Origin of the sequence: Delftia sp. WSY_16 (genome assembly GCF_043104415.1) — a bacterium.
GTDB classification, from domain to species: domain Bacteria; phylum Pseudomonadota; class Gammaproteobacteria; order Burkholderiales; family Burkholderiaceae_C; genus Comamonas; species Comamonas tsuruhatensis.
Genome location: NZ_JBICKS010000019.1, coordinates 568,392 through 624,708 on the forward strand (window position 1 = coordinate 568,392; position 56,317 = coordinate 624,708).

Below are 56,317 nucleotides of genomic sequence, written 5' to 3' on the forward strand. Positions count from 1 at the left end.
CGGGCGGGTTCACCCATTTCATGGAAGGGCTGGCACCGGCAGGCCCGTCCGTGGCCCGGTGCGCGAACTTTCCGCCTGCAGGCCGCGCCGCGCAAAAGGCCTTGAACTGCTCGCGTATGGCCTGGCGCGTGAGGCCGGCATAGTGGTCCATGCAGGCCGCCCATTCCGTGGGCCAGCCCAGCTGCTCCACCAGTTCGCGCGGCAGGGCAAAAGGCAGGTCGAAACCGCCCACCCAGGCCGACTGCGCCGAATCGGCAGGCCGGGCCAGCCAGGCGGCCCATGCGTCCAGCGAGGCGAACTCCAGCAAATCCTGCAGGACCACCGTGTCGCCAGCCAGCAGGCGGCCCAGGGCCATGGTGATGGGCTTGCGCGCCGTAGGTCGGCTGCTGAAATCGCAGCCCAGTACCCGCATTGCCGCCATGGTGCTCAGCCCAGGCCCAGCGCCGTCACACCGACGGCAATGCACACGGCGCCCGCAATGCGTGCCAGGCGATCGCCTTCGCGCAGCATGTGCCCGCCGATCAGCGCCGCGAACAGCATGGAGACTTCGCGCGCAGGCGCCACGTGCGACATGGGCGCATCCTGCATGGCGTAGAGCACCAGCACGTAGGCGATGGGGCTGATCAGCGCCACCAGGGCCGCGAAGCGCCACTGCGCGCGCCACAGATGCCGGGCCGTGGGCAGGTCGCGCAGCACCACGGGCGCCAGCAGGAACACGCGCACGAAGTTGCCCATGTAGTCGATGAGGATGGGCGACATCAGCAGCAGCTTCACGCCATAGCCGTCCACCACGGTGTAGCTGGCGATGAAGGCGCCCGTCAGCAGGCCGTACCACAGGCCCATCCTGAGCCGTTCGCGGGCTTCGGGATCATGGCGCGCGCGCAGCAGGCCGGGGCCTCCCGCGATCAGGAAGACGCCGACCACCACGCCGGCAATGCCCAGCACGCCCAACGAGGAAATCCGCTCACCCAGAAAGAGGATGGCCACCATGGACGACAGCAGCGGCCCCGAGCCGCGCGCCAGCGGATAGACCACGGTGAGATCGGCGCTGCGGTAGCCGCGCAGCAAGGTCACGTAGTAGGCCACGTGCAGCAGGCCGCTGGCCAGCACCACCAGCCATTCGCTGCGCCCCCATGTCGGCACCACATCGCGCCCCACCCACCAGCCCAGCGGCGCCCAGATCACCATCATGATGACCGAGGTGAAGAAGGCAAAGCGCGAATCACCGCCCGCCTTCTTGGCCACGATGTTCCAGCCGGCATGGATGAGGCCGGCAATGATGATCAGGGCAAAGGCTTGCAGCGACATGGGCAGGTCCGGGGAAAGCGGGGCGGGGCGCGGGAAAGAAAAAAGGCCGCGCACTGCGCAGCCTGGGGTGTTGTGTGAGGCGTCCGGGGACGCCACCCCGGGGATTTACTTGCGGCTGGACACCAGCGAGAGGAACTCGCGGCGCAGTTCCGGGTTGGTGAGGAAGGCGCCGCGCATGACGGAGTTCAGCATCTTGCTGTCCATCTCGCGCACACCGCGCCAGGACATGCAAAAGTGCGAAGCCTCCATGACCACGGCCAGGCCGTCGGGGCGGGTCTTGTCGAGGATCAGGTCGGCCAACTGGATGATGGCCTCTTCCTGGATCTGGGGACGGCCCATGATCCAGTCCACCAGCCGCGCGTACTTCGACAGGCCGATGACATTGGTGTTCTTGTTGGGCAGCACGCCGATCCAGATCTTGCCGATCACCGGGCACAGATGGTGGCTGCAGGCGCTGCGCACCGTGATCGGGCCGACGATCATCAGCTCGTTGAGGTGCTCGGCGTTGGGAAATTCGGTGATGGCGGGCTGCGCCACGTAGCGGCCCCGGAACACCTCGTTGACATACATCTTGGCCACGCGGCGCGCCGTGGCGCGCGTGTTGTGGTCGTGCGTGGTGTCGATGACCATGCTGTCGAGCACGCCCTGCATCTTTTCCTGGACTTCGTCGAGCAGCTGCTCGAGTTCACCGGGCTCGATGAATTCGGAGATGTTGTCGTTCGCATGAAAGCGCTTTTGCGCCTGCTTCAGTCGTTCGCGGATCTTGACCGAGACGGGGGTGCCTTCGGCCTGGCTGTCTTGTTTCATGTCGACGAGTTCTCTGAACATGGCTGGCATGGTAACAGCGAAACCCGCAGCATGGCACGCAAGGGATTTTCCACCCAAACGCAGGTTCTGCCCGCCCCGAAAGCTATCAATTCAATAGCAAAAGAGTGGCGTGTGTCAGAGCGGCCAGGGCTAGAGGCGGAATTCCGCAATCAGCGGCAGATGGTCCGACATGCGCCACCAGATGCGCCCCTTGGGCACATGCAGGCCCAGCGGCGTGAGGCCGCGCACATAGACATGGTCCAGCTGGGCCAGCGGCAGGCGCGAGGGATAGGTGGGCACGCTGGGCAATTCGTCGTATTCGTACAGGCCGAAACCGCCGAGCATGCGCTTGATCTGGCCACCCCAGTCGTTGAAGTCGCCAGCCACCACCACGGGCGCGCCGGGCGGCACCTCTCGCTCGATGAAGCGCTTGAGCTGGGAGACCTGGCGCACGCGGCTGCCGGGGATCAGCCCCAGGTGCACCACGATGGTGTGCACGCGCCGGTTCTGCACTTCCACCTCCACATGCAGCAGGCCACGCTGCTCGAAGCGGTGGTCGGAGATGTCCTCGTGCTGGTGACCCACCACGGGCCAGCGGGTCAGCAGCGCGTTGCCGTGCTCGCCGTGGCGGGTGTAGGCGTTGGTGCGGTAGACGGCCTCATAGCCCAGGGGAGCCAGATACTCCGCCTGCGAGACCTGGGGCCAACGCTCGAAGTACGCGGCCTCCTTATGGTTCATCTTGCGCACTTCCTGCAGGCAGACGATGTCGGCATCGAGCTGCTCCACGGCGTGGCCCAGGTTGTGGATTTCAAGGCGGCGCGCGGGCCCCATGCCCTGCACGCCCTTGTGGATGTTGTAGGTCGCGACGCGCAGTATCGACGGGCCGGGGTCCACCTGATGGGAATTCGCGTTTTCAGTCATGGCGGTTCGGGAACGCAGGTGAGGGGTTCAGTCCGGCTTCGTTGGGGAAAAACGTGGAAGCAGCAAGATGGCCTCCGCATTGGACGGTGAATAGCAGCGCTGGGCAGCCTCACGCCAATGATGCCAAGCAGATGCGGTATGTTCCCTCGGATTCAAGAACACAGGGGTGTAGGACGGAATCCGCAGCCCGAAAACCCTCTCGCGGTTGTGCCATACACCGGGCGCATAGCGGTGCTGCCAGGCAGGGTAGATGGTGTAGATGTTCTCCAGCGCCCAGTCCTGCAGCAGGCAGCCGGGCGCCTCGGCATCGATGCCGGTTTCTTCCCGCACCTCGCGCACCGCGGTCTCGCGCCAGGACTCGCCCTCATGGTCCTTGCTGCCCGTCACCGACTGCCAGAACTCCCCGCCCTCAGGCGCCGGTGCCGTGCGACGCATCAGCAGCACCTGCCCGTCATCACGGTGGATGACGACCAGCACCGACTCGGGGATCTTGTGGCCGGCCATGGCTGGCCTCAGCTCCTGCCCTGCCCGGCCTTGGTGGCCACCGGCGGTGGCAGCTCCTTGGCCTGCAGCGCGCGCACCTGGAAGACCAGCTGGTTGTGCGCATCCAGAAAGGCAGCGGCGATGACCTTGCCCTCGTTGGTATTGCTCCAGCCCGCGCCCGCAGCGCCCAGGCGGCCCAGCACCATGCCGCCCACGCCCAGATCGGTGGTGCGGGCTGCACCCGTGGCAGCGGCCACCTGCTCGGTGGTTTCGTTGTCCGACAGCAGCAGCGCGGTCTGCGCCTCCTTGAACTTGACCTGCTCGACCAGGCCGGCCAGCCCTGCAATGTCTCGCAGCACCGGGATCATGGCGACCACGCCGGCCAGCCCGCGGCCCGCGTCCTGCTCGCTGAAGGTCAGGCTGGGCGTCAGCGTGTACTGGGCCTCGTAGCCCCGGCCCTTGCGCACCGTGGAGTTCTCGCGCAGCACGCCGGAATTCTTCAGGTCCTGCTCCTGCACCGTGCCGCGCAGGCCCGCTCCCCGGTCCACCACGCGAAAGCACCCGCTTTGCTGGGCCAGCAGCTTGACCAGCGGAACGGGCGAGGCCGGCAGCTGATAGCCCGAGCTCATGACGTAGCCGTTGGGATTCTCGGCCAGGGCCAGCGTGGCCACGGGCGCATCGCAGCGCACGAGTTCGCGCGACCCGTTGTTCGCCCCCAGCGGCCCGGCAGAGCCCGTGATCTCCGAACCGCCCTGCCCCAGCTCGGTCTTCTTCTCGCCGCAACCGGACAGACCCAGCCCTGCCGACACCGCCAGCGCCACCGATGCAATGCCTTGAAAACGCATGAAAGCTCTCCGCAAAAAGAAAAACGGCAGAAGCTGTGCCAGCTTCTGCCGTCCGTATCAAGCCGCCAGGCCCGGTCCTCAGCCCTGGGTGGCCGCCAGCGGGTTGCGCAGGCGGATGTGCAGCTCGCGCAGCTGCTTTTCGTCCACGGGCGAAGGTGCCTGCGTCAGCAGGTCCTGGGCGCGCTGGGTCTTGGGGAAGGCGATCACGTCACGGATGGAGTCGGCGCCCGTCATCAGCGTGATCAGGCGGTCCAGGCCGAAGGCCAGGCCGCCGTGCGGGGGGGCGCCGTACTGCAGCGCGTCCAGCAGGTAGCCGAACTTGGCGCGTGCGTCTTCGGGCGAGATCTTGAGCGCGTCAAACACCTTGCTCTGCACGTCGGCGCGGTGGATACGCACCGAGCCGCCGCCCAGCTCCCAGCCGTTCAGGACCATGTCGTAGGCCTTGGCCAGGCAGTTGCCCGGATCGGTGACCATGAGTTCCTCGTGGCCATCCTTGGGCGAGGTGAACGGGTGGTGCACGGCCGCCCAGCGGTCGTTTTCCTCGTCGTGCTCGAACATGGGGAAGTCCACCACCCACAGCGGCGCCCAGCGGTCCTCGAACAGGCCGTTGGCCTTGCCGAAGTCGCTGTGGCCCACCTTCAGGCGCAGCGCGCCGATGGAGTCGTTGACGATCTTTTCCTTGTCGGCGCCGAAGAAGATGAGGTCGCCGTCCTGTGCACCCGTGCGCTTGAGGATTTCGGCAAGGGCTGCGTCATGCAGGTTCTTGACGATGGGCGACTGCAGGCCATCGCGGCCCTTGGCCACTTCGTTGACCTTGATCCAGGCCAGGCCCTTGGCGCCGTAGATCTTGACGAATTCGGTGTACTGGTCGATCTCGCCGCGCGAGATCTGCGAGCCACCCGGCACGCGCAGTGCCACCACGCGGCCGCCCTTGGTCGTGGCGGGCGTGGAGAACACCTTGAAGTCCACGTCCTTCATGACCTCGGTCAGTTCGGTGAACTCGAGCTTGACGCGCAGGTCGGGCTTGTCCGAGCCGAAGCGGAAGGCCGCTTCCTGGTACGTCATCATCGGGAACTCGCCCAGATCCACGTTCAGCTGGGTCTTGAAGACCTCGGTGATCATGCGCTGGAAGATGGCGCGGATTTCCTCTTCGCCCAGGAACGAGGTCTCGCAGTCGATCTGCGTGAACTCGGGCTGGCGGTCGGCGCGCAGGTCTTCGTCGCGGAAGCACTTGGTGATCTGGTAGTAGCGGTCGTAGCCGGCCACCATCAGCATCTGCTTGTACAGCTGGGGCGACTGCGGAAGGGCGAAGAACTCGCCGTCGTGCACGCGGCTGGGCACCAGGTAGTCGCGCGCGCCTTCGGGCGTGCTCTTGCCCAGCATGGGCGTTTCGATATCGATGAAGCCTTCCTTGTCCAGGAAGTTGCGCACCTGGATGGCCGTGCGGTAGCGCAGCATCATGTTGCGCTGCATGTAGGGGCGGCGCAGGTCCAGCACGCGGTTGGTCAGGCGCACGGTCTCGGACAGGTTCTCGTCGTCCAGCTGGAACGGCGGGGTGACCGAGGCGTTGAGCACGTTCAGCTCATGGCACAGCACTTCGATCTGGCCGCTCTTGAGCTTGTCGTTGGTCGTGCCTTCGGGACGTGCGCGCACCAGGCCCTTGACCTGCACGCAGAACTCGTTGCGCAGGCCTTCGGCGGTCTTGAACATCTCGGCACGATCAGGATCGCAGACCACCTGCACATAGCCTTCGCGGTCGCGCAGGTCGATGAAGATCACACCGCCATGGTCGCGGCGACGGTTCACCCAGCCGCACAGGGTAACGGTTTCGCCCATCAGGGCTTCGGTCACGAGACCGCAGTAGTGGGAGCGCATGGCCATGATGAAAAGCTTCCTGCGCCCGGCAAGGGCGCGACAGTTTGTTATTTGGGTTCCGCGGGCACTGCGAGATCCGGTGGAGTCACCACGCCCATGGAAACAATGTACTTGAGCGCGGCATCCACGCTCATTTCCAGTTCGATGCAATCGCTCTTGCGAACGATGACGAAATAGCCGCCCGTCGGGTTGGGCGTGGTCGGCACGAAGACGCTCAGGTATTCGTCGCGCAGGTAGGCGGCAACCTCCCCGCTGGGCGAGCCAGTGACGAAAGCCACGGTCCAGACGCCTTCACGAGGCCACTGCACCAGCACGGCGGTGCGAAACGCATTGCCGCTGTCCGAGAACACGGTATCGGACACCTGCTTGACGCTGGAATAGATGGAGCGCACCACAGGAATGCGGCTGACCACCGCATCGCCCCAGGACACGAGCTTGCGGCCGATGAAGTTGCTGGCCGCCGCACCGACCACGAGCAGGATCAGCAGCGTCAGCACGACACCGAAGCCGGGGATATGGAAGCCCAGCAACCGATCCGGATGCCAGGCCTCGGGCAGGATGGCCAGCGTCTGGTCGAGCGTGCCGATGATCCAGTTGAGCACGCCCAGCGTGATCACCAGCGGAACGATCACCAGCAGGCCGGCGAACAGCCATTTGCGCAGAGCGGACATGAAATGCAAGCCTTGATCAATGGGCCGTTGCGGGCGCGGAGGCAGATGCAGGGGCCGCAGCGGGCGCGGACGCAGTTGCCGCTGGTGCGGCAGAAGTATCCGAGGCAGGAGCATCGGCTGCGGGAGCCGGTGCGGCGGCGCTCTTGCCACCGCTGTTCTTGAAGTCGGTCGCATACCAGCCCGAGCCCTTGAGCTGGAAGCCGGCAGCTGTCAGCTGCTTGGAGAAGGTCTCGGCCCCGCAGGCCGGACAGGTCGTCAGCGGGGCATCCGAGATTTTCCGCAGCACGTCCTTGGCATGACCGCAGGAGCCACACTTGTATGCATAAATAGGCATGGCGCTAATGCTAATACGAGGGAAGATGCAAAACTTTCGATTATAGGCATCCGTCCGATACTGCGGCTGTCTCAAGCCGAATGGCCCAGGCGGGGCAGGCCACAAGGCGCGCGTACAGGGCCGGCAACTGGTGGCCTCCAATGAGAAATGCCAGTCGCGGAGACTGGCATTCCATCAGGCCCGACCGCCCCCGCTGCCGGGGGCTTGCCGCATCCGTGCTCAGCGCCGTACCCGGCCTCGCTGCGTTCCCAGGCCCGCCAGCATGACGGCCAGGCCCATCAGCACCAGGGCAGGCACCCCGGTGGCGGGGACCGGCTCCGGCGCCAACGCGGCAGCAACCACCAACTCCTGGTCACGCGAATTGTTGACCGGCTCCGGGTCCGTGGTTCCACTGACCGCCGTCACGGTGGCTGTGAGGCTGCCCTGCGTGGTGGGCGTGAAGCTCACCGTGCAGGCAATGCTTGCGCCAGAGGCCAGCGGCGTGCCTGTCGGCACCGCAGGCGTGCATGAGGTGCTGGCATCTGCCGGCAGCCCTGCGATGGAACAATTGGCAAAGGCCGCCGCATTGGGGCCGGCATTCGTGCAGACGAAAGAGCCCTTCACGGGAACACCCACGTTGGCGGTGGCCGGCAGCGTGACGCTGGTGGCCTGCATGTCGGCCCGCTCCACGGGGTTGAAGGGGTGGGCCTTGGTGTTGTTGGCCGGCACCGGATCCACCGTGCTACTGCTCGCCGTCACCAAGGCCGCGATGGTGCCCGTTGTGGTGGGCGTGAACTGCACCGTGCAGGCAATGCTGCCGCCCGATGCCAATGGCGAGGCCGTGGGAACGCTGGGTGTGCAGGACGTGGTCGCCCCGGCGGGCAGGCCGGAGATCACGCACGAGGCCGCCGAGGCCTCACTGGGGCCGGCATTGGTGCAGCTGAAGCTGCCGGACACCGGCGCGCCCACCGTCATGGTCGCGGGAAGCGTGATGGCGCTGGCCTGCATGTCGGCCCGCTCCCCGACGCTGTAGGAGCGCGAGGTCGTATTGTTGGCAGGCGTCGGATCCGGCGTGCCGCTGCCGGCGGTGACCAGGGCCGTGAATATTCCGCCCGCTGTGGGTGTGAAGGCCACCGTGCAGTCAATGACGGAGCCCGAAGCCAGCGGCGATCCTGTAGGAACGCTGGGTGTGCAGGACGTGGTCGCCCCGGCGGGCAGGCCGGAGATCACGCACGAGGCCGCCGTGGCCTCACTGGGGCCGGCATTGGTGCAGCTGAAGCTGCCGGACACCGGCGCGCCCACCGTCATGGTCGTGGGAAGCGTGATGGAGGTGGCCTGCATGTCGGCCGTTGGCTCAACCGCCAGCACAACCAGTGTGGCCGGCTGGTTCAGGCCGATCAGGGAGAGGTTGGAAGGACCGTTGGTGAAGCTGCCTGTCGCGGTCGGACGCACGTCGAGGCTCACCTCGCAAAAGGCGGCGCCCTGGGCCAGGTCTCCGTTGGACACGGTCACGGTACTGCCACCTGCTGCTGCCTGCACGTTCGTGCCGGGGCAGGTGGTGCTGGCATTGCCCTCGACAACCAGTCCTGCAGGCAGGTTGTCGGTAAACGACCAGCCTTGCTTGCGCAGCAGATCGGTCGTATTGGTGATGGTCATGGTCAACCGGGAGACCTGCCCGAGTTGGATGCTGGCAGGCGAGAAGGCCTTGTCCAACTGCGGCGTCACGTCGATGATCTGCGCGTTGTCGATCGACGAATCGTTGCCCATGGAGCTGGTCTGTTCATTGCGGAGAACAAACCCGACAGAGTTCCCGCTGAAGAGCAGGGCTCCGGGAGAGGTAACTGTCTGGGCCTTGGCCGTTTGGATGATCCCAATACCGATAGGTATCGTATTGAACGACACACCATCCACGCATGGGTCGACAGCGTTCATGGAGATGGGCAGTTCCGCATTAGCGTCATTGACAAGAGAAAAACGCAGCAACGGAGCGACGAATCCTGACGAGCAGAAGTTCGCCACCACATCGGCACGGGCCGTGAGGAACCTGCTGTCGGAACTTTGCGGAATATTGGCCTTGGTGCGAAAGGCAATTGCGCCAGCAGGATAGGTCCCATTCGCTGTAAGCATCGCCATGACGTGATTTTTGACCGCATCCGCCGCACTCTGGCCCTGATAGCGCCCTGCGACCTCCGCCATCTGCTGCAGGCTGTTCCAATTGCCTTGTGAACCGCAGGCCGCACTCATCGTCGCCGAAGTTGGATCCTGGTTGAAGGACGTGACTATGCCATTGCACTGGTTGGCACTCATCTGGTACAGCGAGTCGGCGGTATACATCTGCCCCGCAGGGGCCGCGCCCTGGTAGGCCAGCAGATCCCGCCCCTCCGTGGCGATGGGGGGTGTCTGCGGGTTTTCGAAATCCTCGCTCCAGACGATGACCGGCGCGACCGGGATCCTCGGTGCAGCCATTGCCACCTGGCCGCACAGGGCTGGCACAAGCAAGGCGCCTCCAAGCCCTCCCCATCGCAATCGGACGCCGGCAGCAGTCCGCAGCCTCAGCCGGCAAGTCTTCGCAATCAGTTCCAGTGTTCTCATGACAGTGCTTCCTCCCAAGCGTTTGATTTCGGAGGTCCGCCGTACTGTCAGGATCTGTGCTTCATACCGCACATGTCAGCATCTTGGGACCTCCATGATCCCAAGCGCCAACTTTATAGAAAATAACTATCGATAATTGTGATCAATTGTTTTCCAGGTCACATTCAGGCATGCGTTTACCTTTCGGGCCTGAACTCAAGAATGTCTGCGCTGCGATTGGCCAGCCACTGGGGTGCCAGTGACCCGGCCAACATCCCCGTCACAGCCGCCAGCAGTCCCGCCAATTGCTGCGGAAATGCCTCGTGCAAAGCCGGCGTGGCCATGAAGACCACCCACACGCCAATGCCCAGTGCCACGGCGCAAATGGCGCCCTGCGTGGTGGCGCGCTTCCAGTACAGCCCGAAGACCAGGGGTACGAAGGCACCGACCAGCGGTACCTGGTAGGCGCTGGAGACCAACTCATAGATGGGCGTTCCTTCCATCTTGATCGAGTAGGCCAGCACGCAGATGCTGAAGACGAGCACGCTGATGCGCATGGCCAGCAGCATTTCCCGGTCGCTGGCCTGGGTGCGGAACTGGCGCCAGATGTTCTCGGTGAAAGTCACGCTGGGTGCCAGCAACGTGGCCGAGGCACAGGACTTGATGGCCGACAGCAGCGCGCCGAAGAACAGCACCTGCATGACGAAGGGCATCTTGTCCATGACCAGGGTGGGCAACACCTTCTGCGGGTCCTGCCCGAGCAGTTCCGCCGCCTCCTGCGGCATGATGATCAGCGCGCTGGTCACCAGGAACATGGGCACGAAGGCAAAGAAGATATAGGCCGTGCCGCCGATGACGGTACCGCGCGTGGCGGCCTTTTCGCTGTTGGCCGACATCACGCGCTGGAACACGTCCTGCTGGGGGATGGAGCCCAGCATCATGGTGATGGCCGCGCCAAAGAAGAAGAGGATGTCATGCCAGCTGGGTTCGGGCCAGAACTGGAACAGGTCGCGGCTCACGGCCAGGTCGATGACCTTGTCGGCACCACCGGCCATGTCGCCCGCAAACCAGGCCAGTACCACGAGTCCGACCACGAGGATGATCATCTGCAGGAAATCGGTCACGGCCACCGACCACATGCCGCCGAACAGCGTGTAGGCCAGGATGGACACCACGCCGATGGCCATGCCCACGGGAATGCTGACCGTGCCGCCCGACAGCAGGTTGAAAACCAGGCCCAGCGCCGTGACCTGGGCCGAGACCCAGCCCAGGTAGCTGAGCATGATGATCAGCGAGCAGACGATCTCGATGGAGCGCCCATAGCGGTGGCGGTAGTAGTCGCTGATGGTCAGCAGCGTCATGCGGTAGAGCTTGCCCGCGAAGAACAGGCCCACCAGGATCAGGCACATGCCCGCGCCGAACGGGTCCTCGACCACGCCGCGCAGGCCGCCCTCGATGAACTTGGCGGGCACGCCCAGCACGATCTCCGAGCCGAACCACGTGGCAAACGTGGTGGTGATGATCATGTACATGGGCAGATGGCGCCCGGCAATTGCAAAGTCGGCCGTGTTCTTGACCCGCCTGGCCGCCCACAGGCCAATGGCTATGGTCACGAACAGGTAGGCGATCACCATTGAGAGCAGCACGCTGGCACTCCTGATTCAAAGTGGGAAAAGTCAGAGGGCTTGAAACCCGTCGGTGTTCTCAGTACCAGCGCAGGCGCACCACCAGTTGCAGCAGGATCAGCGCGATCACAAAGCCTATGCCCGCGCTGACGATGGCCTGAAGCAGGCGGTTGGTGAGCTTTTGCTGCTGCAGCAGTTCCTTGAGCAGTTCGTCGTGCTCGCCGGAGTTGCGCGTGAGCCGGCGATGGATCAGGCGCGGCAGCTCGGGAATGAGCTTGGCGTAGCGCGGCGCCTCGGCCTGCAGCTCGCGCCACAGCCGCTGCGGGCCCATCTGGTCCAGCATCCATTTTTCGAGGAAGGGCTTGGCGGTGCTCCACAGGTCCAGATTGGGGTCCAGCTGGCGGCCCAGGCCTTCGATGTTGAGCAGCGTCTTTTGCAGCAGCACCAGCTGCGGCTGGATCTCGACATGGAAGCGGCGCGACGTCTGGAACAGGCGCATCAGCACCATGCCCAGCGAGATCTCTGCCAACGGACGGTCGAAATACGGCTCGCACACCGCGCGGATGGCGGCTTCCAGCTCGTCCACGCGCGTGCTCGGCGGCACCCAGCCGCTTTCGATGTGCAGCTCGGCAACGCGCTTGTAGTCCCGACGGAAGAACGCCGTGAAGTTCTGCGCCAGGTATTCCTTGTCGTACTCGGTCAGCGTGCCGACGATGCCGAAGTCCAGCGAGATATAGCGCCCGAAGGTCTCGGGCTCCAGGCTGACCATGATGTTGCCCGGGTGCATGTCGGCGTGAAAGAAACCGTCGCGGAACACCTGGGTGAAGAAGATGGTCACGCCGTCGCGTGCGAGCTTGGGGATGTCGACCCCGGCCTCGCGCAGGCGCTCGACCTGGCTGATGGGCACGCCCTTCATGCGCTGCATGACCATCACGTCGTTGCGGCAGAAATCCCAGTACACCTCGGGGATCAGCACCAGGTCCAGGCCTTCCATGTTGCGGCGCAGCTGCGCGGCGTTGGAGGCTTCGCGGATCAGGTCCAGCTCGTCGTGCAGGTAGTTGTCGAATTCGGCCACGACCTGGCGGGGCTTGAGGCGCTTGCCGTCGGCCGACAGGCGCTCGACCCAGCGCGCCATCATGTGCATGAGCGCCAGGTCCTTGTCGATCACGGCCTTCATGCCCGGGCGCAGCACCTTGACGGCCACATCGCGCTGCACGCCGTTGCGGTCGCTGATCACGGCAAAGTGCACCTGCGCGATGGAGGCACTGGCCACCGGCTCGCGCTCGAAGCTCACGAAGATCTGGTCCAGCTTCTTGCGGAAGGCACGCTCTATGGTGTCCACCGCAATCTGCGAATCGAAGGGCGGCACGCGGTCCTGCAACCGGGCCAGCTCCTCGGCCACGTCGGGCGGCATCAGGTCGCTGCGCGTGGACAGCACCTGACCGAACTTCACGAAGATGGGGCCCAGCTCCTCCAGCGCCTCGCGCAGGCGCTGGCCGCGCGGCTTGTCCAGCCGGCGGCCCAGGGTGAGCACCGCGCGTGCGCGGCGCATCCAGGGATGCTCGAAGCTCGACAGCACCAGCTCGTCGAGTCCGTAGCGGAACACCACCCAGAGGATGGTCAGCCCGCGAAGAAACCGGCTCATGGCTTGTCGTTCTCGAAACCGGGCAGGGACACCACGGGGGAACCAACGGGCGCGCTGGCGGGCGCTGCCGAACGTGCGGCTTCAGGGGCGGGGGCATCGGCATCGGGCTTGCCGGCCATGCGGGCGCCCACGAACTGGCGCAGCGCCTGGGCAGCGCTGCGGGCCACCTTGGCCACGGTGTGCGCGGGCGCATCGCCGATGATGCGGGCGAGGTCTTCCTCCACATCCCATTCGACGTGGTCCACCAGCCAGTTGATGTCGGCGGCCAGTTGCACGTCGCCTTCGATGCGGATGGAGGGCTTGTCGCCGCGCAGGGCCACCTGGGCCAGGGCCAGTGCGGAGGTCTCGGTCACTTCGAGCAGCAGATCGGGCTGCGCGTCTTCAGGCGCCGCGTTGAACAGGCCGGCCGGCGTGATCTGCAGGGCCATGGAGTAGCCGCGCCACTGCACGCGCGCCACGCGGCCCTTTTGCCGCACCAGGCGCTCGGTGGCCTCCTTTTCCTGCATCAGCACATGGTTGAGGAACAGCACGATGCGCTGATGCACCTCGCTGACCAGCCATTGCGGCGGTTGCGGGCCGGCCATCACGCGTTCCATGAGGCCGTTCAGGAAAGAAAAAGGGGACTGTGTTGCCATAGTCCCCGATTATTCCCGAAGTGAGAGGAATTACTGCAATGCCTGGACTCCGGCGACCAGCCATCCGCTGCTGCCGCTCTTGGGCTTGGTCATGTTCCAGACTTCGCGGAAGGGTGTGGGACCTGCCGAGGCGTCCTCGCGGATCATGCCCGAGAATTCCACGCTGGCCATGTAGTCATTGCCCAGGTCCTCGATGCCCAGCAGTTGGGCGTCGATCATGACCACGTCGGTCTGGTTGGGCTGGCCGGGACGCTGGGCCTCGCGTTCGCTGAGCTGGCCACGGATCTCGGTCAGCATCTCGTCGGTCATCATGGCGCGCAGCGACGCGATGTCGGAGCGGTCCCAGGCCGATTGCAGCGTGACAAAGTTGCGCTTGGCAGCGGTGAGGAAGCCCTCGGTATCGAAGCCTTCAGGCACACCCCAGTTCTGCGAGCCTGCCAGGGCCGAGCCGATCTGCACGCCGGAGCCCGAGCCTGCAGCCAGGGCGGCCGGCTGATGGTTCTGCTCCCAGGGACGGGCCGATGCGTCGTTGCCGACCTTCTCGGGGTTGTACTGGCGTGCCAGCGGTGCGCTGTCCACGTTGCCACCGATATTGCCGGCACCGGCAGGCGCTGCGTTCTGGAAGGCAAAGGGGCTGGACGATGCCTGCTGCGCGCCAGCCGCTGCACGGCGCGAACGCATGACCATGCCCACCACCACCATGATGACCAGGGCCAGCAGGCCGATCAGCAGGAACTGGCCGAAGGCGGCGCCCAGGCCCAGCGAGCTCGCCAGCCAGGCCAGGCCCAGGCCAGCGGCCAGGCCGCCAAGCATGGCGCCCCAGGGCTTCTTGGCGGGAGCAGCTGCCGGTGCAGTGGCCGGCTTGCCTGCAGCGTTCTGTGTGGCGGCGTTCTGCGGCGGCGTGTTCTGTGTCGGCGCGCGCGCGGCTTCACGCTGCGTCACGTTGCTCGACTGCTTGCCCACCGATCCGCCACCGCCCATGCGCTTGGCGTCGGCCGTGCCGTGGACCACCACCAGCATCGCGACCAAGACCATAGACCATAGCTTTTTCATGTCATCTCCTCGAATAATCGTGTTGCCGTCACCTCACCGAGCACCTCACGCGCTCAGCACTTGATTCCCACATGCAGCGCGGCAATGCCGCCCGTCATGTTGTGATAGTCCACATGGCCGAAGCCGCATTCCTGCATCAGGCGCTTGAGATCTTCCTGGCCGGGGTGCATGCGGATGGACTCGGCCAGATAGCGGTAGCTGGCGTCATCGCCCGCCACGAGCTTGCCCATGGCCGGAAGAATCTTGAAGGAGTACCAGTCGTAGGCTTTCTCCAGGGGCTTGGCCACCTTGGAGAATTCCAGCACCAGCAGCTTGCCGCCGGGGCGCAGGACGCGGTTCATTTCCTTGAGCGCCGCATCCTTGTGCGTCATGTTGCGCAGGCCGAAGGCCACGCTGACCAGATCGAAATGGTTGTCCGGAAACGGCAGGGCCTCGGCATCGCAGACCATGGTGGGCAGGATCACGCCCTTGTTGATCAGCCGGTCCCGGCCCACACGCAGCATGGCTTCGTTGATGTCGGTATGCACCACCTGGCCGGTGGAGCCGACCTTCTTGGCGAAGGCCAGGGCCAGGTCGCCCGTGCCGCCCGCGATGTCCAGCGCCCTGTCGCCTTCCTTGAGGTTGGCCACCATCACCGTATAGGCCTTCCAGGCACGGTGCAGACCACCCGACATCAGGTCGTTCATGACGTCGTAGCGCGAAGCGACCGAGTCGAACACGCCGCGCACGCGGCTGGCCTTCTCGCGCTCGTCCACCGACTGGAATCCGAAATGTGTGGTGCTCATAACAACGATGCTAAGCAAGCAGTAGTAATGCGTACAGCGACAACCCCGTGTGGCCACGGGCTTTGCCGGGCAAGGGTTATCAAGAACAAACAGCCCGAAACGCCTTCAAACAAAGACTTTCAAGCTATTTTTAATATAGCACCACCCCCAATAACCCTGTGCTGTGCAAAGGTCCTGAATGTGGCGCTGCGGGAACGGCGCGGCAGACGCCGCGCCCCGGCCCCTGCGTGCGTACTGCGTCAGTGGCTGCCGCAGCCGTGCCCGCCGCCGCCGGCCTTGCCGGGCATGGGGGTGTCGCGGTCCATGCCGGATTCCTGCAGGCGGTCCAGGTACTGGGTCCAGAACTCGTCCTGGCGGCGGCCCAGTTCGTAGAGGTATTCCCAGGTGTACAGGCCGCTTTCATGCCCGTCGCTGAAGAAGGGCTTGATGGCGTAGTTGCCCACGGGCTCGATGGCCGTGATGGCCACGTCGCGCTTGCCGGTCTGCAGCACTTCCTGGCCCGGGCCATGGCCTTGCACCTCGGCCGAGGGGGAGTACACGCGCAGCAGCTCGAAGGGAATGCGAAAGCTTGCGCCATCGGAATAGGCCACTTCCAGCACGCGCGATGCGCCGTGCACGGTCAGGGCTTCGGGAGTTGGGGTGTCAGGGGTCAGGCCGGCCATGCGGTGCTCCTCATTCAGTGGCGGGGTGCTGCTGCCAGGCATCGAGTGCCTGCGACAGCGCCGTGTCAATGGCTGGCAAGCGCGCTGCCACCTCGGCCTCGCGCTCGCCATTGCGCGGGCGCTGGGCAGCAGCCCAGACCGAGCCCGGGAAATGGCTGTCCCATTCGAAGCGCGCAACCACATGCCAGTGCAGGTGCGGCACCATGTTGCCCAGCGCCGCCAGGTTGATCTTGGCCGGCGCAAGGCGCTCACGCAAGACGCGCTCGACCACGACCACGGCATCCATGCAGTGCTGGCGGTCGGCGGCATCCAGGTCGGAGAACTCGGCCACATGCGCATTCCAGACCACGCGGTAGAAGGCCGGGAAGCCCTCTTCCTGGGCGCGGATCACTCGCAGGCGCCGGCCGCGCCAGACGGGCAGGCCGCCTTCTGTGGCGCACAGGAGGCAGGAAGCGGAAGCAGCCATCAGACCAGAACCCGTTCGATGCCGCCGGCGTTGGCGCGCTGAACATATTCGGCCATCCAGTTCTCGCCCAGGATCTGGCGCGCCATCTCGACCACGATGTAGTCGGCCTCCAGCAGGCCGTTGTTCATGTCGCCGCCGTAGCGCGACAGGCCCTGCAGGCAGCTGGGGCAGCTGGTGAGGATCTTCACGTTGTCCTTCTCGGCCAGGGCGCCGCTGGCGCGCAGCGCGGCCTCGCCCTTCTTGAGTTCCTCTTCCTTGCGGAAGCGGATCTGCGTGGAGATGTCGGGGCGCGTGACGCCCAGCGTGCCCGATTCGCCGCAGCAGCGCTCGCTCTTGACCACGCCGTCGCCGACCAGGGCCTTGACGGTCTTCATGGGGTCCTGCAGCTTCATGGGCGAGTGGCAGGGGTCGTGGTAGAGGTAGCCCTCCTTGCCCTGCAGCGTCACGCCCTTTTCCAGCAGGTACTCGTGGATGTCGATGATGCGGCTGCCCGGGAAAATCTTGCCGAACTCGTAGCCCTGCAATTGGTCGTAGCAGGTGCCGCAGCTGACCACCACGGTCTTGATGTCCAGGTAGTTGAGCGTGGTGGCGACGCGGTGGAAGAGCACGCGGTTGTCCGTGATCATCTTCTCGGCCTTGTCGAACTGGCCGCTGCCGCGCTGGGGATAGCCGCAGCACAGGTAGCCCGGTGGCAGCACGGTCTGCACGCCGGCATGCCAGAGCATGGCCTGCGTGGCCAGGCCCACCTGGCTGAACAGGCGCTCGGAGCCGCAGCCGGGGAAGTAGAACACCGCCTCGGTGTCCGCGTTCGTGGTCTGCGGGCTGCGGATGATGGGCACGTAGTCCTTGTCCTCGATGTCCAGCAGGGCACGCGCCGTCTTGTTGGGCAGGCCGCCCGGCAGCTTCTTGTTGACGAAGTGGATCACCTGCTCCTTGAGCGGCGCGCGCCCCACCGAGGCCGGCGGATGCTGGGTCTGCTTCCTGGCCAGGCTGTGGAGCACGTCGGAGGCCAGGCGCTGGGCCTTGAAGCCCACGCCGACCATGGCCGAACGCATGAACTTGATGGTGTCCGGATTGGTGGCGTTGAGCATGGCCATGGCCAGCTTGTTGCCGGGCCGGAAGCTCTTCTTGTCCATCTTGCGCAGCAGATTGCGCATGTTCATGGTCACGTCGCCGAAGTCGATCTTCACCGGGCAGGGGTTGAAGCACTTGTGGCAAACCGTGCAGTGGTCCGACACGTCCTCGAACTCCTGCCAGTGGCGCAGCGACACGCCGCGGCGCGTCTGCTCCTCGTACAGAAAGGCTTCGACCAGCAGCGAGGTCGCCAGGATCTTGTTGCGCGGGCTGTACAGCAGGTTGGCGCGCGGCACATGGGTGGCGCACACGGGCTTGCACTTGCCGCAGCGCAGGCAGTCCTTGACCGAGTCGGCAATGGCGCCGATGTCGCTTTGCTGCATGATCAGCGACTCGTGCCCCATCAGGCCGAAGCTGGGCGTGTAGGCGTTGGTCAGGTCGGCGAACATCAGCGATTCGCGCGGCGAGCGGCCATCATGGCTCTGGCCCACCACGGCCTGCAGCTTCTCGTTGCGGATCAGCTTGCCCTTGTTGAAGCGGCCTTCGGGGTCCACGCGCTGCTTGTAGGCGGCAAAGGGCGCCAGTTCGTCGTCGCTGAGGAATTCCAGCTTGGTGATGCCGATGCCGTGCTCGCCCGAGATCACGCCGTCCAGATGGCGGGCCAGCACCATGATGCGCGCCACGGCCTCATGGGCGGTCTGCAGCATCTCGTAGTCGTCGCTGTTGACCGGAATGTTGGTGTGCACGTTGCCGTCGCCGGCGTGCATGTGCAGCGCCACCCAGACACGGCCCTTGAGCACGCGCTGGTGAATGGCGTTGACTTCGGCCAGCAGCGGCTGGAAGGCCGCGCCCGCGAAGATCTGGGCCATGGGCGCCTTCAGCTGGGTCTTCCAGCTCGCGCGCAGCGTGTGATCCTGCAGTTGCTGGAAGAGGTTTTCCACGTTGTCCAGCCAGCCCTGCCACAGCGTGCGCACGTCGGCCACCAGGGCCAGGGCCTGCTGCACGCGGTCCTCCAGCAGTTCGGCCGAAGGGATGTCGCCCGCATCGTCCTGCTTGCCCAGGGGCAGGTCGCCGTGCTGGAAGAAGTCCGTCAACGCGTCGCACAGCTTGAGCTTGTTGCGCAGCGACAGCTCGATGTTGATGCGCTCGATGCCGTCCGTGTACTCCCACATGCGGGGCAGCGGGATCACCACGTCTTCGTTGATCTTGAAGGCGTTGGTGTGGCGCGAGATGGCGGCCGTGCGCTTGCGGTCCAGCCAGAATTTCTTGCGCGCCTCGGCGCTGACGGCGGTGAAGCCCTCACCGTTGCGCGAGTTGGCGATGCGCACCACCTCGGCGGCCACGCGGGCCACATCGTCGGCGTTGTCGCCGGCAATGTCGCCCAGCAGCACCATCTTGGGCAGATGGCCGTTGCCCTTCTTGCTCTTGGTGGCGTAGCCCACGGCCTTCAGGTAGCGGTCGTCCAGGTGCTCCAGGCCGGCCAGCAGCACGCCCGAGCGCTTTTGCTCGGCGAACATGAAGTCCTTGATCTCGACGATGCTGGGCACGGCGTCCTTGGCGTTGCCGAAGAACTCCATGCAGACCGTGCGCGTGTGCTCGGGCATGCGGTGCACCACCCAGCGCGCGCTGGTGATCAGGCCGTCGCAGCCTTCCTTCTGGATGCCGGGCAGGCCCGACAGGAACTTGTCGGTCACGTCCTTGCCCAGGCCTTCCTTGCGGAATTTCTGGCCGGGAATGTCCAGCCGCTCGCTGCGGATGGGGGTCTTGCCGTCGGCCTCGAAGTACTGCAGCTCGAAGCTGGCCATCTCGGCGTCATGGATCTTGCCGAGGTTGTGGCCCACGCGCGTGACTTCCAGCCACTGCGCATCGGGCGTGACCATGCGCCAGGACACCAGGTTGTCCAGCGCCGTGCCCCAGAGCACGGCCTTCTTGCCGCCCGCATTCATGGCGACGTTGCCGCCGATGCACGAGGCCTCGGCCGATGTGGGGTCCACGGCGAAGACGAAGCCCGCGCGCTCGGCCGCATCGGCCACGCGCTGCGTGACCACTCCGGCCTCGGTGAAGATGGTGGGCACCTCGTGGTCCACGCCGGGGATGCGGCGCATCTCCACCTCCGTCATGGCCTCGAGCTTTTCGGTGTTGATCACCACGCTGCGCCAGGTCAGCGGGATCGCGCCGCCCGTGTAGCCCGTGCCGCCGCCGCGCGGAATGATGGTCAGGCGCAGCTCGATGCAGGCACGCACCAGGGCGGCCATCTCGGCTTCGGTATCGGGGGTGAGCACGACGAAGGGATACTCGACGCGCCAGTCGGTGGCGTCCGTCACATGGGCCACGCGCGACAGGCCGTCGAACTTGATGTTGTCCTTGGCCGTGTGGCGGCCCAGGCTCTTTTGCACCCGGCGGCGCAGTTGCTCGGCCTCGACGAAGGTGGCGTTGAACTCATGCACGGCGCGGCGCGCCGCATCCACCAGCTGGCCCACCAGCGCATCGCGCACGGGGTCCTGCTGCGGAGCACGGCGCTTGTCGATCTCGCCCAGGCGGTGCTCCAGGGCTTCCACCAGCGCCTTGCGGCGATCGGGGCTGTGCAGCAGGTCGTCCTGCAGGTAGGGATTGCGCTGGACGACCCAGATGTCCCCCAGCACCTCGTAGAGCATGCGGGCGGAGCGGCCCGTGCGCCGCTCCTGGCGCAGCTGGTTGAGCACATCCCACATGGAAGTACCCAGCAGGCGGATCACGATCTCGCGATCGGAAAACGAGGTGTAGTTGTAGGGAATCTCTCGCAGACGTGCAGGTTCGGCTGCCTGTGCCTGCAGGGCCGCCAACGCAATCGGTACATTCATGGGGGTAGACCGTGTCTGGCGCTCTAGGGGCGCCGCTAAGCCAAGTGGGAGCGCAATTTTAAGCGAGCCCCTCGAAGGCCCGCTTCCTACGGGGCTCTGGGCGGCTCGCCGTCTTGCCGTGAGACGCCAGCCCTCGCCAACACCACGGGGCAAACACGCCCCGGCGAACCGGCCTTATACAGAAAGAGCACAAACGAGCCAATACGAACAACCCGTGCTTTTGAAACGAAATGGTATTGACCTAAAATAGCGCCGCTTCGCGTGTCATTTTTTGTCACACGACTGACATACGGGACCAGCGGCTCACCGGGTTTGGCCTGTAGTGCGGTAAGAAGCATCCGAAAACAATGACACAGACATGTCATGCCCCTGCCTTACCGTGGCAGCGGTCTGAAACCGTCACCGAACTAGAGGAGTCCTCATGCAACTGAAGCAACTGGCCATGGCGGCCGCGATCGCGGCCACCACCATCTCGGCACAAGCCCAAACCGAAATCCAGTGGTGGCACTCGATGAGCGCGGCCCTGGGCGACTGGGTGAACGACCTGGCCAAGGAGTACAACGCCAGCCAGACCCAGTACAAGATCGTGCCGACCTACAAGGGCCAGTATGACGAGTCCATGACAGCTGCCATCGCCGCGTTCCGCGCCGGCAATGCACCTGACATCCTGCAGGTCTTCGAAGTGGGCACGGCCACCATGATGGCCTCCAAGGGTGCCGTGGTTCCGGTCACCAAGGTCATGAACGACGGCGGCTTCAAGTTCGACCAGGGCGAGTACATCTCCGCCGTGGCCGGCTACTACACCGCCCCCAACGGCCAGATGATGAGCTACCCGCTCAACAGCTCGACCACCATCTTCTACTACAACAAGGACGCCTTCAAGAAGGCGGGCCTGGACGAGAACAAGCCGCCCAAGACCTGGCCCGAAGTGTTCGCCGCCGCTGAAAAGCTCAAGGCCTCGGGTCACCGCTGCGCACTGACCACGAGCTGGATGAGCTGGACCCAGCTGGAGAGCTTCTCGCTGTGGCACAACACCCTGTACGCGACCAAGAACAACGGCTTTGACGGCACCGATGCCAAGCTGGTGTTCAACTCGCCGCTGCACGTCAAGCACTTCGAGAACCTGGCCAAGGCCGCCAAGGACGGCAGCTTCGTCTACAAGGGCCGCGGCAACGTGCCCGACGCCGCCTTCGCTTCCGGCGAGTGCGCGATGATCACGGGCTCCTCCGGCCTGTACGCCCGCGTGGTCAAGGAAGGCAAGTTCGCCTTCGGCCAGTCGCAGCTGCCCTACTACGCCGATGTGAAGGGCGCCCCCCAGAACACGGCCATCGGCGGTGCTTCCCTGTGGGTGATGGCTGGCAAGAGCGCCGAACGCTACAAGGGCGTGGCTGACTTCTTCAACTTCCTGAACAACACCAAGATCCAGGCCGCCAGCCACCAGCGCACCGGCTACCTGCCCGTGACCACCGCTGCGTACAAGCTGACCGAGGCTTCGGGCTTCTACGAAAAGCATCCCGGCACCGACACCGCCGTGACGCAGATGATCCGCAAGACCACCGACAAGTCGCGCGGCATCCGCCTGGGCAACTTCGTTCAGATCCGCACCATCATCGATGAGGAAACCGAACAGATCTGGACCGGCAAGAAGACTCCCCAGCAGGCACTGGACACCGCTGTCACCCGTGGCAACGAGCAACTGGGCCGCTTCGCCCGGGCCAACAAGTAATCCTCCCATGTGATCTGCGGCGTGGCCGCTGCGCAGGCAGCCCGCACCGTGCATCACAGGCCCGCAACCGGCGGCCCCACGGCCATCCGGTTTGCGGGCTGTTTTGTTCTACCGAGTTCCGTCATGGAAAAACGCGTTCTTTTTCGATCCGCCTGGCTGCCGTGGCTGCTGATAGCACCACAGATGGTCATCGTGCTGGTCTTCTTTTTCTGGCCCGCAGGCCAGGCCATCGTGCAGTCTTTCCAGGCGCAGGATACGTTTGGCTTTTCCACCGAATGGGTGGGCTTCGCCAACTTCCAGCATCTGCTGGATGACCCTGCCTACCTGGCCTCGTTCAAGACCACGGCCATCTTTTCCCTGCTGGTGGCGGTGTTCGGCATCGCGCTGTCGCTGATGCTGGCCATTTTTGCGGACCGCGTGATCAAGGGTGCGCTCGCCTACAAGACCGCCTTGCTGCTGCCCTATGCGGTGGCGCCCGCCGTGGCAGGCGTGCTGTGGGTGTTCATGTTCTCGCCGTCCATCGGCGTCGTGGCCTATGCGCTGCGCATGATCGGCTATGACTGGAACCACCTGCTGAACTCCGGCAACGCCATGACGCTCATCGTCATCGCCGCGATCTGGAAGCAGATCTCCTACAACTTCCTGTTCTTCCTTGCGGGCCTGCAGTCCATCCCCAAGTCGCTGATCGAGGCCGCCGCCATCGACGGCGCGGGCCCCATGCGCCGCTTCTGGGACATCCAGTTCCCGCTGCTGTCGCCCACCACGTTCTTCCTGCTGGTGATGAACGTGGTCTATGCCTTCTTCGACACCTTCGGCATCGTGGACGCCACGACCCAGGGCGGTCCGGGCCAGGACACCTCCATCCTGGTCTACAAGGTCTATCACGATGGCTTCAAGGCCATGGACATGAGCGGCTCGGCTGCCCAATCCGTCGTGCTGATGGTGATCGTGGTTGCACTCACCGTGATCCAGTTCCGCTATGTTGAGAAGAAAGTGCAGTACTGATCATGGTTGAACGCAGTCCTCTTCTGACCTTTTTCTCGCACCTGATCATGGTGCTGGGCGTGTTGATCGTCGGCTTTCCGCTGTACCTGGCCTTCGTGGCCTCCACGCACACGCCGCAGGACATCATCCAGGTGCCCATGCCCCTGGTGCCCGGCAGCAACTTCTGGGAAACCTACAAGGCCGCGCTGTTCGGCGGCTCGGGCCCTGGCTCCAGCGCGCCCGTGGCACGCATGATGTGGATCAGCTTCGTCTCGGCCATGGTGATTACCGTGGGCAAGATCGCGATCTCGCTGCTGTCGGCCTTCGCACTGGTGTACTTCCGCTTCCCGTTCAAGAAGATCTGCTTCTGGCTGATCTTCGTGACCCTGATGCTGCCCGTGGAAGTGCGCATCGGTCCCACCTACGAAGTCGTCTCCACGCTGGGCATGCTCAACAGCTACGCCGGCCTGACGATTCCGCTGATCGCCTCGGCCACGGCCACCTTCCTGTTCCGCCAGTTCTTCCTGACGGTGCCGGACGAGCTGGTGGAGGCCGCCCGCATCGATGGCGCCGGCCCCATGCGCTTCTTCAAGGATGTGCTGGTGCCGCTGTCCAAGACCTCGATCGCGGCGCTGTTCGTGATCCAGTTCATCTACGGCTGGAACCAGTACCTGTGGCCGCTGCTCGTGACCACCTCGGAAGACATGTACCCCGTGGTCATCGGCATCAAGCGCATGGTGGCCAGCGGCGATACCGGCAACGACTGGAACGTGGTGATGGCGACGGCCCTGCTGGCCATGCTGCCGCCCGCTGCCGTGGTGATCCTGATGCAGCGCTGGTTCGTCAAGGGCCTGGTGGACACCGAAAAGTAAGCCGTCCACCGCCCCCACCCACCGTATAGAACCCCGCAGAGCAAGCGCCAGCGCCCTTCGCTCTGCGACTCAACCAGAATCTTCGTATGGCATCCATTTCCTTTCGCAACCTGATCAAGCGCTACGGCCACGGCCCGTCGGCCAACCAGGTACTGCACGGCGTCAACGCCGAAATCCAGGACGGCGAGTTCGTCGTCATCGTCGGCCCTTCGGGCTGCGGCAAGTCCACCCTGCTGCGCATGGTGGCGGGCCTGGAAGAGATCTCCGACGGCCAACTGCTGATCGGCGACAAGGTCGTCAACGACGTGGAACCGGCCAAGCGCGACATCGCCATGGTGTTCCAGAACTATGCGCTGTACCCGCATATGTCGAACTACGAGAACATGGCCTACGGCCTGAAGATCGCCAAGGTGCCGCCCGAGGAGATCAAGCGCCGCGTGGACAAGGCCGCCAAGATCCTGGAGCTGTCGCACCTGCTGGACCGCAAGCCGCGCCAGCTGTCGGGTGGCCAGCGCCAGCGCGTGGCCATGGGCCGTGCCATCGTGCGCCAGCCCAAGGTCTTCCTGTTCGACGAGCCGCTGTCCAACCTGGACGCCAAGCTGCGCGGCCAGACCCGCATCGAGATCCAGAAGCTGCACGCCGAGCTGGGCATCACCAGCCTGTTCGTGACCCACGACCAGGTCGAGGCCATGACCCTGGCCCAGCGCATGATCGTCATGAACGGCGGCGTGATGGAGCAGTTCGGCACGCCCGAAGAGGTCTACCATACGCCTGCCTCCACCTTCGTGGCCAGCTTCATCGGCTCGCCCCCGATGAACCTGCTCAAGAACGCGCCCGGCGGCACGGCCGGCCGCATCCTGGGCATCCGCCCCGAGCACCTGGTCGTCGTCAACGAAGGCGGCTGGGAAATCAAGGTGGACACCGTGGAAATGCTGGGCGCCGAGCGCCTGGTCTATGGTTCGCTCAATGGCGAGACGATGACGGTACGCATCGACGAAGGCGCGCCCTTCCCCAAGTCCGGCGAGACCATGCGCGTGCGTCCTTCCGAAGAGCGTCGCCTGCACTGGTTCGACGCAGAAAGCGGCAAGCGGATCTGATCCCCTGAAGGCCGGCTCTCCGACCTTTTCCAAGAGAGCCCCAGAGGCTCTCTTTTTCCATCCAAGCTCCCTTCTTTTGACGGACTCGCCATGACCGAGAACCTGAAATCCTGGCCCTACCCCCTGTGGGTGGCCCACCGTGGCGCCGGCAAGCTGGCGCCCGAAAACACCATGGCCGCCTTCCGCCTGGGCGCCGCGCACGGCTATCGCATGTTCGAGTGCGATGCCAAGCTGTCTGCCGACGGCGTGCTGTTCCTGATGCACGACGCCACGCTGGAGCGCACCACCAACGGCCACGGCACGGGTGGCGACCTGTCCATGGGCGAGATCGCCCAGCTCGACGCCGGCAGCTGGCACTCGCGCGCATATGCGGGCGAGGCCCTGCCCACGCTGGAAGCCCTGGCGCGCTGGTGCCTGGCCAACCACTTTTTCCTGAATGTGGAGATCAAGCCGACGCCGGGCCAGGAAGAGGCCACGGGCCGCGCCACGGGCGAGCTGATGAACCGCATCTGGCCCCAGGACCGGGTCCCGCCGCTGTTCACCTCGTTCAAGATCGATGCCCTCAAGGGCGCACGCGACACGGCGCCCCACATTCCGCGCGGCCTGCTGGTGGACAGGCTGGCAGACGCCACGGGCGACGCCGACCTGCGCACCGCGCTGGAATTGGGCTGCGCAGCCATGGTGCTCAACCACGCGCTGTGGGATGCAGCCCTGGTCGCCAAGGTGCATGGCGCGGGCCTGCGCTGCAGCAGCTACACGGTCAACGACGAATGGGCCGCACAGCGCCTGATCGACCTGGGCACGGACGGCGTCATCACCGACCGTGTCGATATGTTCAGTCCCGCATCGCGCTGAGACGGCTGCCGGCTGGCGGGGCCGGACCTTTGGAAACAACCGCTGCAGCGGCCCGCCGCACAATGTGCGTCCATGACACCGCCCTGCAGCCCTCTTCCGCAGCGCCCCACGTGGGCACAGGCCCTTCGCCCATGCCTGGCCATCTGGCTGATGGCTCTGGCGATGCTGCTCCTGTCTGCACCCGGCCCGGCCCAGGCCCAGGACGGCGCCACAGCCGCGGGCGCGACCGCAGAAGACGGCCGGCCCGCCCTGCCCAGCGTAGACGATCTGCGCAAGCAGCTGGACGCCATTCCCCGCAAGCTGGCCGAGGACGATGACGGCCGCAAGCTGCTGGACGAGGCTGCAGCCATTGGCACGGCAGCCGACCAGGTGGCGGCCCGCCGCACCGAGGAACTGGCCGATATCGATTCGCGCCTGGCCGGCCTGGGACCGGCACCCGAAAAAGGCGCCCCCGCCGATGCGCCCGATGTGGCCGAGCAGCGCGCCAGCCTGGCCAAGCAACGCAGTGCCGTGGATTCCGAACTCAAACTCGCGCGGCTGGTGTCGGTCGATGCCGACCAGCGCGGCAACGAGCTGATACGCCAGCGCCGCGAGCAATTCCAGGCCGCGCTGACGGCCCGCACCGATTCACCGCTGGGCCGCCCCTTCTGGCGCAATCTGAGCACCGCCGCGCCCCTGGACGCGGCGCGCCTGCAGGGGCTGGGGCGCGAGCTGCGCCAATCGGTGAGCTCTACCTTGGCCTCCGATCGCCGGGGTGGCTTTATCGCCAGCCTGGCCGCCGCCTTGCTGATCGCCCTGCTCGGCCCCTGGCTGGCCGAGCGTCTGCTGGTGCGTGCCGCGCCCGCGCGCCTGCCCAGCGGCCGCCTGCGCCGCTCGTTGCGCGCAGCGGCCACCGTGCTGATCAACACGCTGCTGATCGGCCTGGCAGCGCAACTGGCCTGGAGCGTGCTCAAGGCCGGCGATGGCTTCAGCGAATCGCTGGACGCGCTGGCCAAGGCCAGTGTGCAGGTCACGCTGTTCGGCGCCTTCGTGGTGTCGCTGGGCCAGACCCTGCTGTCGCGCAGGCGCAGTTCCTGGCGCCTGCCCGGCGTGTCGGACGAGCTGGCCGAGCGGCTCAGCCCCTATCCCTGGTGGATTGCCGCCGGAGCCGCGCTCAACGGCCTGGTGACCGAAGTCAACGCCATCATCGGCGCCAGCCTGGCCGCCGAGGTCACGGTGCACGCCCTGTCGGCCCTGCTGATTTCGGCCGTGGTCATGCTGGCCCTGCGGCATCTGCGCGCGCCGGCGCCAGTGGCGCAGGAAGACGGTGCCCAGGCAGAGCCCGCACCGCCCCGGCCCTTGTGGGTGGGCCTGCTGGTGGCCTGCGCGGCGGTGGCCAGCATTGCCACCATTGCGCTGGCCGTGACCGGCTATGTGGCGCTGGCCGGCACGCTGGCACGCCAGATGGTGTGGACCGGCGTGGTCTTTGCCACCACCTACCTGCTGTTCCAGCTCGGCGACGATCTGTGCGAGGCCCTTCTGTCGTCCAAGGGCAGCTTCGGCACCCGGCTGAACCAGGGCCTGGGCATCGAGGGGCGGCTGCTGGACCAGGCCTCGGTCCTGGTCTCGGGCCTGCTGCGCGTGGCCCTGCTGTTCTACATGGTGATCGCCCTGCTGGCCCCGCTGGGCACGGGGCCCGACGAGGTGTTCCGCCGTGGCAGCACGGTCAATCACAGCCTCAAGGTGGGCGACTTCACCATGGCGCCCCAGGCCCTGTTCACCGCGTTTGCGGTGATCGTCACCGGCCTGATCGTGATCCGCGTGATCAAGCGCTGGCTGACGGACCGCTACTTTCCCAACACCTCGCTGGAGCCTGGCATGCGCAGCTCCATCACCACGCTGCTGGGCTATGTGGGCGGCATCTTCGTGGTGGCCGTGGCGCTGGCGGGGCTGGGCATCAGCGTGGAGCGCATCGCCTGGGTGGCCAGTGCGCTGTCGGTGGGCATTGGTTTCGGCCTGCAGGCCATCGTGCAGAACTTCATCTCGGGCCTGATCCTGCTGGCCGAGCGGCCCGTCAAGGTGGGCGACTGGGTGGTGCTGGGCGATACCGAGGGCGACGTGCGCCGCGTCAACGTGCGCGCGACCGAGATCCAGCTGGGCGACCGCTCCACCGTCATCGTGCCCAACTCGGAATTCATCACCAAGACCGTGCGCAACATGACGCTGGCCGGCGCGCCCGGGCGGGTGCTGCTGCGCCTTCCCGCACCGCTGGACACCGATGCCGAGCGCATGCGCACCCTGATCCTGGAAGCCTTTCGCGCGCATGAAGGCATCCTGGACACGCCCGAGCCTTTGGTGCAGCTAGAAGGCATTGCCAACGGCACGCTGACCTTTCTGGCCATCGGCTACGTCGGCAATCCGCGCAATGCGGGTGGCGTGCGCAGCGATGTGCTGTTCAGCATCCTGGCCTCGCTCAAGGGTGCAGGCCTGTACCTGTCGCCACCGGCCACCACCTCAGTGGCGGCACCCGTGGTGACAGGTACGCCGGGCACGCCGACCATGCCCGGTGATCCGGCCAGCCCGGGCTAGCCGCGCCTTGCCATTTCCGATCGCACATGCGCCGCGACCACGGCCATCAGCTCACGCAGATGGCCGCGCAGCGGCTCGAATCCCGCATTGGGCTCGCGCGTGTCCTCGTCCATGTAGACCGGGCGGCGGATCTCGATCTGCAGGCTGTGCCGGCCCAGGTGCGGCTGGCCTATGCGCCCGATCAGCTCCACGCCCTTGTAGGGCTCGTTGTAGGCCACGCTATAGCCAAAGCCCGCCAGCGTCTCGCCCACCAGCTGGATGAACTCGGGCGCGCAGGTCGTGCCATCGCGGTCGCCCAGCACGAAGTCGGCCAGCGGCGGCGCGTCGGTACGGCCCAGGCGCTTGTAGACATCGTTGGGCATGGAGTGCAGGTTCAGGTGCCAGACGCCGCCAAAGCGCTGCACGCTGCCATCGATGGCCTGCGCCAGCGCCGCATGGTAGGGGCGCCAGTAGCGCGCGATGCGGTGCTCCACCTCGGCCACCGTGCGCGGACGGTCATACAGCGGCGTTGCCACGCCGTCGCGGCTGATGCGCTGCCAGATCAGGCCCAGGCCCTGGCGCGTCTTGACGCTGGGCGCCAGGGGCACGGGCCACTGGCCGTCGATCTGGGCCGGGTCCAGGTCGGCCTCGCTGCGGTTGGGGTCGATGTAGGTGCGCGGAAAGGTGGCCTCGATCAGCGTCGCGCCATGCGCGGGCCACCGGTCCCAGAGCGCGGCCACATGCGTGTCCTCGCCACGGCGCAGCAGGGACATGGGCACGGCATGGCCGAAATCCTCGGGATAGGAGGTGCCGCTGTGCGGCGAGTCGCAGACGATGGGCAGCGCCTCGCCCATTGCGGGATGCACCACGACCGGGGTGTCCGGCCGGGGGCGCAGGAAATCCGACTGTGCCATGCGGTCCATCAGTCGAGCTTGATGTTGGCGCGCTTGGCCACGGCCGTGTAGCGCTCGATGGCGGCCTTGATCTGCTTGGCGAATTCCTCGGGCGTGTTGCCCATGGATTCGCCCGAGATGGATTTTTGCTTTTCCAGGTAGTCAGGCATGGCCATGGCCTTGTGCGCGGCGGCATTGAGCTTGTCGATGATGGGGCGCGGCGTGCCGGCCGGCGCAACCAGGCCGAACCAGCCGCCATCGCCCATCTGCGCAAAGCCCAGCTCGGTGTACGTGGGCACGTCGGGCAGCACGTCGGCGCGCTTGAAGGCCAGCACGGCCAGCGGGCGCAGCTTGCCGTCCTTGATGTGGGGCAGCGTGGAGGGCAGGTTGTCCGTCATGGCGTTGACCTGGCCGCCCAGCGCATCGGTGATGGCCTGGCCCGCGCCCTTGTAGGGGATGTGCAGCAGGTCGATGCCCGCCAGGTTCATGAAGTTCTCGATATTGGCGTGGCCCAGCGAACCCGTGCCCGGCGAGGCAAAGCTGTACTTGCCCGGGTTGGCCTTGGCCAGGGCGATGAACTCCTTCATGGTCTTGGCGGGCACGCTGGCGTTGACCACGAATACGCTGGGCACCGACATCACATTGGTGATGGGCGCGAAGTCCTTGATCGGGTCATAGGGCAGCTTGCGGAAGATCGCCGGGTTGGAGCCGTGCGTGCTCACCGTGGCCATGCCGATGGTGTAGCCGTCCGGCGCGGCACGCGCGATTTCGGAAGCGCCGATGGAGCCGCCGGCCCCGCCGCGGTTGTCCACCACCACGGACTTGCCGAGGATCACGCTCATCTTCTCGGCCAGCAGGCGCGCCACCATGTCGGTGGAGCCACCGGCTCCGAACGGCACGACCAGGCGGATCGGACGGCTGGGATAGTCGGCCGCCGGGCCCTGGGCCCAGGCGGCGGGAGCCAGAAGAGCGGTGGCGGCGCAGGCGGCCAGGCTGGACAACAGGGTGCGGCGCATTGCCATGGGATGTTTCCTATCTTGGTTGGGGGTGGCGGCAAAGCACGGGCTCTGCGGGACAGGCGCTGATTCTGGACAGCCGCCGCATCCGCGAAAAGAGACAAGACGGCAAGCAACCATGACCAACCGTCATAATTGCGCCCGTCATGCGCATGCACTCCCCCTCGCTTTCCGAGCTGCACGCCTTCGCGGCGGCGGCGCGCCTGGGCAGCTATTCGCTGGCGGCCCGGGAGCTGTATGTCACCCAGGGCGGCATCAGCCGCGCCATCGCCCGGCTGGAAGAGCACTTGGGCTTTGCGCTGTTCGAGCGCCAGGGCCGGCGCAGCGTGCTGACCGAAGCCGGCCGCGAATATCTGCAGGCCGTGGAGCCCGCCGTACACGCCATCGAATCGGCATCCGCGGCCGCACGCAGGCGCCACTTCGGCCCGCAACTGCGCCTGTCGGTGGTGCCCACGCTGTTCAGCCATTGGCTGATTCCGCGCCTGCCGCACTTCAACGCCCTGCATCCGGGCATCGCCCTGTCGTTCGCGCCCTATCGGCGCGACGATCCGCTGTCGGCCGCCGAGATAGACGGCTGGCTGCGCGTGGGCAGCGAGCCCTGGCCCGCCCATGTGGTGGCCGACTATGTGGTGGGCCGCGATCTGGTGCCCATCTGCCATCCGAGAGAACTGCAGGGCCCGCGGCCCATCCGCAGCCCCCGGGACGTGCTAGCACGCCCGCTGCTGTTCCACACCAACTATCCGGGCAACTGGGCCCGCTGGATGTCCCATCTGAACCTGCCCGGACCCTGCCCCGCACCGGCAGCCGATTTCGAGCTGGTGGCCCTGCTGGTACAGGCCGTGGCCGCCGGCATGGGCGTGGCCCTGGTGCAGCGCTGCCTGGTCGAGGAAGACCTGGCCGCCGGCCGCGTGGCCCTTGCCTTGCCTGCGCCCGTCCACATCGAACGCGGCTACTTTCTGTGCCGTCCCGCCACGCGGGCACCTTCCGAAGCCTTTGCGCAGTTCCGCGAATGGCTGCTGGAGCAGGCCGCGCCGGGCGCCGTGCCTCCAGCCGCAGTCTCAGTCCCTTGATCGCCAGGAGAAACGCCCTCTTCCGTTGATCTGCATCAATCTTTGCTGTCAGCCATCAGCGCCAGCCGCGTGAAAACACCCACTGGCAAAGCGCCATCACCACGACCAGCGCAGCATAGGTGGCCATCTTTGCATCGCGCCCGAACCACCACAGCCCCGCCAGCAGCACCAGTGCACCAACAATGAAATTGATAGCAACCTGTGACCACCAGGCCATGGATTGCTGCGATTTCCCATAGATCAAAAGCGCGCACAACATCAGGGCCGGCGACAGGAAAAGTGCAGGCGCCAGGAAGTTCAGCCAATGATTCGTACTCGCAATCCATCCCATCTGCGGGCTCCGATTCCAGGGTGTTGTGATCAGGGATGCCTGAAACTGCGCGAAATTTTATAATCCCGGGTTATGGCAGTCTGGGCACTCGGCATCAACCACCACACGGCTCCGCTCGATATGCGGGGACGTTTCGCGTTCGCGCTCGACCAGATCGTGCCCACGCTGCAGGGCCTGCGCGAATCGCTGACCGGCCCCGGCCGCCAGCACAGCGCCGTCGAGACCGCCATTCTCTCCACCTGCAACCGTACCGAGATCTACTGCGCGGCCGAAATGCCGGCCATGGACCACACGCTGCACTGGCTGGCCAACAGCGGCGGCATCTCGTCCGAACTGCTGCGCTCGCACTCCTATCTGCTGGAAGACGGCCATGTGGCGCGCCATGCCTTCCGCGTGGCCAGCGGGCTCGATTCCATGGTGCTGGGCGAGGCCCAGATCCTGGGCCAGATGAAGAATGCCGTGCGCGCCGCAGAGAACGCAGGCGCCCTGGGCAGCACGCTGAACCAGCTGTTCCAGCGCAGCTTCGCGGTGGCCAAGGAAGTGCGCAGCTCCACCGAAATCGGTGCCCACAGCATCAGCATGGCCGCTGCCGCCGTGCGGCTGGCCGGCCAGCTGTTCGAAGACCTCTCCCAGATCCGCGTGCTGTTCGTGGGCGCGGGCGAGATGATCGAGCTGGTCTCCACCCATTTCGCGGCCCGCCACCCCAAGCAGATCATGATCGCCAACCGCACGCTGGAGCGCGGCGAGAAGCTGGCCGCCCAGTTTGGCGCCGGCACCATGCGGCTGGCCGACTTGCCCGAGCATCTGCATGAATACGATGCCGTGATCAGTTGCACGGCCTCCAGCCTGCCCATCATCGGCCTGGGCGCCGTGGAAAGCGCGCTCAAGAAGCGCAAGCACCGCCCCATGTTCATGGTCGATCTGGCCGTGCCGCGCGATATCGAATCCGAGGTCAAGGACCTGCGCGACGTCTACCTCTACACCGTGGACGATCTGGCCACCGTGGTGCGCACGGGCCAGGCCCAGCGCCAGGCAGCGGTCGAGCAGGCAGAAGTCATCATCGACCACGGCGTGCAAAGCTTCATGCACTGGCTGGACCAGCGCCGCCCGCAGGCCGGTGTGGTGCCGCTGATCCGCCAGCTCAACACCCAGACCGATGAATGGCGTGCGCTGGAGATTGCACGGGCCAAGAAGCTGCTGGCCAAGGGCGAGGACATAGACACCGTGCTGGAGGCCCTGTCGCGCGGCCTCACGCAGAAAATGCTGCACGGCACCCTGGCCGAGCTGCACAAGGGTGACGCCGACCAGCGCACCCAGACCATGGACACGGTCTCGCGCCTGTTCCTGCGCTCCGCGCCAGGCGGTCCGCGCGGCACGACTCCCGACAAGGCGCTCTAGCGGCGCTCGCCTCCCTTCAGAGAGCCGCGCGCCCGCGGGTCTCTGGCGCCTCGGCCCACTTCCGGCCACCTCGTTCCCCCGCCGCAGCGCTGCCCCGCGCAGCCCTTCGCACCATCGCCTCACACCATGCAAGACTTTCTGCGCCAACAACTGGAGCGCTACGCCCAGCGCCTTGAAGAACTCGACTTCCTGCTCTCGCGCGAAGACATCATGGGCGACATGAAGCAGTACCGCGCCATCTCGCGCGAGCATGCCGATGTGACGGCCATTGCCGGCCGCTATGCACGCTACCGCCAGCGCGAGGCCGATCTGGCCTCTGCCAGGGACATGCTGGACGATCCCGACATGGAGGAAATGGCGCGCGAGGAAATCTCCGGCGCAGAGATCGAGCTGGTGCAGCTGGAAGATGAACTGCAGCGCCTGCTCCTGCCCAAGGACCCCGACGACGCGCGCAACGCCTACCTGGAAATCCGCGCGGGCACGGGTGGCGATGAATCTGCCCTGTTCGCAGGCGACCTGGCCCGCATGTACACGCGCCACTGCGACGCCGTGGGCTGGAAGGTCGAGATCATGAGCGCCAACGAAAGCGAGCTGGGCGGCTACAAGGAAGTGGTGCTGCGCGTGGAAGGCACCGACGTCTATGGCCGCCTGCGCTTCGAATCCGGCGGCCACCGCGTGCAGCGCGTGCCTGCCACCGAGACCCAGGGCCGCATCCACACCAGTGCCTGCACCGTGGCCGTCATGCCCGAGCCCGACGAAACCCAGGCCATCACGCTCAACCCGGCCGACCTGCGCATCGACACCTTCCGTGCCAGCGGCGCCGGAGGCCAGCACATCAACAAGACCGACTCGGCCGTGCGCGTGGTCCACCTGCCCACGGGCATCGTCGCCGAGTGCCAGGACGGCCGCAGCCAGCACAGCAACAAGGCCAAGGCCCTGCAGGTGCTGCAGGCGCGCCTGCAGGAAAAAGAGCGCAGCGAGCGCGAGGCCAAGGAGGCCGCGCTGCGCAAGGGCCTGATCGGCAGCGGCGACCGCAGCGACCGCATCCGCACCTACAACTTCCCCCAGGGCCGGCTCACCGACCACCGCATCAACCTCACCATCTACAAGCTGCTGGCCGTGATGGAAGGCGACCTGGGCGACGTGCTCGACGCGCTGCAGGCCGCACGCGAGGCCGAACTGCTGGCCGAGCTGCAGGTCAACAGCTGAGGCGCGGGCCATGGCCAACCTACCCACCATCAAAGAGGCTCTGCAGCACTCCCAGGCCCAGGGGCTTGCGCGCATCGACGCGCAAATGCTGCTGCTGCATGTGCTCGGACGCCAGGCCGGCGGCCGCGCCTGGCTGCTCACCCACGACGGGGACGCGCTGACCGCGCCCCAGGCCGGCGTCTATGCCGCGCTGTGCACACGCCGACTGAGCGGGGAGCCCGTCGCCTACCTGGTGGGCCACAAGGAGTTCTACGGGCTGGATCTGGCCGTGGACGCACGCGTGCTCGACCCTCGCCCCGATACCGAAACCCTGGTGGACTGGGCGCTGGAGCTGATACCCGCCCAGGCCCCGAGCGGCCCCGCATGCCGTGTGGCGGATCTGGGCACCGGCAGCGGAGCGATTGCCCTGGCCCTGCAGAGCCAGCGTCCCGGCGCCACCGTGTGGGCCGTGGATGCCAGTGCCGACGCGCTGGCCGTGGCCAGCGCCAATGCCACGCGCCTGCAGCTGGGCGTGCGGTTTGCGCATGGCAGCTGGCTGGAGCCGCTGGCAGGCCAGGCGCCGTTCAACCTCATCGTCAGCAATCCGCCCTATATCCGCGACGACGATCCGCACTTGCTGGCGTTGGAGCATGAGCCGCTGTCGGCTCTGGCCAGCGGCGCCGATGGCCTGTCCGACATCCGCGCCATCGTCGCGCAGGCGCCTGCGCTGCTGGCCAGCGGCGGCTGGATGCTGCTCGAGCATGGCTGGGACCAGGCCGATGCCGTGGCCACCCTGCTGCGCAGCGCCGGCTTTGAGAGCGTGCAACACCGCCACGACCTGGGCGGCATCGCCCGCTGCACGGGCGGGCAATGGACAGCGCAAGCCTGAGCTCGGGTCCGGGCGCAGCATTCCCGCATGCTTTCAAAGTCCGCGCCGAGAGTGAAATAATCCCATCCATGCCGCCGCGCCTGCGGCGCCCACCACGACCCCGGAGCACCACACAGATGAGCGACACCCAGCAACGCATCGACCAACTGGTCAAAAGCAACAACATCCTGCTGTTCATGAAGGGCAGCGCCAGCTTTCCCATGTGCGGTTTCTCGGGCCGCGCCATCCAGATTCTCAAGGCCTGCGGCGTGGAGACCAAGGACATCTCCACCGTCAACGTGCTCGAGGACCAGGAAATCCGCCAGGGCATCAAGGACTACAGCAACTGGCCCACGATCCCCCAGCTCTACGTGCAGGGCGAGTTCATCGGCGGCTCGGACATCATGATGGAGATGTACGAATCCGGCGAGTTGCAGCAGCTGCTGGCACCCAAGGCCTGAGTTCGCAGGCTTGCGACTCGCGCGCAGCAACCCGCCTGCGCCCGCTGCTGCGCAGAATCAAGCCACCTTCGGGTGGCTTTTTTTCGCCCGTGCCGGACTGCCAGCGCACTGCCCGGGCATGCCACAAGGCCAGGGGCATGTGATGTGTGGTCGAATGGACACATCTTTCACATCCGGAAAACCGCGCCTGCGCCCGCTTCTCCGCCTTGCCTATGAGTCTGTCCCAAAGTCTGCTGTTGATCGTCGCACTGATACTGACCAGTGCCTTCTTCTCCGTGGCCGAGATCTCGCTGGCCGCCTCGCGGCGCCTGCGGCTTCGGCAGATGGCGGAGGACGGGGAGCCACGCGCCGAACAGGTCATGAAGATGCAGGCCCAGCCGGGCGAGTACTTCACGGTCACGCAGATTGGGCTGAATGCCGTCGCCATCCTGGGCGGCGTGGTGGGCGAAGGGGCATTGACGCCCTATCTGGCCGAATTGCTCATGCTCTGGCTGCCCGAGAGCCGGGCACAGACCGTGGGCTTTCTGCTCTCGTTCGCCACCGTCACCTCGCTGTTCATCCTCTTTGCCGACCTGCTGCCCAAGCGCCTGAGCATGGCCGAGCCCGAAGCCCTGGCCATCCGCGTGCTGCGCCCCATGCTCTGGTGCATGGCCGTGCTCAAGCCCCTGGTCTGGTGCTTCAACCACCTGGCGGACGCCGTTGCCAAGCTCTTAGGCCTGCCCACGGTGCGCGACGACCGCATCACGCACGAAGACATCCTGGCCATGACCGAAGCTGGCGCGCGCGCCGGCGTGCTGGCCGCGAAGGAGCAGCAGGTGATCGCCAACCTGTTCGAGCTGGACTCGCGCACCATCGGCTCGGCCATGACGCAGCGCGACCGCATCGCCTACTTCCACCGTGACGACCCCGACGAACTGATCCGGGTCCGCATTGCCGAAGAACCTTTTTCCACCTACCCCGTCTGCGATGGCGACATCGACCACATCGTCGGCTATGTCGATGCCAAGGACCTTTTCCAGCGCGCGCTGAACAACCAGCCCCTGTCGCTCATGGACGACTCCCTGGTCCACAAGGTGCTGGTCGTGCCGGACCGCCTGACGCTGGCCGAGGTGCTGGAGCAGTTTCGCCAGGTGCATGAGGACTTTGCCGTCATCGTCAACGAATACAGCCTGGTGGTCGGCGTGGTCACGCTCAATGACGTGATGAGCACGGTGATGGGCGGCCTGGTCAGCCCGGGCGACGAGGAGCAGATCCTGCGCCGCGACGAGAACTCTTGGCTGATCGACGGCGTCACGCCGGTCGAGGATGTGATGCAGGCCCTGGAACTCGACGAGCTGCCCCACGCCGAGGACTACGAGACCCTGGGCGGCTTCCTCATGGTGATGCTGCGCCGCATTCCCAGGCGCACCGACACCGTGCAATGGGACGGCTACCGTTTCGAGGTCATGGACGTGGACAGCTACCGCATCGACCAGGTGCTGGTCACGCGCATGTCCGCCAGCAGCCCGGCCGCGCCGCCCAACGCCGGCGACACGGCAGCGGCCGTGGCCAAGGTATCCAGCATGTCGTCGGAGACGTCGTCCTGACGGGCAACGCAGAACAGCAGCCGCGCAGCCGCTCGGCGGCGCTTCGCGGCCCTCAAGCCGAGCGCGAGGGCTCTATCTCCCAGCGCCGCTGCGCAGCGAACACCGCATTCGGGTACTGGGGCTGTCCCCGGCTGCCGTTGTAGCGGCCCAGCGCCATGTAGGCATCGCCTTTTTCGCGGTCCAGATAGTGGCGCAGGATCACGCAGCCAAAGCGCAGATTGGTCTGCATGTGAAACAGCTTGCCGATGTCTCCATCGCCGATCAGCCGCATCCAGAACGGCATGATCTGCATGTAGCCGCGTGCACCCACGCTGGAGATGGCGAACTTGCGGAACGCGCTCTCCACCTGCACCAGCCCCATCACCAGAGAGACTTCCAGGCCGGCACGCTTGGACTCGTACCAGACGGTTTGCAGGAACTCCAGCCTCGTCGCCAGCTCCGGCTTGCGCGAACGCAGGCGCTCGCTGCTGGCCGTGAGCCAGCGAAGGTAGTCCAGCCGGGCCTCGGTGGAGGCAAAGCGCAGCTCGGGCGGCGCCGATCCAGTGACGGCGGAACTCAGCGCAGTGCGCACCGAATCGGCCAGCGGCTCCTCCAGCTGGCCACCGGCCCAGGCGGGCGCGGCCAGCCCGCCGAGCAGCGGTGCCGAGCCCAGCGAAGCCGCCAGGCGCAGGCAATCGCGTCGCGTCACCACGGGCGCCTGGCTCACAGGCCCAGCCTTTGCTTGAGATGGCCCAGCACATCGGCGGCGGCCAGCTTGGTCGCTTCCGTGTCGCGGCGATGCTGGTACTCGAGCTGTCCTTCCTTGAGGCCCCGGTCGGACAGCACCACGCGGTGCGGCACGCCAATCAGCTCCCAGTCGGCAAACATGGCGCCCGGACGTTCGCCACGATCGTCCAGGATCACGTCCACACCCAGTGCCAGCAGCTCGGCATGCAGCTTCTCGGCAGCTTCCTTCACGGGTTCGCTGCGGTCCATGCCGATGGGACAGACCACCACGGTGAAGGGCGCAATCGCGTCGGGCCAGATGATGCCGCGCTCGTCATGGTTCTGCTCGATGGCTGCAGCGGGCAGGCGCGTCACGCCAATGCCGTAGCAGCCCATTTCAAACAGCGAGGGCTTGCCGTTCTCGGCCAGGAAGGTGGCGTTCATGGCCTGGGAGTACTTGGTACCCAGATAGAACACATGGCCCACTTCGATGCCACGCTCGATGGCCAGCTCGCCCGCACCATCGGGCGACTTGTCGCCAGCCACCACGTTGCGCAGGTCGGCCACCACATCAGGCTCGGGCAGGTCGCGGCCGAAGTTCACGCCGGTGATGTGGAAGTCGGCCTCGTTCGCGCCGCAAACCCAGTCGGCCATCACGGCCACCTCGCGGTCCACGACCAGCTTCACGGGCTTCTTCAGGCCGATGGGCCCCAGATAGCCGGGCTGGCAGCCGAAGTGCTCCTCGATCTCGGCCACAGTGGCAAAGCGGAAGCCCACGTCCAGGCCCGGCACCTTGGCCACCTTGATCTCGTTCATTTCATGATCACCGCGCAGCAGCAGCAGCCAGATCTGGCTGCCTGCGACCTCGCCCTTGTCGTCGAGCTTGTCGGTGGCCAGCACCAGGGACTTCACCGTCTGCGACAGCGGCAGGCCCAGCTGGGCTGCGACAGATTCGCAGGTGCTGTTGCCGGGCGTCGCCACCTTGGTCATCGCCTGGGCCGCAGCGGGACGGGGGCCCGCAGGCGCCAGGGCCTCGGCCTTTTCGATATTGGCGGCATAGTCGCTGCTTGGGCAGTAGACGATGGCGTCCTCGCCCGTGGAAGCGATGACCTGGAATTCCTCGCTCAGATCGCCGCCGATGGCACCGCTGTCTGCACGCACGGCACGGTACTGCAGGCCGAAGCGGTCGAAGATGCGCTTGTAGGCCGCGCGCATGGTCTGGTAGCTGACCTGGGCCGCATCACGGTCCTTGTCGAAGGAATAGGCGTCCTTCATGATGAACTCGCGGCCACGCATCAGGCCAAAGCGCGGGCGGCGCTCGTCGCGGAACTTGGTCTGGATCTGGTAGAAATTCTTGGGCAGCTGCTTGTAGCTCTTGAGCTCCTGGCGCGCAATGTCCGTCACCACCTCTTCGCTGGTGGGCTGGATCACGAAGTCGCGGCCATGGCGGTCCTTGATGCGCAGCAGCTCGGGGCCCATCTTCTCGAAGCGGCCGGTCTCCTCCCACATCTCTGCAGGCTGGACCACGGGCATGGTCACCTCCACGGCACCGGCACGGTTCATTTCCTCGCGCACGATGGCCTCGACCTTGCGGATCACGCGCAGCCCCATGGGCATGTAGTTGTAGATGCCTGCACCCAGCTTCTTGATCAGGCCGGCCCGCGTCATGAGCTTGTGGCTGACCACTTCGGCGTCGGCCGGAGCTTCCTTGAGGGTGGAGATGAAAAATTGGGAGGCTTTCATGGATCAGGGGCTTCGCGGGAATCGGGGCAGCGTGCTTGCCGCTGGCAAGGCACCGTGCATAATGGACACAATTCAGAAAATTGGGGTTCGATTATGCTTGACCGGGACGGATTTCGCCCGAACGTCGGCATCATCCTGCTCAACCAAAAGAACCAGGTGTTCTGGGGCAAACGCATCCGCACCCACAGCTGGCAGTTTCCACAGGGCGGCATTGACCGGGGGGAGACACCCGAACAGGCCATGTTCCGGGAACTGCATGAGGAAGTGGGGTTGATGCCCAACCACGTTCGCGTGGTCGCCCGCACCCGGGACTGGTTGCGCTACGAGGTGCCAGACCGGTACATCCGCCGCGATGCGCGCGGACACTACAAAGGCCAGAAGCAGATCTGGTATTTGCTGCAGCTCATGGGTCACGACTGGGATTTGAACCTGCGTGCCACCGACCACCCCGAATTCGACGCCTGGCGCTGGAATGACTACTGGGTGCCATTGGACGTGGTGGTGGAGTTCAAGCGCGGCGTCTATGAGATGGCCCTGACCGAGCTGGCCCGGTTCCTGCCCCGCGGCGAACAGCAACGCAACCGTTATCTGCGCAGCGGCATGCGCCCCAGGGAAGCCCATGAACAGGGTCCTGAGACATACACTGCGCCGGGTTTGCATCCAGCACGCTCAGGCAGCTTTCGCGTCAATCCCGGCATGGAGTTGCCGCCTGGCGCCTGTTTCGATCCTGATCCACAGTCGGGGCAGCAAGCCCTGCAACCCGATCCAGGCAAGGCCTGAAACCGGGCCAGAGCCATACGCAAAAGCGCACCCGAGGGTGCGCTTTTTCTTGGCCTTGAGGGTCTGGCGCCTCAGTGCCCCGCAATCACCATATTGTCGCGGTGCACCATCTCCGGGCCTGCGGAATAGCCCAGCAGGCGCTCGATCTCCACCGAGCTTTTGCGACACAGCAGCCGCGCCTCGGCACTTGCATAGTTGGCCAGCCCACGCGCCACCTCGATACCCAGGGCATCGCGCACCGCGATCACATCGCCACGGGCGAACTCGCCATCCACATTCACCATGCCGATGGGCAGCAGGCTCTTGCCTTCGTCGCGCAGCTTGGCCACGGCGCCGGCATCCACGGACACGGAGCCGCGCAGTTGCAGATGGTCTGCAATCCACTGCTTGCGCGCCTGGTTCTTGTGCGTCTGCGCCAGGAGCAGCGTGCCGATGGACTCGCCTGCCGCCAGACGCACCAGCACGTCCTGCTCACGCCCCCAGGCGATGACGGTTGAAGCACCCGAGCCCGCCGCGCGCTTGGCCGCGAGGATCTTGGTGATCATCCCGCCCTTGCCAATGGACGAGCCCGCGCCTCCGGCCATCTCCTCCAGCGCCGGGTCGCCGGCATTGGCCACATCGATGAAACGCGCATCGGGATTGCTGCGCGGGTCGGCGCTGTAAAGGCCTCGCTGATCGGTCAGGATGACCAGGGCATCGGCCTCGATCAGATTGGCAACCAAAGCGCCCAAGGTATCGTTGTCACCGAACTTGATCTCGTCGTTGACCACGGTGTCGTTCTCGTTGATCACCGGCACGATGCCCAGCTCCAGCAGCGTCAGCAAAGTGTTGCGCGCGTTGAGATAGCGCTCGCGGTCCGCGAGGTCGGCATGCGTGAGCAGCACCTGCGCACTGCCCATGCCCTGTTCGCGCAACTTGGACTCGTACATCTGTATCAGGCCCATCTGCCCCACGGCCGCAGCGGCCTGCAGTTCATGAATCTCCTTGGGCCGTGCAATCCAGCCCAGACGCTTCATGCCTTCGGCCACCGCGCCGCTGGAGACCATGATTACCTCGCGCCGCCGGCCTCCATGGCTTTCATCCCCGCGCACCAGGGCCGCCAGCTGGCGGCTCCATTCCTGGATCGCGGCCTCATCAAGACCGCGACCTTCATTGGTCACCAGGCTGGAGCCGACCTTGACCACGATGCGATGGGCATCACGCAACAAGTTGGAAGACATGGATGGATAGTGATTCTTGCAGCGCAGGTCGAGGCAGACCCCGCCGCTGTTGTGATCAAGGCAATGGGTGGGACAGGCCGCTCTTACTCGGAATCGCGGGGAGCAAAACGCGGGTCGGTGAGATCCACGCCATCACCCTCGACTTCGACGAAGCGTGGGTCGATTTCCTTGGGACCGGCCTCGATCTGCTGCTGTTCATGCACATGCTTGTAGATGGTGCGGATCAGCACTTCGCAGCCTTCGCGCGTCAGGGCGGAAATCTCGAACACCGGACCCTTCCACTTGAAGCGCTTGACGAAGTCCTTGACGCGTGCGGCGCGCTCCTCAGCCGGCACCATGTCCAGCTTGTTGAGCACCAGCCAGCGCGGCTTGTTGTACAGCTCGGCATCGTACTTCTGCAACTCGCCCACGATGGCCTTGGCCTGGGCCACAGGATCCACGCTGTCATCGAACGGCGCCAGGTCCACCACATGCAGCAGCAATCGGGTGCGCTGCAGGTGACGCAGGAACTGGTGGCCCAGGCCGGCACCTTCCGACGCGCCTTCGATCAGCCCGGGGATATCGGCCACCACAAAGCTTTGCTCGGCGGCAACACGAACCACGCCCAGATTGGGATGCAGCGTGGTGAACGGATAGTCGGCAATCTTGGGACGCGCATTGGAGACTGCGGCGATGAAGGTGGATTTGCCCGCATTGGGCATGCCCAGCAGACCCACGTCGGCCAGAACCTTGAGCTCCAGCTTGAGGTTCTTGCGCTCACCGGGCCAGCCAGGCGTCTTTTGCCGTGGCGCGCGGTTGATGGCGCTCTTGAAGCGCAGGTTGCCGTAGCCGCCATCCCCACCCTTGGCAATGGTCACCACCTCGCCGGGCGTCAACAGTTCGTAGAGCACCTCCCCGGTTTCGGCATCGCTGATGATGGTGCCAACCGGCATGCGCAGCGTGATGTCGTTGCCTGCGGCACCGAACATGTCCGAGCCCTTGCCGTGCTCGCCGCGCGTGGCATCGTGGCGACGCGAGAAGCGGTAGTCCACCAGGGTGTTGAGATTGACGTCGGCCACCGCGTAGACATGGCCTCCACGGCCGCCATCTCCTCCATCGGGACCACCGAATTCCTTGTATTTTTCGTGCCGGAATGACACGCAGCCATTGCCGCCATCACCGGCAGCAATGTCGATATAAGCTTCGTCGACGAACTTCATGAGGCATCCAGTTTACAAAAAGCAGTGTGCACCAGACAGCCCCAGGCCACACCTCAGAGACGGAAAAGGGGACGAGCGCACGATGCACCGCCCTCCTGAAACGACAAAGCCCCGACAGGTCGGGGCTTCGAGCGTCGAAGTGACAGAGCTTAGGCAGCCGTCACGTTGACCGTGTGCTTGGACAGTGCACCCTTGACAGCAAACGACACGTGGCCGTCCACCAGAGCGTACAGGGTGTGGTCCTTGCCCACGCCGACGTTGTCGCCGGGGTGGAACTTGGTGCCACGTTGGCGCACGATGATCGAGCCGGCGGTGATCAACTCACCACCAAAAGCCTTCACGCCGAGCATTTTGGGCTTGGAATCGCGCCCGTTTCGCGTAGAGCCGCCGCCTTTTTTCTGTGCCATGACTCAGCTCCTGGATTAAGCAGCGATCGCCACGATCTGCAGCTCGGTGAACTGCTGGCGATGGCCTTGGCGCTTCTGATAATGCTTACGACGGCGCATCTTGAAGATGTGCACTTTGTCGTGCTTGCCGTGAGCAACCACGGTTGCCTTGACAGACGCACCGGACACCAGAGGTGTGCCGACCTTGATTTCAGCGCCGTTGCCGACTGCCAGAACCTGATCGATCACAACTTCTTGGCCTACGTCCGCAGCAATCTGTTCTACCTTGATCTTTTCGCCAGCTGCAACGCGATACTGCTTGCCGCCGGTTTTTATGACTGCGTACATTTAAACCTCTTGAATTTGAGAGTTCCGCGAACGAATTTCCACGGAAGCCGGAGATTCTAGCACGCACTCACATTCCTTGCATGAAGCGCTCCCCTCCTTCGCCCAAACAACCGCCAGAGCGGGCCGCAGGCAGGGTCGCTCTTCCTATAATTGATGATCCACTTGGCGCCCGCAGTACCTTGACCACAGCTCTCTCCACCCCCAATCCGCTTGCCCTGATCACTGACGACATGCGCGAGGTGGATCATGTGATTGCCCAGCGCCTGACGACCTCCGTCCCGCTGATTGCCCAGATCTCCCAGTACATCATCGCTGCAGGCGGCAAGCGCCTGCGGCCCGCCCTGCTGCTCATGGTCTGCAATGCATTGGGATACGAAGGAAAGGACAGGCATGTCCTGGCTGCCGTGGTCGAACTGATTCATACAGCCACCCTGCTGCACGACGACGTCGTGGATGAATCCACGCTGCGTCGCGGCCGCCCGACGGCCAACGAGACCTTCGGCAATCCGGCCAGCGTGCTGGTCGGCGACTTCCTGCACTCGCGCTCCTTCCAGATGATGGTGGAAGTCGGCAGCATGCGTGTGCTCAAGATCCTCTCGGACGCCACCAACGTGATCGCCGAGGGCGAGGTCCAGCAACTCATCAACACGCATGATGCCTCGCTGGACGAAGCCGGCTACCTGCACGTCATCCGCTCCAAGACCGCCCAGCTCTTCGAGGCCAGCGCCCAGTTGGGCGCCGTGCTGGCCGACGCGCCCCGCGAAATCGAGCAGGCCTGCGCCAGCTATGGCCAGGCGCTGGGCACGGCCTTCCAGATCATTGACGACGTACTCGACTACGCAGGCGATGCCCAGGAAATGGGCAAGAACCTGGGCGATGACCTGCGCGAAGGCAAATGCACCCTCCCCCTGATTGCCGCCATGCAACGCGGCACGCCTGAGCAGGCCGCCATTGTGCGTGCCGCCATCGAACAGGGCTCCACCGAGCAACTGACCGCTGTAGTGGATATCGTGCGCAGCACAGGTGCGCTGGACGTGGCACGCGAGGCCGCACATGCCGAGGCACGCCGCGCCATCGACGCAATAAATGTGCTCCCAAGCAATTTGCATACGGCAAGTTTGCTACAATTGGCGTCTCAGCTTTTGGAGCGACGCACCTGATTCAGGCTGCTCGCTTTTTCTACAAAAGCAACGGGGTGTAGCTTAGCCTGGTAGAGCGCTACGTTCGGGACGTAGAGGCCGGAGGTTCGAATCCTCTCACCCCGACCATCTGGTCATTCCATCTCCATCACACCATTGCGCCAGGTTCAAGACCCAGGCGTGTAACAGTGTGTCTGGCATTCCAAGTGCTCAGTGATGATAGGATAAATGTCCTTTCCTCTCACACGTCTTGCTACATGGCTGTTGCTGACTCCTCGCTCAAGAATGCATCCGCTGTCGCATCGCTTCCCGGCATCGGGCGGGCCCTGATTTCAGCAGGCAAGGTATCGCAACAGGCAGCGGAAGCGGCTGCCGGCAAGGCCGCCACCAATCGCACCTCGTTCATTGCAGAACTGAGCGTCGCCGGCACCCTCTCTGCCCTGGAAGTGGCGGAGACGGTTTCCACCATGTTCAGCGCGCCGCTGCTCGATCTTGATGCGGTCGACGCCATGCGCCTGCCGCAGGATCTGCTGGACGCCAAGATCATCAGCACCTATCGCGTCCTGCCTCTGAGCAAGCGCGGCAACCGCCTCACGGTGGCCACCGCCGACCCGACGCAGCAGGAAGCCGCCGAGCAGATCAAGTTCACCACCCAGTTGGGCGTGGACTGGATCATCGTCGAAGCCGACAAGCTGGAGCGACTGATCGCGCAGCAGAACAAAAGCGCCAGCGAGGCCATGGACAGCTATGGCGGCAGCGGCGACTTCGAGTTCGGCGACCTCAAGCCTGATGAGGTGGCAGAGGAAAAGGACAACTCGGCCGCAGCAGACGTCGAAGATGCGCCCATCGTCAAGTTCCTGCACAAAATGCTGCTCGACGCCTTCAACATGCGCGCGTCGGACTTGCATTTCGAACCCTACGAGCACCAGTACCGGGTGCGCTTTCGCATTGACGGCGAGCTGCGTGAAATTGCATCGCCGCCCATTGCCATCAAGGAGAAGCTGGCCTCGCGCATCAAGGTGATCTCGCGCATGGACATCTCGGAAAAGCGTGTCCCGCAGGACGGGCGCATGAAGCTCAAGGTCGGCCCGGACCGCGTCATCGACTTTCGCGTCAGCACGCTGCCCACGCTTTTCGGCGAGAAGATCGTGATCCGTATCCTGGACCCGAGCTCGGCCAGGATGGGCATCGACGCCCTGGGCTATGAACCCGAGGAGAAGGCACGCCTGCTTGAAGCCATCAGCCGCCCCTACGGAATGATTCTGGTCACAGGCCCCACCGGCTCGGGCAAGACAGTGTCGCTGTACACCTGCCTGAACCTGCTGAACAAGGCCGGCGTGAACATCGCCACGGCGGAAGATCCTTCGGAAATCAACCTGCCCGGCGTCAACCAGGTCAATGTGAACGAAAAGGCCGGCCTCACCTTTGCCACTGCGCTCAAGGCTTTTCTGCGCCAGGATCCCGACATCATCATGGTCGGTGAAATCCGCGATCTGGAAACGGCCGACATCTCGATCAAGGCAGCGCAAACCGGCCACTTGGTGCTGTCCACCCTGCACACCAATGACGCACCGACCACGTTGACGCGCATGCGCAACATGGGCATTGCGCCCTTCAACATCGCATCGAGCGTGATCCTGATCACCGCCCAGCGCCTGGCCAGGCGCCTGTGCCCTCAATGCAAGGAGCCGGCTGACATTCCGCGGGAGGCCCTGATCGATGCAGGCTACGACGATGCGGACATTGACGGCAGCTGGGTCACCTACAGGCCCGTCGGCTGTCCGGCATGCAACAACGGCTACAAGGGCCGCGTAGGCATCTATCAGGTGATGCCTATCAGCGAGGAAATCCAGCGCATCATCCTGCAGGACGGCAGTGCGCTGGAGATCGCCGCACAGGCTAAGCGCGAAGGCGTGCGGTCGCTGCGTGGCTCGGGTTTGCACAAGGCCAGACAGGGACTGACCTCACTCGAAGAAGTGCTGGCAGTCACCAATGAGTAAATAGCGCGGACAGCGCAGACAACAAACGAGGGAGCACGATGGCCACAGCCGCGTCCAAGGGAATCAAGGAATTTGTCTTCGAATGGGAAGGCAAGGATCGCAACGGCAAGATCATCCGAGGCGAGACCCGGGCCGGGGGCATCAACCAGGTCCAGGCCATGCTGCGCCGCCAGGGCGTGCTGCCCAGCAAGATCAAGAAGCGCCGCACACGCGGCGGCAAGAGGATCAAGCCCAAGGACATTGCGCTGTTCACCCGCCAGATGGCAACGATGATGAAGGCGGGCGTCCCGCTGCTTCAGGCCTTCGACATTGTCGGACGGGGCAACACCAACCCCAGCGTGACGCGCCTTCTGGCCGATATTCGCGCCGACGTGGAGACCGGCACCTCGCTGAACGCGGCCTATCGCAAGCACCCCATGTACTTCGATAGCCTCTACTGCAATCTGGTGGAGGCGGGCGAAGCGGCCGGTATCCTGGAAGCCCTGCTGGACCGCCTGGCCACGTACATGGAGAAGACCGAGGCCATCAAGTCCAAGATCAAATCGGCGCTGATGTACCCGATCTCGGTCATCGTCGTGGCCTTCATCGTCGTGACCATCATCATGATTTTCGTGATCCCGGCCTTCAAGGAAGTGTTCAGTTCGTTCGGCGCAGACCTGCCGGCGCCGACGCTTTTGGTAATGGGCATCAGCGATGTCTTTGTCCAATGGTGGTGGTTGATCTTCGGCGTGATTGGCGGCGGTCTCTACTTCTTCATGCAGGCCTGGAAGCGCAACGAGCGCATGCAGCAATTCATGGACCGTACGCTGCTGAAGGTGCCGGTCTTTGGCGTGCTGATCGAGAAATCCTGCGTCGCACGCTGGACGCGCACGCTGTCGACCATGTTTGCCGCGGGCGTCCCATTGGTCGAGGCACTGGATTCTGTCGGCGGCGCATCCGGCAATGCCGTGTATGCCAATGCCACGGAAAAGATCCAGCAGGAAGTCTCCACCGGCACCAGTCTCACCGTGGCCATGACCAATGCCAATGTCTTTCCGTCCATGGTGCTGCAGATGTGCGCCATCGGCGAGGAATCCGGCTCCATCGACCATATGCTGGGCAAGGCGGCCGATTTCTATGAAGAAGAGGTCGATGACATGGTGGCTGGCCTGTCCAGCCTGATGGAGCCCATCATCATTGTTTTCCTGGGCACCCTCATCGGCGGCATCGTGGTTTCGATGTATCTGCCCATCTTCAAGCTGGGCCAGGTGGTCTGATGGTTTTGGAACTCTGGATGCAGGCTGCATTGGGCGGCCTGCTGGGCCTGTTGGTTGGCAGCTTTCTCAACGTGGTGGTGCATAGGCTGCCCCGCATGATGGAACAGCAATGGAATGCGGAATGCGCCCAATGGGCGCAAGAGCAATCTTCATCCTCCGCCACGCCATCGCCCGCCACAGCGCCGCCGCCTGCCGAGGCGCCCCTGAGCCTGAGCCGCCCCCGCTCGCGCTGCCCGCATTGCGGCCATGCCATCCACTGGTACGAGAATATTCCCGTGCTCAGTTATCTGGCGCTGCGAGGCCGGTGCTCCGAATGCAAGGCGTCGATCAGCATCCGCTATCCGCTGGTGGAATTGGCCTGCGCCGCGCTGTTTGCCTACTGTGCGGCGCAATGGGGCATCACGCCCACAGGCGCTGCCTGGTGCCTTTTCAGTGCGGCCTTGCTGAGCCTGGCATTGATCGACTGGGACACCACACTGCTTCCCGACGACATCACCCTGCCCTTGCTGTGGGCCGGACTGCTGTCGTCGGCGCTGCACTGGACCGCAGTGCCTCTGGCCGACGCGGTATGGGGCGCTGCAGCGGGCTATCTCTCGCTGTGGCTGGTTTACTGGGCCTTCAAGCTGGCCACCGGCAAGGAAGGCATGGGCTACGGCGACTTCAAGCTGTTTGCCGCGCTGGGCGCCTGGTTCGGCTGGCAGGCACTCGTGCCCATCATCCTGATCTCGTCGGTGATTGGCGCCATCGTGGGCATCGCGTTGAAGATCAACAGCCGCCTGCGTGAGGGCGGCTATGTTCCCTTCGGCCCCTTTCTGGCGGGCGCCGGCTTTGCAGCCATGGTGTTCGGACCGCAGCAGATGCTGCAATCCCTATTGGCGGCCTTGGGCCTTTGATTCAACACTGCGGCATGGCCCCCAGCATCGCCCCGCCCTTGCTTGCACGCCCGTTTCGGCTGGGCCTGACGGGCGGCATTGGCAGCGGCAAGAGCACCGTCGCAGCGCAACTGGGCTTGCGCGGAGCGGCCGTGATCGATGCCGACCAGATCTCTCGCAGCCTCACCGCCCCCGAAGGTGCTGCTCTGCCCGAGATAGCGCGCGTCTTCGGGCCCGAACTGATTGATGCCAGCGGCGCCCTGGACCGCACGCGCATGCGCGAACTGGTCTTTCAGCAGCCCTCGGCACGACAGCAGCTGGAGGCCATCGTCCATCCCCTCGTGGCGCAGCAGACGGCCCGGCAAGTGGAGCAGGCCACAGTGGCTGGGTGCCGACTCATCGTGCATGACATTCCCTTGCTCGTGGAGTCCGGCCGCTGGCCTGCCATGCTTGATGCGGTGCTGGTCGTTGACTGCCGCACCGAAACGCAGATCGCTCGCGTGATCGCGCGCAACGGATTGCCACGCGAGGCGGTGCAGGCCATCATCTCGGCCCAGGCCACACGTGCGGCACGGCTGGCAGCCGCCGACTGGGTGCTCTACAACGACGAGGCCATGACGATAGAGGCTTTGCGCGCATGCACCGATCGAATCTCTGCATGGTTCGGGCTATGATGCACGCCATGGCTTGGCCTGTGCGTGTAATTCAGCATGTGCACGACGTAGACAGCTGATTCCTGTGCACCCCGAGGAGCCCAGCAAGCGTGATCCTGTACGAATATCCTTTCAATGAGCGCCTGAGGACCTACCTCCGGTTGGAACAGCTATATCGCCGCCTGAGCGAGTTGCTGTCGCGCGCTCATTCCATCGATCACCATTTTGCGCTGGTCACCATCTTCGAGATCATGGACGTGGCGGCACGTACCGACCTGAAGACGGACGTGCTCAAGGACCTTGAGCGCCACAAAAGCCTGCTCGACAGCCTGCGCGGCAATCCCGACATTGCCGAGCACATGCTTGACCAGGTCTCACGCCATGTGGAGCAGTGCTTTGCCCAGCTCAATGCCCAGAACGGCAAGGCCGGCCAGACCCTGACTGAAAACGAGTGGCTGATGGCCGTGCGCAGCCGCATCGGCATCCCCGGCGGCACCTGCGGCTTCGACCTTCCGGCCTATCACGCCTGGCAGTTCCATGATCCCCAGATACGCCTGCGCGATCTGGAGGACTGGGCCAGCACCCTGACCCCGCTGGGTCAGTCGCTGCAATTGCTGCTCAAGCTGCTGCGCGAAACCGGCGTGCCGCAATGGGTGGCTGCCGAAAAAGGCGTGTTCCAGCAGGCCATGCCGCCCGGCCGCAGCTTTCAGCTGCTGCGCCTGCGCATAGACCCGTCGTTGAATCTGGTTCCGGAGATCAGCGGCAACCGCCTGCTGGTTTCGGTGCGCCTGCTCCGCCCCGAGAACGGCGCCAAGCCTCAACCCTGCAGCGAAGATGCCTCGTTCGAGGTCACGCTTTGCAGCTGATGGACAAGACGGCCGACATGCCCTCGAGCGCCCCCGCCCCCCAGCCCGCCAGCCTCTCTTCTGCCGGCCCCACGGTGCGCTGCCCGACCTGTGCAGGCCCCAGCCTGTTCGCACCAGCCAACCGTTTCCGCCCCTTCTGCAGCGAACGCTGCCGCCAGATCGACCTGGGCGCATGGGCCAATGAGGAATTCCGCGTGCCTGCACCGATGCCGCCCGAGGATGCGCCCTTCGGCGATCCTCGCACCGAGCCTTGATCAGGCCCGATCAGGCTTTCGGCTGGCCTGCCTCGTAGAACCCGGCATCGAAAGGCAGCCCGCGTTCCTCGCTCAGCCACTGCAGCACCGGATAGGCACCTGGCAGCACCGGATGCACCTGCAGCGGAAGTTGCTGCCAGGCCATCTGCTGGCCTTCACGCATCTCGAACTCCCCGCTCCAGCGCGTGACCTTGCACCAGTGCAGGCGCACCAGGGCATGCGGATAGTCATGCTCGGTCACCTTCCAGACTTCAGCGGCCGCGATCTCTACGCCCAGTTCCTCTTGCATCTCGCGGCGCAAGGCCTGCTCCACGGTCTCGCCGGCTTCGATCTTGCCGCCCGGAAACTCCCAGTAGCCTGCATACGGCTTGCCCGGCGGACGGCTGGTGATCAGCAACGCGCCATCGGACTCGCGAAGCAGCACGCCGACGGCAACTTCGGTGTGCTTGCGCCGCACTGGTGCCTGCGACTCGGCCGCCTCAGCGCGGGCCTTGGGGGAGATTTCTTTTTCAGTCACTTGATCTTTCGCAAAAAAGTCTGCCCAGCCCAGGGCCAGGCAGCAGGTGCTCAGAGTTCAGCCTCTTCAGCCAACCCCTGGACATCGGCGATGCCGGTCTGGTGCTGACTCGGACGCTCGGCACGGCCCGCATAGTCGCGGGCAAACTGGTGGGCCACGCGACCGCTGCGTGAACCGCGCTCCAGCGCCCAGACCAGAGCCTCCGGGCGTGCCGCCTCGATCGTGGCCTGGTCCAGGCCCAGGGCCTCCAGCCACTGTGCCACCACGCGCAGGTACTCGTCCTGGCTGAACGGGTAGAAGCTCACCCACAGGCCGAAACGCTCGGACAGCGAGATTTTTTCCTCGATCACCTCTCCGGGATGCAGCTCCCCATCCTCGCCGCGCTGGTAGGTCAGATTCTCGGACTGGTACTCCGGCAGCAGATGGCGGCGATTGCTGGTCGCATAGACCAGCACGTTCGGGCTGGCGGCGCTGACCGATCCATCCAGAATGGACTTCATGGCCTTGTAGCCAGGCTCGCCTTCCTCAAAGCTCAGATCGTCGCAATAGATGACGAACTTCTCGGGCCGGCCGGCCACCACATCGACGATGTCGGGCAGGTCGGTCAGATCGGCCTTGTCCACCTCGATCAGGCGCAGGCCCTGCGAAGCAAAAGCATGCAGGCAGGCACGGATCAGCGAGGATTTGCCCGTGCCGCGCGCGCCGGTGAGCAGCACGTTGTTGGCCGTGCGGCCGGTCACGAACTGCTCGGTGTTGCGCGCGATCTTGTCCTTTTGCACATCGATGTTCTGCAGGTCGGACAGTTGCATGGCGCCGACATGGCGCACGGGCTCCAGCAAACCGCAGCCGTTGGCGCGCTTGCGATAGCGCCAGGCGATGGCGGTATTCCAGTCTGCGGGGGATTGCAGCGGCTGGGGCAGGATGGCCTCGATGCGCTGCATCAGCTGCTCGGCGCGCTGCACAAGTTGCAGCAAGGGGGCGGCGACGGCTTCTGTGGGCAATGTCATGGATGTCTCTCGAATACGGATCTCACGGCCACCGACGCTGGATATGCCCGGGAATCGAGATGGATCTCATGCCAACGCCAGAGCTTTTGCGCGCCGGCCGCCATTGAAAGCTGGCAGCAGCCAGGCACAAGGCCTGCGGCTGCCGGCGGCACGGTGGGTGGAGAGTCAGGAGCGGTAGTCGGCGTTGATGCTCACGTAGTCGTGGCTCAGATCGCAGGTCCACACGGTCTGCTCGGCCTGCCCTCGGCCCAGTAGCACGCGCACGATGATCTCCTGCTGCTTCATCACGCGCTGGCCGTCTTCCTCCTGATAGGCAGGGTTGCGGCCGCCATTGACTGCGACATGCACATCGTTCAGGTACAGGTCGATCTTGGTCTGGTCCAGATCGTCGATGCTAGCATAGCCCACCGCCGCAAGGATGCGGCCCAGGTTCGGATCGCTGGCAAAGAACGCCGTCTTGACCAGGGGTGAATGCGCGATGGAATAGGCCACGAGGCGGCACTCGGCCTCGGTCTTGCCACCCTCCACCTTGACGGTGATGAACTTGGTGGCGCCTTCGCCGTCGCGCACGATGGCCTGGGCCAGCAGGCGCGACACATCCAGCAATGCGGCCTTCAGGGTCTGGCCTTCGGCGCTGGTCAGCGAAGTGATCTGCGCATTGCCGGCCTTGTGCGTGGCGACCAGCACGAAGGAGTCGTTGGTCGACGTGTCGCCGTCGATGGTCACGCGGTTGAAAGATCCGTCGGCCAGCTCCTTGACCAGAGGCTGCAGCAGCTCAGGTGCGATGGCGGCGTCGGTGGCCAGAAAGCCCAGCATGGTCGCCATGTTGGGGCGAATCATGCCTGCACCCTTGCTGATGCCGGTAATGCTCACGCGCTTGCCGCCAATGTCCACGGCGCGGCTGAAGGCCTTGGGCAGGGTGTCGGTGGTCATGATGCCTTCGGCGGCCGTGCCCCAGTTGTCGGCCTTGGCTGCTGCGATGGCAGCTGGCAGGCCGGCGGCGATGCGATCCACGGGCAGCTCTTCCATGATCACGCCAGTGGAGAACGGAAGGATCTGCTCGGGCTTGAGCTGCAGCAGCGCAGCCAGATCCGCACAGGTGCGACGTGCGCGCGCCAGTCCGTCAGCGCCGGTGCCGGCATTGGCATTGCCTGTGTTGATGACCATGGCACGGATGGCGCCGGACGTCTGGGCCAGGTGCTCGCGGCTGACCTGCACGGGCGCTGCGCAGAAACGGTTCTGCGTGAACACACCCGCCACCGAAGCGCCCTCGTCGAGCAGGAACACGGACAGGTCCTTGCGGTTGGCCTTGCGCACACCGGCTTCGGTGACGCCGATGCGAACGCCGTTGATCGCCAACAGGTCGGCGTGCACGGGAGCGGAGAGATTCACAGGCATTGAGGGGCTTCCTACAGTGAAAGAAAAACGCGCTCCATTATCGGAACAAACCGGGGCGGCACGTATTTCATCGACCTTAAAAAAGAAAACGGCACGGAGTGCATCCGTGCCGTTTTCCGTGTCTTGCGGCGTCTTACGACGCCGGCCGCATCACGACAGCTTGCCGTGGCACTGCTTGTACTTCTTGCCGCTGCCGCAGGGGCAGGGATCATTGCGGCCCACGCGAGCGCCTTCGGGCAACTCCAGCGGCTCGTCTTCGACGGAGCCACCGATGTCGCCATCCGAGGGAGCGCCATAGGTCATGTGCTCCAGGCTGTGGGCGCTGCGCTGCTCCATGGCCTCGGTGGCCTGCTCCACCTGTTCGCGCGACTGCACCTGCACGGTCATCAGCACGCGCGTGACTTCGGTCTTGACCTGGTCGATGAGCTGGCGGAACAGCTCGAAAGCCTCGCGCTTGTATTCCTGCTTGGGCTGCTTCTGGGCATAGCCACGCAGGTGGATGCCCTGGCGCAGATAGTCCAGCGCGGACAGGTGGTCACGCCAGTTGGTATCAAAGCTTTGCAGCAGCACGGCGCGCTGGAATTGAGTGAAGTTCTCGCGTCCGATCAGCTCAACCTTGGCCTCGAACACTTCACGGGCAGCCTGCAGCACCTTCTCGAGGATCTCCTCGTCGGTGATGGCATGCGCGGACTGCACTTGCGATTGCAGCGGCAGCTGGATGCGCCATTCGCTTTCCAGCGCCTTTTCCAGGCCGGCCAGATCCCATTGCTCTTCCATGGACTCGGCGGGCACGTACTGGCGCACCAGGTCAGACACCACGTCATCGCGCATCACCGTGATCATCTCGTGCAGGTCCGAGGCATCGAGGATCTCGTTGCGCTGCTGGTAGATCACCTTGCGCTGGTCGTTGGACACGTCGTCGTATTCGAGCAGCTGCTTGCGGATGTCGAAGTTGCGGGCCTCGACCTTGCGCTGAGCGCCTTCGATGGAGCGGGTCACGATGCCGGCTTCGATGGCTTCGCCATCGGGCATCTTCAGGCGGTCCATGATGGCGCGCACACGGTCGCCCGCGAAGATGCGCATCAGCGCATCGTCCAGGCTCAGGTAAAAGCGCGAGGAGCCGGGGTCGCCCTGGCGGCCCGAACGGCCACGCAGCTGGTTGTCGATACGGCGAGATTCATGGCGCTCGGTGGCGATGATGCGCAGGCCACCCAGGGCCGAGACCTTGTCGTGCTCGATCTTCCAGTCAGCGCGCATCTGTTCGATGCGCTGCTGGCGTTCGGCTTCGGACAGGGATTCATCGGCCTCGACAGCCGCAACCTGCTTTTCGATGTTGCCGCCCAGCACGATGTCGGTACCACGACCGGCCATGTTGGTGGCGATGGTGATCATGCCGGGACGGCCAGCCTGGGCCACGATGTCGGCCTCGCGCTCGTGCTGCTTGGCGTTGAGCACCTGGTGGGGCAGGTTTTCCTTGTTGAGCAGCTCGTCGATGATTTCCGAGTTCTCGATCGAGGTCGTACCCACCAGCACGGGCTGGCCGCGCTCATGGCATTCGCGGATGTCGCGGATCGCCGCCTCGTACTTCTCGCGCGTGGTTTTGTAGACGCGGTCGAGCTGGTCGTCGCGCTTGCTGGGACGGTTGGGCGGAATCACCACGGTTTCGAGGCCGTAGATTTCCTGGAATTCGTAGGCTTCGGTATCGGCCGTACCCGTCATGCCCGCCAGCTTGCCGTAGAGACGGAAGTAGTTCTGGAAGGTGATCGAGGCCATGGTCTGGTTCTCGGCCTGGATGGTCACACCTTCCTTGGCCTCGACAGCCTGGTGCAGGCCATCGCTCCAGCGCCGGCCCGCCATCAGGCGGCCCGTGAACTCGTCGACGATGACGATCTCGCCGTTCTGCACCACGTAGTGCTGGTCACGGTGGTAGAGATTGTTGGCGCGCAGCGCCGCATACAGATGGTGGACCAGGGTGATGTTGGCCGGGTCGTAGAGCGAGGCGCCCTCGGCAATCATGCCGGCATGGCCCAGCAGGCGCTCGGCGGCTTCGTAGCCCTGGTCGGTCAGGAATACCTGGTGGCTCTTTTCGTCCACCGTGAAGTCGCCGGGCTTGGTCACGCCTTCGCCCGTGCGGGGATCGGCCTCGCCTTCCTGGCGCACCAGGTTGGGCACGATCTTGTTCATGGCCACGTACATGGCCGTGTGGTCCTCTGCCTGACCGCTGATGATCAGCGGCGTGCGGGCCTCATCGATCAGGATGGAGTCCACCTCGTCAACGATGGCGTAGTTGAGCACGCGCTGCACGCGGTCGCCCGACTCGTAGACCATGTTGTCGCGCAGGTAGTCGAAGCCGTATTCGTTGTTTGTGCCGTAGGTGATGTCGCTGTTGTAGGCGGCCTGCTTTTCCTCGCGCGGCATGTTGGGCAGGTTGATGCCCACCGACAGGCCGAGGAAGTTGTACAGCTTGGCCATCCAGGTGGCATCGCGGTTGGCCAGATAGTCG

General features: G+C 65.0%; 51 protein-coding genes and 1 tRNA gene (2 of these 52 only partly in view). 21 read left to right on the top strand and 31 right to left on the bottom strand.

Annotation, left to right across the window (positions count from 1 at the left end; translation table 11 throughout):
* From ACF8O7_RS11990 to ACF8O7_RS12075, 18 genes are all read right to left on the bottom strand, one after another.
* Nucleotides 1–412: the start of a DUF429 domain-containing protein gene (locus tag ACF8O7_RS11990; RefSeq protein ID WP_017406292.1), read on the bottom strand. It extends 443 nt beyond the left edge of the window; only the first 412 of its 855 coding nucleotides appear in the window; its start codon is at nucleotides 410–412; the stop codon falls past the left edge of the window.
* Nucleotides 413–426: 14 nt separating this feature from the next.
* Nucleotides 427–1,308, bottom strand: coding sequence for an EamA family transporter (locus tag ACF8O7_RS11995; protein ID WP_017406293.1), 882 nt, complete (start codon nucleotides 1,306–1,308; stop codon nucleotides 427–429).
* A gap of 105 nt (nucleotides 1,309–1,413) precedes the next feature.
* Entirely contained in the window at nucleotides 1,414–2,136 is a 723-nt protein-coding gene (gene folE, locus ACF8O7_RS12000; protein WP_016445683.1) for a GTP cyclohydrolase I, read from the bottom strand.
* A 129-nt stretch (nucleotides 2,137–2,265) separates the two neighbouring features.
* Nucleotides 2,266–3,036 carry an endonuclease/exonuclease/phosphatase family protein gene (locus tag ACF8O7_RS12005; RefSeq protein ID WP_016445682.1) on the bottom strand — a complete coding sequence of 257 codons (771 nt, stop codon included), beginning with the start codon at nucleotides 3,034–3,036 and terminating at the stop codon, nucleotides 2,266–2,268.
* Between the two features lie 27 nt (nucleotides 3,037–3,063).
* Nucleotides 3,064–3,540 carry a dihydroneopterin triphosphate diphosphatase gene (nudB, locus tag ACF8O7_RS12010; RefSeq protein WP_047468134.1) on the bottom strand — a complete coding sequence of 159 codons (477 nt, stop codon included), beginning with the start codon at nucleotides 3,538–3,540 and terminating at the stop codon, nucleotides 3,064–3,066.
* An 8-nt stretch (nucleotides 3,541–3,548) separates the two neighbouring features.
* Complete coding sequence (locus ACF8O7_RS12015) at nucleotides 3,549–4,364, bottom strand: CsgG/HfaB family protein (protein WP_126310894.1); 816 nt, start codon at nucleotides 4,362–4,364, stop codon at nucleotides 3,549–3,551.
* Nucleotides 4,365–4,442: 78 nt separating this feature from the next.
* The gene (gene aspS, locus ACF8O7_RS12020; RefSeq protein ID WP_016445679.1) at nucleotides 4,443–6,245 is read right to left on the bottom strand and encodes an aspartate--tRNA ligase; all 1,803 of its coding nucleotides are present in this window, start codon (nucleotides 6,243–6,245) and stop codon (nucleotides 4,443–4,445) included.
* Nucleotides 6,246–6,286: 41 nt separating this feature from the next.
* Nucleotides 6,287–6,910, bottom strand: a complete 624-nt coding sequence (locus ACF8O7_RS12025; RefSeq protein ID WP_047326753.1) for a DUF502 domain-containing protein — start codon at nucleotides 6,908–6,910, stop codon at nucleotides 6,287–6,289.
* A gap of 16 nt (nucleotides 6,911–6,926) precedes the next feature.
* Complete coding sequence (locus ACF8O7_RS12030; protein WP_016445677.1) at nucleotides 6,927–7,244, bottom strand: FmdB family zinc ribbon protein; 318 nt, start codon at nucleotides 7,242–7,244, stop codon at nucleotides 6,927–6,929.
* A 219-nt stretch (nucleotides 7,245–7,463) separates the two neighbouring features.
* Nucleotides 7,464–9,815, bottom strand: coding sequence for a hypothetical protein (locus ACF8O7_RS12035; protein ID WP_227472462.1), 2,352 nt, complete (start codon nucleotides 9,813–9,815; stop codon nucleotides 7,464–7,466).
* Between the two features lie 176 nt (nucleotides 9,816–9,991).
* Entirely contained in the window at nucleotides 9,992–11,440 is a 1,449-nt protein-coding gene (locus tag ACF8O7_RS12040; protein WP_016445675.1) for a sodium:solute symporter family protein, read from the bottom strand.
* Between the two features lie 58 nt (nucleotides 11,441–11,498).
* Nucleotides 11,499–13,064: a ubiquinone biosynthesis regulatory protein kinase UbiB gene (gene ubiB / locus ACF8O7_RS12045; protein ID WP_016445674.1), complete on the bottom strand. Its 1,566-nt coding sequence runs from the start codon at nucleotides 13,062–13,064 to the stop codon at nucleotides 11,499–11,501.
* Nucleotides 13,061–13,699 carry an SCP2 domain-containing protein gene (locus ACF8O7_RS12050; RefSeq protein ID WP_126310895.1) on the bottom strand — a complete coding sequence of 213 codons (639 nt, stop codon included), beginning with the start codon at nucleotides 13,697–13,699 and terminating at the stop codon, nucleotides 13,061–13,063. Before ACF8O7_RS12050 ends, ubiB begins: the two co-directional genes overlap by 4 nt.
* A 30-nt stretch (nucleotides 13,700–13,729) precedes the next feature.
* Nucleotides 13,730–14,752 carry a Tim44 domain-containing protein gene (locus ACF8O7_RS12055; RefSeq protein WP_016445672.1) on the bottom strand — a complete coding sequence of 341 codons (1,023 nt, stop codon included), beginning with the start codon at nucleotides 14,750–14,752 and terminating at the stop codon, nucleotides 13,730–13,732.
* A 53-nt stretch (nucleotides 14,753–14,805) separates the two neighbouring features.
* Entirely contained in the window at nucleotides 14,806–15,537 is a 732-nt protein-coding gene (ubiE, locus tag ACF8O7_RS12060) for a bifunctional demethylmenaquinone methyltransferase/2-methoxy-6-polyprenyl-1,4-benzoquinol methylase UbiE (protein WP_016445671.1), read from the bottom strand.
* Between the two features lie 239 nt (nucleotides 15,538–15,776).
* Entirely contained in the window at nucleotides 15,777–16,199 is a 423-nt protein-coding gene (locus tag ACF8O7_RS12065; protein WP_016445670.1) for a gamma-butyrobetaine hydroxylase-like domain-containing protein, read from the bottom strand.
* 10 nt (nucleotides 16,200–16,209) lie between these two features.
* Nucleotides 16,210–16,665 carry an HIT family protein gene (locus ACF8O7_RS12070; protein ID WP_126310896.1) on the bottom strand — a complete coding sequence of 152 codons (456 nt, stop codon included), beginning with the start codon at nucleotides 16,663–16,665 and terminating at the stop codon, nucleotides 16,210–16,212.
* Nucleotides 16,665–20,579 (bottom strand): DUF3683 domain-containing protein, encoded by a 3,915-nt coding sequence (locus tag ACF8O7_RS12075; protein ID WP_026062828.1) that lies wholly within the window; start codon nucleotides 20,577–20,579, stop codon nucleotides 16,665–16,667. The genes ACF8O7_RS12070 and ACF8O7_RS12075 overlap by 1 nt, the downstream gene beginning before the upstream one ends.
* A gap of 421 nt (nucleotides 20,580–21,000) precedes the next feature.
* On the opposite strand from ACF8O7_RS12075, the gene ugpB reads away from it, so the two are divergent.
* The 6 genes from ugpB to ACF8O7_RS12105 all read left to right on the top strand — a co-directional run bounded on the left by ugpB (nucleotide 21,001) and on the right by ACF8O7_RS12105 (nucleotide 28,681).
* Complete coding sequence (gene ugpB, locus ACF8O7_RS12080) at nucleotides 21,001–22,305, top strand: sn-glycerol-3-phosphate ABC transporter substrate-binding protein UgpB (protein ID WP_012207263.1); 1,305 nt, start codon at nucleotides 21,001–21,003, stop codon at nucleotides 22,303–22,305.
* A gap of 123 nt (nucleotides 22,306–22,428) precedes the next feature.
* Nucleotides 22,429–23,310, top strand: coding sequence for a sn-glycerol-3-phosphate ABC transporter permease UgpA (ugpA, locus tag ACF8O7_RS12085; RefSeq protein ID WP_016445667.1), 882 nt, complete (start codon nucleotides 22,429–22,431; stop codon nucleotides 23,308–23,310).
* A gap of 2 nt (nucleotides 23,311–23,312) precedes the next feature.
* Nucleotides 23,313–24,161 carry a sn-glycerol-3-phosphate ABC transporter permease UgpE gene (gene ugpE / locus ACF8O7_RS12090; protein ID WP_016445666.1) on the top strand — a complete coding sequence of 283 codons (849 nt, stop codon included), beginning with the start codon at nucleotides 23,313–23,315 and terminating at the stop codon, nucleotides 24,159–24,161.
* Between the two features lie 86 nt (nucleotides 24,162–24,247).
* Nucleotides 24,248–25,258: a sn-glycerol-3-phosphate ABC transporter ATP-binding protein UgpC gene (gene ugpC, locus ACF8O7_RS12095; RefSeq protein WP_016445665.1), complete on the top strand. Its 1,011-nt coding sequence runs from the start codon at nucleotides 24,248–24,250 to the stop codon at nucleotides 25,256–25,258.
* A gap of 90 nt (nucleotides 25,259–25,348) precedes the next feature.
* On the top strand, nucleotides 25,349–26,113 hold the full coding sequence (gene ugpQ / locus ACF8O7_RS12100; RefSeq protein ID WP_392443411.1) for a glycerophosphodiester phosphodiesterase: 765 nt from the start codon (nucleotides 25,349–25,351) through the stop codon (nucleotides 26,111–26,113).
* Nucleotides 26,114–26,263: 150 nt separating this feature from the next.
* Nucleotides 26,264–28,681, top strand: coding sequence for a DUF3772 domain-containing protein (locus tag ACF8O7_RS12105; RefSeq protein ID WP_392443413.1), 2,418 nt, complete (start codon nucleotides 26,264–26,266; stop codon nucleotides 28,679–28,681).
* Here ACF8O7_RS12105 and ACF8O7_RS12110 read toward each other — a convergent pair.
* Entirely contained in the window at nucleotides 28,678–29,583 is a 906-nt protein-coding gene (locus tag ACF8O7_RS12110) for an N-formylglutamate amidohydrolase (protein ID WP_133072238.1), read from the bottom strand. The two genes, ACF8O7_RS12105 and ACF8O7_RS12110, sit on opposite strands and share 4 nt — an antisense overlap.
* Nucleotides 29,583–30,575: a tripartite tricarboxylate transporter substrate binding protein BugE gene (locus tag ACF8O7_RS12115; protein WP_016445661.1), complete on the bottom strand. Its 993-nt coding sequence runs from the start codon at nucleotides 30,573–30,575 to the stop codon at nucleotides 29,583–29,585. The genes ACF8O7_RS12110 and ACF8O7_RS12115 overlap by 1 nt, the downstream gene beginning before the upstream one ends.
* A 140-nt stretch (nucleotides 30,576–30,715) precedes the next feature.
* Between ACF8O7_RS12115 and ACF8O7_RS12120 the strand changes: the two genes are divergently transcribed.
* Complete coding sequence (locus ACF8O7_RS12120) at nucleotides 30,716–31,639, top strand: LysR substrate-binding domain-containing protein (protein WP_133072239.1); 924 nt, start codon at nucleotides 30,716–30,718, stop codon at nucleotides 31,637–31,639.
* A gap of 55 nt (nucleotides 31,640–31,694) precedes the next feature.
* On the opposite strand, the gene ACF8O7_RS12125 is transcribed toward ACF8O7_RS12120, so the two are convergent.
* Nucleotides 31,695–31,970, bottom strand: coding sequence for a hypothetical protein (locus tag ACF8O7_RS12125; protein WP_016445659.1), 276 nt, complete (start codon nucleotides 31,968–31,970; stop codon nucleotides 31,695–31,697).
* Nucleotides 31,971–32,042: 72 nt separating this feature from the next.
* Between ACF8O7_RS12125 and hemA the strand changes: the two genes are divergently transcribed.
* From hemA to ACF8O7_RS12150, 5 genes are all read left to right on the top strand, one after another.
* Nucleotides 32,043–33,368: a glutamyl-tRNA reductase gene (gene hemA, locus ACF8O7_RS12130; RefSeq protein ID WP_017405531.1), complete on the top strand. Its 1,326-nt coding sequence runs from the start codon at nucleotides 32,043–32,045 to the stop codon at nucleotides 33,366–33,368.
* 126 nt (nucleotides 33,369–33,494) lie between these two features.
* Nucleotides 33,495–34,577: a peptide chain release factor 1 gene (prfA, locus tag ACF8O7_RS12135; protein WP_016445657.1), complete on the top strand. Its 1,083-nt coding sequence runs from the start codon at nucleotides 33,495–33,497 to the stop codon at nucleotides 34,575–34,577.
* A gap of 10 nt (nucleotides 34,578–34,587) precedes the next feature.
* Nucleotides 34,588–35,445 (top strand): peptide chain release factor N(5)-glutamine methyltransferase, encoded by an 858-nt coding sequence (gene prmC, locus ACF8O7_RS12140; RefSeq protein ID WP_154833623.1) that lies wholly within the window; start codon nucleotides 34,588–34,590, stop codon nucleotides 35,443–35,445.
* Between the two features lie 116 nt (nucleotides 35,446–35,561).
* Nucleotides 35,562–35,885 (top strand): Grx4 family monothiol glutaredoxin, encoded by a 324-nt coding sequence (gene grxD / locus ACF8O7_RS12145; RefSeq protein ID WP_012207276.1) that lies wholly within the window; start codon nucleotides 35,562–35,564, stop codon nucleotides 35,883–35,885.
* A gap of 212 nt (nucleotides 35,886–36,097) precedes the next feature.
* Entirely contained in the window at nucleotides 36,098–37,471 is a 1,374-nt protein-coding gene (locus tag ACF8O7_RS12150; protein ID WP_392443415.1) for a hemolysin family protein, read from the top strand.
* Nucleotides 37,472–37,523: 52 nt separating this feature from the next.
* Here the strand turns inward: ACF8O7_RS12150 and ACF8O7_RS12155 are convergent, their stop codons facing one another.
* Both ACF8O7_RS12155 and ACF8O7_RS12160 read right to left on the bottom strand, forming a co-directional pair.
* The gene (locus ACF8O7_RS12155; RefSeq protein ID WP_016445654.1) at nucleotides 37,524–38,177 is read right to left on the bottom strand and encodes a lytic transglycosylase domain-containing protein; all 654 of its coding nucleotides are present in this window, start codon (nucleotides 38,175–38,177) and stop codon (nucleotides 37,524–37,526) included.
* Nucleotides 38,174–39,919, bottom strand: coding sequence for a proline--tRNA ligase (locus ACF8O7_RS12160; protein ID WP_034364041.1), 1,746 nt, complete (start codon nucleotides 39,917–39,919; stop codon nucleotides 38,174–38,176). Before ACF8O7_RS12160 ends, ACF8O7_RS12155 begins: the two co-directional genes overlap by 4 nt.
* A 93-nt stretch (nucleotides 39,920–40,012) precedes the next feature.
* On the opposite strand from ACF8O7_RS12160, the gene ACF8O7_RS12165 reads away from it, so the two are divergent.
* A complete protein-coding gene (locus ACF8O7_RS12165) occupies nucleotides 40,013–40,699 on the top strand; it encodes an RNA pyrophosphohydrolase (RefSeq protein WP_016445652.1) in 687 nt (228 codons plus the stop codon).
* A 71-nt stretch (nucleotides 40,700–40,770) separates the two neighbouring features.
* Here the strand turns inward: ACF8O7_RS12165 and proB are convergent, their stop codons facing one another.
* From proB to rplU, 4 genes are all read right to left on the bottom strand, one after another.
* Nucleotides 40,771–41,919 (bottom strand): glutamate 5-kinase, encoded by a 1,149-nt coding sequence (gene proB, locus ACF8O7_RS12170; protein ID WP_016445651.1) that lies wholly within the window; start codon nucleotides 41,917–41,919, stop codon nucleotides 40,771–40,773.
* Between the two features lie 83 nt (nucleotides 41,920–42,002).
* Nucleotides 42,003–43,118, bottom strand: a complete 1,116-nt coding sequence (gene cgtA / locus ACF8O7_RS12175) for an Obg family GTPase CgtA (RefSeq protein ID WP_016451026.1) — start codon at nucleotides 43,116–43,118, stop codon at nucleotides 42,003–42,005.
* Between the two features lie 149 nt (nucleotides 43,119–43,267).
* Nucleotides 43,268–43,525: a 50S ribosomal protein L27 gene (rpmA, locus tag ACF8O7_RS12180; RefSeq protein ID WP_012207283.1), complete on the bottom strand. Its 258-nt coding sequence runs from the start codon at nucleotides 43,523–43,525 to the stop codon at nucleotides 43,268–43,270.
* A gap of 15 nt (nucleotides 43,526–43,540) precedes the next feature.
* Nucleotides 43,541–43,852: a 50S ribosomal protein L21 gene (gene rplU / locus ACF8O7_RS12185; RefSeq protein ID WP_012207284.1), complete on the bottom strand. Its 312-nt coding sequence runs from the start codon at nucleotides 43,850–43,852 to the stop codon at nucleotides 43,541–43,543.
* 230 nt (nucleotides 43,853–44,082) lie between these two features.
* On the opposite strand from rplU, the gene ACF8O7_RS12190 reads away from it, so the two are divergent.
* The 8 genes from ACF8O7_RS12190 (at nucleotide 44,083) to ACF8O7_RS12225 (ending at nucleotide 50,892) form a co-directional block, all read left to right on the top strand.
* The gene (locus tag ACF8O7_RS12190; RefSeq protein ID WP_392443469.1) at nucleotides 44,083–45,012 is read left to right on the top strand and encodes a polyprenyl synthetase family protein; all 930 of its coding nucleotides are present in this window, start codon (nucleotides 44,083–44,085) and stop codon (nucleotides 45,010–45,012) included.
* Between the two features lie 31 nt (nucleotides 45,013–45,043).
* A tRNA-Pro gene (locus ACF8O7_RS12195) sits at nucleotides 45,044–45,120 on the top strand.
* A 128-nt stretch (nucleotides 45,121–45,248) separates the two neighbouring features.
* Nucleotides 45,249–46,991, top strand: coding sequence for a type IV-A pilus assembly ATPase PilB (gene pilB, locus ACF8O7_RS12200; RefSeq protein WP_034364744.1), 1,743 nt, complete (start codon nucleotides 45,249–45,251; stop codon nucleotides 46,989–46,991).
* 38 nt (nucleotides 46,992–47,029) lie between these two features.
* The gene (locus ACF8O7_RS12205) at nucleotides 47,030–48,247 is read left to right on the top strand and encodes a type II secretion system F family protein (protein ID WP_047326532.1); all 1,218 of its coding nucleotides are present in this window, start codon (nucleotides 47,030–47,032) and stop codon (nucleotides 48,245–48,247) included.
* Complete coding sequence (locus tag ACF8O7_RS12210; protein WP_016445609.1) at nucleotides 48,247–49,140, top strand: A24 family peptidase; 894 nt, start codon at nucleotides 48,247–48,249, stop codon at nucleotides 49,138–49,140. The genes ACF8O7_RS12205 and ACF8O7_RS12210 overlap by 1 nt, the downstream gene beginning before the upstream one ends.
* 14 nt (nucleotides 49,141–49,154) lie before the next feature.
* Nucleotides 49,155–49,793 carry a dephospho-CoA kinase gene (gene coaE / locus ACF8O7_RS12215; RefSeq protein WP_154833620.1) on the top strand — a complete coding sequence of 213 codons (639 nt, stop codon included), beginning with the start codon at nucleotides 49,155–49,157 and terminating at the stop codon, nucleotides 49,791–49,793.
* Nucleotides 49,794–49,882: 89 nt separating this feature from the next.
* Nucleotides 49,883–50,638, top strand: coding sequence for a cell division protein ZapD (zapD, locus tag ACF8O7_RS12220; RefSeq protein ID WP_016445607.1), 756 nt, complete (start codon nucleotides 49,883–49,885; stop codon nucleotides 50,636–50,638).
* A complete protein-coding gene (locus ACF8O7_RS12225; protein WP_016451023.1) occupies nucleotides 50,638–50,892 on the top strand; it encodes a DNA gyrase inhibitor YacG in 255 nt (84 codons plus the stop codon). The genes zapD and ACF8O7_RS12225 overlap by 1 nt, the downstream gene beginning before the upstream one ends.
* 10 nt (nucleotides 50,893–50,902) lie before the next feature.
* Here the strand turns inward: ACF8O7_RS12225 and ACF8O7_RS12230 are convergent, their stop codons facing one another.
* From ACF8O7_RS12230 to secA, 4 genes are all read right to left on the bottom strand, one after another.
* Entirely contained in the window at nucleotides 50,903–51,409 is a 507-nt protein-coding gene (locus tag ACF8O7_RS12230; protein ID WP_016445605.1) for a (deoxy)nucleoside triphosphate pyrophosphohydrolase, read from the bottom strand.
* Between the two features lie 50 nt (nucleotides 51,410–51,459).
* Nucleotides 51,460–52,416 (bottom strand): ATP-binding protein, encoded by a 957-nt coding sequence (locus ACF8O7_RS12235; RefSeq protein ID WP_392415099.1) that lies wholly within the window; start codon nucleotides 52,414–52,416, stop codon nucleotides 51,460–51,462.
* A gap of 165 nt (nucleotides 52,417–52,581) precedes the next feature.
* A complete protein-coding gene (gene argJ / locus ACF8O7_RS12240) occupies nucleotides 52,582–53,814 on the bottom strand; it encodes a bifunctional glutamate N-acetyltransferase/amino-acid acetyltransferase ArgJ (protein WP_392413501.1) in 1,233 nt (410 codons plus the stop codon).
* A gap of 150 nt (nucleotides 53,815–53,964) precedes the next feature.
* On the bottom strand, nucleotides 53,965–56,317 hold the 3' portion of the coding sequence (gene secA, locus ACF8O7_RS12245; protein WP_016451020.1) for a preprotein translocase subunit SecA. It continues 395 nt past the right edge of the window; 2,353 of the gene's 2,748 nt are visible here — the last part of the coding sequence; its start codon lies beyond the right edge, outside the window; its stop codon occupies nucleotides 53,965–53,967.

Excerpts from the sequence above, each read along its gene's own strand:
- ACF8O7_RS12070 (WP_126310896.1), bottom strand. The coding sequence starts at position 16,665 with ATGGCTGCTTCCGCTTCCTGCCTCCTGTGCGCCACAGAAGGCGGCCTG.
- ACF8O7_RS12065 (WP_016445670.1), bottom strand. The coding sequence starts at position 16,199 with ATGGCCGGCCTGACCCCTGACACCCCAACTCCCGAAGCCCTGACCGTG.
- cgtA (WP_016451026.1), bottom strand. The coding sequence starts at position 43,118 with ATGAAGTTCGTCGACGAAGCTTATATCGACATTGCTGCCGGTGATGGC.
- hemA (WP_017405531.1), top strand. The coding sequence starts at position 32,043 with ATGGCAGTCTGGGCACTCGGCATCAACCACCACACGGCTCCGCTCGAT.
- ACF8O7_RS12235 (WP_392415099.1), bottom strand. The coding sequence starts at position 52,416 with ATGACATTGCCCACAGAAGCCGTCGCCGCCCCCTTGCTGCAACTTGTG.
- ACF8O7_RS12125 (WP_016445659.1), bottom strand. The coding sequence starts at position 31,970 with ATGGGATGGATTGCGAGTACGAATCATTGGCTGAACTTCCTGGCGCCT.
- ubiB (WP_016445674.1), bottom strand. The coding sequence starts at position 13,064 with ATGAGCCGGTTTCTTCGCGGGCTGACCATCCTCTGGGTGGTGTTCCGC.
- ACF8O7_RS12055 (WP_016445672.1), bottom strand. The coding sequence starts at position 14,752 with ATGAAAAAGCTATGGTCTATGGTCTTGGTCGCGATGCTGGTGGTGGTC.
- pilB (WP_034364744.1), top strand. The coding sequence starts at position 45,249 with ATGGCTGTTGCTGACTCCTCGCTCAAGAATGCATCCGCTGTCGCATCG.
- coaE (WP_154833620.1), top strand. The coding sequence starts at position 49,155 with ATGGCCCCCAGCATCGCCCCGCCCTTGCTTGCACGCCCGTTTCGGCTG.
- ACF8O7_RS12050 (WP_126310895.1), bottom strand. The coding sequence starts at position 13,699 with ATGGCAACACAGTCCCCTTTTTCTTTCCTGAACGGCCTCATGGAACGC.
- ACF8O7_RS12225 (WP_016451023.1), top strand. The coding sequence starts at position 50,638 with ATGGACAAGACGGCCGACATGCCCTCGAGCGCCCCCGCCCCCCAGCCC.
- proB (WP_016445651.1), bottom strand. The coding sequence starts at position 41,919 with ATGTCTTCCAACTTGTTGCGTGATGCCCATCGCATCGTGGTCAAGGTC.
- rpmA (WP_012207283.1), bottom strand. The coding sequence starts at position 43,525 with ATGGCACAGAAAAAAGGCGGCGGCTCTACGCGAAACGGGCGCGATTCC.
- ACF8O7_RS12030 (WP_016445677.1), bottom strand. The coding sequence starts at position 7,244 with ATGCCTATTTATGCATACAAGTGTGGCTCCTGCGGTCATGCCAAGGAC.
- ACF8O7_RS12150 (WP_392443415.1), top strand. The coding sequence starts at position 36,098 with ATGAGTCTGTCCCAAAGTCTGCTGTTGATCGTCGCACTGATACTGACC.
- ACF8O7_RS12110 (WP_133072238.1), bottom strand. The coding sequence starts at position 29,583 with ATGGACCGCATGGCACAGTCGGATTTCCTGCGCCCCCGGCCGGACACC.
- ACF8O7_RS12210 (WP_016445609.1), top strand. The coding sequence starts at position 48,247 with ATGGTTTTGGAACTCTGGATGCAGGCTGCATTGGGCGGCCTGCTGGGC.
- ACF8O7_RS12005 (WP_016445682.1), bottom strand. The coding sequence starts at position 3,036 with ATGACTGAAAACGCGAATTCCCATCAGGTGGACCCCGGCCCGTCGATA.
- ACF8O7_RS12120 (WP_133072239.1), top strand. The coding sequence starts at position 30,716 with ATGCGCATGCACTCCCCCTCGCTTTCCGAGCTGCACGCCTTCGCGGCG.
- ACF8O7_RS12190 (WP_392443469.1), top strand. The coding sequence starts at position 44,083 with ATGCGCGAGGTGGATCATGTGATTGCCCAGCGCCTGACGACCTCCGTC.
- ubiE (WP_016445671.1), bottom strand. The coding sequence starts at position 15,537 with ATGAGCACCACACATTTCGGATTCCAGTCGGTGGACGAGCGCGAGAAG.
- grxD (WP_012207276.1), top strand. The coding sequence starts at position 35,562 with ATGAGCGACACCCAGCAACGCATCGACCAACTGGTCAAAAGCAACAAC.
- ACF8O7_RS12025 (WP_047326753.1), bottom strand. The coding sequence starts at position 6,910 with ATGTCCGCTCTGCGCAAATGGCTGTTCGCCGGCCTGCTGGTGATCGTT.
- prfA (WP_016445657.1), top strand. The coding sequence starts at position 33,495 with ATGCAAGACTTTCTGCGCCAACAACTGGAGCGCTACGCCCAGCGCCTT.
- ACF8O7_RS12105 (WP_392443413.1), top strand. The coding sequence starts at position 26,264 with ATGGCTCTGGCGATGCTGCTCCTGTCTGCACCCGGCCCGGCCCAGGCC.
- aspS (WP_016445679.1), bottom strand. The coding sequence starts at position 6,245 with ATGGCCATGCGCTCCCACTACTGCGGTCTCGTGACCGAAGCCCTGATG.
- ugpE (WP_016445666.1), top strand. The coding sequence starts at position 23,313 with ATGGTTGAACGCAGTCCTCTTCTGACCTTTTTCTCGCACCTGATCATG.
- ugpA (WP_016445667.1), top strand. The coding sequence starts at position 22,429 with ATGGAAAAACGCGTTCTTTTTCGATCCGCCTGGCTGCCGTGGCTGCTG.
- folE (WP_016445683.1), bottom strand. The coding sequence starts at position 2,136 with ATGTTCAGAGAACTCGTCGACATGAAACAAGACAGCCAGGCCGAAGGC.
- ACF8O7_RS11995 (WP_017406293.1), bottom strand. The coding sequence starts at position 1,308 with ATGTCGCTGCAAGCCTTTGCCCTGATCATCATTGCCGGCCTCATCCAT.
- argJ (WP_392413501.1), bottom strand. The coding sequence starts at position 53,814 with ATGCCTGTGAATCTCTCCGCTCCCGTGCACGCCGACCTGTTGGCGATC.
- ACF8O7_RS12075 (WP_026062828.1), bottom strand. The coding sequence starts at position 20,579 with ATGAATGTACCGATTGCGTTGGCGGCCCTGCAGGCACAGGCAGCCGAA.
- prmC (WP_154833623.1), top strand. The coding sequence starts at position 34,588 with ATGGCCAACCTACCCACCATCAAAGAGGCTCTGCAGCACTCCCAGGCC.
- nudB (WP_047468134.1), bottom strand. The coding sequence starts at position 3,540 with ATGGCCGGCCACAAGATCCCCGAGTCGGTGCTGGTCGTCATCCACCGT.
- ACF8O7_RS12015 (WP_126310894.1), bottom strand. The coding sequence starts at position 4,364 with ATGCGTTTTCAAGGCATTGCATCGGTGGCGCTGGCGGTGTCGGCAGGG.
- ACF8O7_RS12035 (WP_227472462.1), bottom strand. The coding sequence starts at position 9,815 with ATGAGAACACTGGAACTGATTGCGAAGACTTGCCGGCTGAGGCTGCGG.
- ACF8O7_RS12115 (WP_016445661.1), bottom strand. The coding sequence starts at position 30,575 with ATGGCAATGCGCCGCACCCTGTTGTCCAGCCTGGCCGCCTGCGCCGCC.
- ugpB (WP_012207263.1), top strand. The coding sequence starts at position 21,001 with ATGCAACTGAAGCAACTGGCCATGGCGGCCGCGATCGCGGCCACCACC.
- ACF8O7_RS12160 (WP_034364041.1), bottom strand. The coding sequence starts at position 39,919 with ATGAAAGCCTCCCAATTTTTCATCTCCACCCTCAAGGAAGCTCCGGCC.
- ugpQ (WP_392443411.1), top strand. The coding sequence starts at position 25,349 with ATGACCGAGAACCTGAAATCCTGGCCCTACCCCCTGTGGGTGGCCCAC.
- ACF8O7_RS12165 (WP_016445652.1), top strand. The coding sequence starts at position 40,013 with ATGCTTGACCGGGACGGATTTCGCCCGAACGTCGGCATCATCCTGCTC.
- ACF8O7_RS12205 (WP_047326532.1), top strand. The coding sequence starts at position 47,030 with ATGGCCACAGCCGCGTCCAAGGGAATCAAGGAATTTGTCTTCGAATGG.
- rplU (WP_012207284.1), bottom strand. The coding sequence starts at position 43,852 with ATGTACGCAGTCATAAAAACCGGCGGCAAGCAGTATCGCGTTGCAGCT.
- ugpC (WP_016445665.1), top strand. The coding sequence starts at position 24,248 with ATGGCATCCATTTCCTTTCGCAACCTGATCAAGCGCTACGGCCACGGC.